Annotated in this window: 51 protein-coding genes (1 of these 51 running past the window's edge); 33 read left to right on the plus strand and 18 right to left on the minus strand. The window is 72.1% G+C overall.

The window, feature by feature from the left end:
- Positions 1-120: 120 nt before the first annotated feature.
- On the minus strand, positions 121-687 hold the full coding sequence (locus I8D64_RS00245; protein WP_343068362.1) for a DUF3043 domain-containing protein: 567 nt from the start codon (positions 685-687) through the stop codon (positions 121-123).
- A 201-nt stretch (positions 688-888) separates the two neighbouring features.
- On the opposite strand from I8D64_RS00245, the gene I8D64_RS00250 reads away from it, so the two are divergent.
- The 11 genes from I8D64_RS00250 (at position 889) to I8D64_RS00300 (ending at position 9,328) form a co-directional block, all read left to right on the plus strand.
- On the plus strand, positions 889-2,382 hold the full coding sequence (locus I8D64_RS00250; protein WP_200500531.1) for a dipeptidase: 1,494 nt from the start codon (positions 889-891) through the stop codon (positions 2,380-2,382).
- A gap of 90 nt (positions 2,383-2,472) precedes the next feature.
- A complete protein-coding gene (gene erpA / locus I8D64_RS00255) occupies positions 2,473-2,829 on the plus strand; it encodes an iron-sulfur cluster insertion protein ErpA (RefSeq protein WP_200500532.1) in 357 nt (118 codons plus the stop codon).
- Positions 2,830-3,220: 391 nt separating this feature from the next.
- Complete coding sequence (ctaC, locus tag I8D64_RS00260) at positions 3,221-4,132, plus strand: aa3-type cytochrome oxidase subunit II (RefSeq protein WP_200500533.1); 912 nt, start codon at positions 3,221-3,223, stop codon at positions 4,130-4,132.
- Positions 4,129-5,838 carry an aa3-type cytochrome oxidase subunit I gene (gene ctaD, locus I8D64_RS00265; RefSeq protein WP_200500534.1) on the plus strand — a complete coding sequence of 570 codons (1,710 nt, stop codon included), beginning with the start codon at positions 4,129-4,131 and terminating at the stop codon, positions 5,836-5,838. The genes ctaC and ctaD overlap by 4 nt, the downstream gene beginning before the upstream one ends.
- 3 nt (positions 5,839-5,841) lie before the next feature.
- The gene (ctaF, locus tag I8D64_RS00270; protein WP_152353128.1) at positions 5,842-6,258 is read left to right on the plus strand and encodes an aa3-type cytochrome oxidase subunit IV; all 417 of its coding nucleotides are present in this window, start codon (positions 5,842-5,844) and stop codon (positions 6,256-6,258) included.
- A gap of 121 nt (positions 6,259-6,379) precedes the next feature.
- Positions 6,380-6,718 (plus strand): hypothetical protein, encoded by a 339-nt coding sequence (locus tag I8D64_RS00275; RefSeq protein ID WP_200500535.1) that lies wholly within the window; start codon positions 6,380-6,382, stop codon positions 6,716-6,718.
- 126 nt (positions 6,719-6,844) lie between these two features.
- Complete coding sequence (locus I8D64_RS00280; RefSeq protein ID WP_200500536.1) at positions 6,845-7,369, plus strand: Asp23/Gls24 family envelope stress response protein; 525 nt, start codon at positions 6,845-6,847, stop codon at positions 7,367-7,369.
- A 93-nt stretch (positions 7,370-7,462) separates the two neighbouring features.
- On the plus strand, positions 7,463-7,639 hold the full coding sequence (locus tag I8D64_RS00285) for a hypothetical protein (RefSeq protein WP_193636253.1): 177 nt from the start codon (positions 7,463-7,465) through the stop codon (positions 7,637-7,639).
- A gap of 2 nt (positions 7,640-7,641) precedes the next feature.
- Entirely contained in the window at positions 7,642-8,103 is a 462-nt protein-coding gene (locus I8D64_RS00290; RefSeq protein WP_343068363.1) for an Asp23/Gls24 family envelope stress response protein, read from the plus strand.
- Positions 8,100-8,648 (plus strand): DUF6286 domain-containing protein, encoded by a 549-nt coding sequence (locus I8D64_RS00295; protein WP_200500537.1) that lies wholly within the window; start codon positions 8,100-8,102, stop codon positions 8,646-8,648. Before I8D64_RS00290 ends, I8D64_RS00295 begins: the two co-directional genes overlap by 4 nt.
- Positions 8,649-8,662: 14 nt before the next feature.
- On the plus strand, positions 8,663-9,328 hold the full coding sequence (locus tag I8D64_RS00300) for a hypothetical protein (protein WP_200500538.1): 666 nt from the start codon (positions 8,663-8,665) through the stop codon (positions 9,326-9,328).
- A 637-nt stretch (positions 9,329-9,965) separates the two neighbouring features.
- On the opposite strand, the gene qcrB is transcribed toward I8D64_RS00300, so the two are convergent.
- From qcrB to ctaE, 4 genes are all read right to left on the minus strand, one after another.
- Positions 9,966-11,648: a cytochrome bc1 complex cytochrome b subunit gene (gene qcrB, locus I8D64_RS00305; protein WP_200500539.1), complete on the minus strand. Its 1,683-nt coding sequence runs from the start codon at positions 11,646-11,648 to the stop codon at positions 9,966-9,968.
- 4 nt (positions 11,649-11,652) lie between these two features.
- Positions 11,653-12,723 (minus strand): cytochrome bc1 complex Rieske iron-sulfur subunit, encoded by a 1,071-nt coding sequence (qcrA, locus tag I8D64_RS00310; RefSeq protein ID WP_200500540.1) that lies wholly within the window; start codon positions 12,721-12,723, stop codon positions 11,653-11,655.
- Positions 12,720-13,520, minus strand: coding sequence for a cytochrome bc1 complex diheme cytochrome c subunit (qcrC, locus tag I8D64_RS00315; RefSeq protein WP_200500541.1), 801 nt, complete (start codon positions 13,518-13,520; stop codon positions 12,720-12,722). The genes qcrA and qcrC overlap by 4 nt, the downstream gene beginning before the upstream one ends.
- A 68-nt stretch (positions 13,521-13,588) precedes the next feature.
- Entirely contained in the window at positions 13,589-14,305 is a 717-nt protein-coding gene (ctaE, locus tag I8D64_RS00320) for an aa3-type cytochrome oxidase subunit III (protein WP_152353120.1), read from the minus strand.
- Positions 14,306-14,520: 215 nt separating this feature from the next.
- Here ctaE and trpD point away from each other — a divergent pair, with 215 nt between their 5' ends.
- A complete protein-coding gene (trpD, locus tag I8D64_RS00325; protein ID WP_200500542.1) occupies positions 14,521-15,621 on the plus strand; it encodes an anthranilate phosphoribosyltransferase in 1,101 nt (366 codons plus the stop codon).
- Between the two features lie 85 nt (positions 15,622-15,706).
- Here trpD and I8D64_RS00330 read toward each other — a convergent pair whose 3' ends face one another.
- Genes I8D64_RS00330 through I8D64_RS00340 form a run of 3 tightly spaced genes read right to left on the minus strand, consistent with a single transcriptional unit; the run spans position 15,707 to position 19,587 of the window.
- Positions 15,707-15,988, minus strand: a complete 282-nt coding sequence (locus I8D64_RS00330) for an Lrp/AsnC family transcriptional regulator (RefSeq protein ID WP_200500543.1) — start codon at positions 15,986-15,988, stop codon at positions 15,707-15,709.
- Between the two features lie 48 nt (positions 15,989-16,036).
- Complete coding sequence (locus I8D64_RS00335) at positions 16,037-17,725, minus strand: DEDD exonuclease domain-containing protein (protein WP_200500544.1); 1,689 nt, start codon at positions 17,723-17,725, stop codon at positions 16,037-16,039.
- Between the two features lie 56 nt (positions 17,726-17,781).
- Positions 17,782-19,587, minus strand: a complete 1,806-nt coding sequence (locus tag I8D64_RS00340; RefSeq protein WP_200500545.1) for an AMP-binding protein — start codon at positions 19,585-19,587, stop codon at positions 17,782-17,784.
- A gap of 252 nt (positions 19,588-19,839) precedes the next feature.
- On the opposite strand from I8D64_RS00340, the gene I8D64_RS00345 reads away from it, so the two are divergent.
- On the plus strand, positions 19,840-20,784 hold the full coding sequence (locus tag I8D64_RS00345) for an ROK family glucokinase (protein WP_200500546.1): 945 nt from the start codon (positions 19,840-19,842) through the stop codon (positions 20,782-20,784).
- A gap of 6 nt (positions 20,785-20,790) precedes the next feature.
- On the opposite strand, the gene I8D64_RS00350 is transcribed toward I8D64_RS00345, so the two are convergent.
- Entirely contained in the window at positions 20,791-21,219 is a 429-nt protein-coding gene (locus I8D64_RS00350; RefSeq protein WP_200500547.1) for a hypothetical protein, read from the minus strand.
- Positions 21,216-21,992, minus strand: a complete 777-nt coding sequence (locus I8D64_RS00355; RefSeq protein ID WP_200500548.1) for an alpha/beta hydrolase — start codon at positions 21,990-21,992, stop codon at positions 21,216-21,218. Before I8D64_RS00355 ends, I8D64_RS00350 begins: the two co-directional genes overlap by 4 nt.
- Before the next feature lie 73 nt (positions 21,993-22,065).
- On the opposite strand from I8D64_RS00355, the gene I8D64_RS00360 reads away from it, so the two are divergent.
- Positions 22,066-22,794 carry a lysophospholipid acyltransferase family protein gene (locus I8D64_RS00360; protein WP_200500549.1) on the plus strand — a complete coding sequence of 243 codons (729 nt, stop codon included), beginning with the start codon at positions 22,066-22,068 and terminating at the stop codon, positions 22,792-22,794.
- A gap of 182 nt (positions 22,795-22,976) precedes the next feature.
- Positions 22,977-24,329: a class II 3-deoxy-7-phosphoheptulonate synthase gene (locus I8D64_RS00365; protein ID WP_200501209.1), complete on the plus strand. Its 1,353-nt coding sequence runs from the start codon at positions 22,977-22,979 to the stop codon at positions 24,327-24,329.
- A gap of 85 nt (positions 24,330-24,414) precedes the next feature.
- On the opposite strand, the gene I8D64_RS00370 is transcribed toward I8D64_RS00365, so the two are convergent.
- Positions 24,415-26,517 carry a protein kinase domain-containing protein gene (locus tag I8D64_RS00370; RefSeq protein WP_343068365.1) on the minus strand — a complete coding sequence of 701 codons (2,103 nt, stop codon included), beginning with the start codon at positions 26,515-26,517 and terminating at the stop codon, positions 24,415-24,417.
- A 107-nt stretch (positions 26,518-26,624) separates the two neighbouring features.
- On the opposite strand from I8D64_RS00370, the gene I8D64_RS00375 reads away from it, so the two are divergent.
- Entirely contained in the window at positions 26,625-27,002 is a 378-nt protein-coding gene (locus tag I8D64_RS00375; protein ID WP_343068366.1) for an Rv2175c family DNA-binding protein, read from the plus strand.
- Positions 27,003-27,079: 77 nt separating this feature from the next.
- On the opposite strand, the gene I8D64_RS00380 is transcribed toward I8D64_RS00375, so the two are convergent.
- Positions 27,080-28,228, minus strand: a complete 1,149-nt coding sequence (locus tag I8D64_RS00380) for a polyprenyl synthetase family protein (RefSeq protein WP_200500551.1) — start codon at positions 28,226-28,228, stop codon at positions 27,080-27,082.
- Between the two features lie 211 nt (positions 28,229-28,439).
- On the opposite strand from I8D64_RS00380, the gene I8D64_RS00385 reads away from it, so the two are divergent.
- The 10 genes from I8D64_RS00385 (at position 28,440) to I8D64_RS00430 (ending at position 39,784) form a co-directional block, all read left to right on the plus strand.
- A complete protein-coding gene (locus tag I8D64_RS00385; RefSeq protein WP_200500552.1) occupies positions 28,440-29,780 on the plus strand; it encodes a hypothetical protein in 1,341 nt (446 codons plus the stop codon).
- 84 nt (positions 29,781-29,864) lie between these two features.
- A complete protein-coding gene (gene metX / locus I8D64_RS00390) occupies positions 29,865-31,049 on the plus strand; it encodes a homoserine O-acetyltransferase MetX (protein ID WP_200500553.1) in 1,185 nt (394 codons plus the stop codon).
- A gap of 103 nt (positions 31,050-31,152) precedes the next feature.
- Positions 31,153-31,560, plus strand: coding sequence for a universal stress protein (locus I8D64_RS00395; RefSeq protein ID WP_200500554.1), 408 nt, complete (start codon positions 31,153-31,155; stop codon positions 31,558-31,560).
- Between the two features lie 249 nt (positions 31,561-31,809).
- Positions 31,810-33,120: an RNA polymerase sigma factor gene (locus I8D64_RS00400; protein WP_200500555.1), complete on the plus strand. Its 1,311-nt coding sequence runs from the start codon at positions 31,810-31,812 to the stop codon at positions 33,118-33,120.
- Between the two features lie 180 nt (positions 33,121-33,300).
- Positions 33,301-34,056 carry a haloacid dehalogenase-like hydrolase gene (locus tag I8D64_RS00405; protein WP_200500556.1) on the plus strand — a complete coding sequence of 252 codons (756 nt, stop codon included), beginning with the start codon at positions 33,301-33,303 and terminating at the stop codon, positions 34,054-34,056.
- Positions 34,053-34,913, plus strand: coding sequence for a MurR/RpiR family transcriptional regulator (locus I8D64_RS00410; protein ID WP_200500557.1), 861 nt, complete (start codon positions 34,053-34,055; stop codon positions 34,911-34,913). The genes I8D64_RS00405 and I8D64_RS00410 overlap by 4 nt, the downstream gene beginning before the upstream one ends.
- Complete coding sequence (locus I8D64_RS00415; RefSeq protein WP_200500558.1) at positions 34,900-35,886, plus strand: carbohydrate ABC transporter permease; 987 nt, start codon at positions 34,900-34,902, stop codon at positions 35,884-35,886. The genes I8D64_RS00410 and I8D64_RS00415 overlap by 14 nt, the downstream gene beginning before the upstream one ends.
- A 79-nt stretch (positions 35,887-35,965) precedes the next feature.
- Complete coding sequence (locus I8D64_RS00420) at positions 35,966-37,357, plus strand: extracellular solute-binding protein (RefSeq protein ID WP_200500559.1); 1,392 nt, start codon at positions 35,966-35,968, stop codon at positions 37,355-37,357.
- A gap of 85 nt (positions 37,358-37,442) precedes the next feature.
- Entirely contained in the window at positions 37,443-38,351 is a 909-nt protein-coding gene (locus I8D64_RS00425; protein WP_200500560.1) for a carbohydrate ABC transporter permease, read from the plus strand.
- Positions 38,352-38,407: 56 nt separating this feature from the next.
- Positions 38,408-39,784, plus strand: coding sequence for an MBL fold metallo-hydrolase (locus tag I8D64_RS00430; protein WP_200500561.1), 1,377 nt, complete (start codon positions 38,408-38,410; stop codon positions 39,782-39,784).
- Positions 39,785-39,860: 76 nt separating this feature from the next.
- Here the strand turns inward: I8D64_RS00430 and I8D64_RS00435 are convergent, their stop codons facing one another.
- Complete coding sequence (locus tag I8D64_RS00435) at positions 39,861-40,079, minus strand: DUF7455 domain-containing protein (protein WP_152353098.1); 219 nt, start codon at positions 40,077-40,079, stop codon at positions 39,861-39,863.
- Between the two features lie 301 nt (positions 40,080-40,380).
- On the opposite strand from I8D64_RS00435, the gene I8D64_RS00440 reads away from it, so the two are divergent.
- Positions 40,381-42,447: a DNA gyrase/topoisomerase IV subunit B gene (locus I8D64_RS00440; RefSeq protein ID WP_425490262.1), complete on the plus strand. Its 2,067-nt coding sequence runs from the start codon at positions 40,381-40,383 to the stop codon at positions 42,445-42,447.
- Positions 42,444-43,229, plus strand: coding sequence for an imidazole glycerol phosphate synthase subunit HisF (gene hisF, locus I8D64_RS00445; RefSeq protein WP_200500563.1), 786 nt, complete (start codon positions 42,444-42,446; stop codon positions 43,227-43,229). Before I8D64_RS00440 ends, hisF begins: the two co-directional genes overlap by 4 nt.
- Before the next feature lie 36 nt (positions 43,230-43,265).
- Here the strand turns inward: hisF and I8D64_RS00450 are convergent, their stop codons facing one another.
- From I8D64_RS00450 to I8D64_RS00460, 3 genes are all read right to left on the minus strand, one after another.
- Positions 43,266-44,177 carry a D-hexose-6-phosphate mutarotase gene (locus I8D64_RS00450; RefSeq protein WP_200500564.1) on the minus strand — a complete coding sequence of 304 codons (912 nt, stop codon included), beginning with the start codon at positions 44,175-44,177 and terminating at the stop codon, positions 43,266-43,268.
- Between the two features lie 81 nt (positions 44,178-44,258).
- Entirely contained in the window at positions 44,259-45,191 is a 933-nt protein-coding gene (locus tag I8D64_RS00455; protein WP_200500565.1) for a hypothetical protein, read from the minus strand.
- 158 nt (positions 45,192-45,349) lie between these two features.
- On the minus strand, positions 45,350-46,165 hold the full coding sequence (locus I8D64_RS00460; protein WP_200500566.1) for a hypothetical protein: 816 nt from the start codon (positions 46,163-46,165) through the stop codon (positions 45,350-45,352).
- Between the two features lie 154 nt (positions 46,166-46,319).
- Between I8D64_RS00460 and I8D64_RS00465 the strand changes: the two genes are divergently transcribed.
- Positions 46,320-47,540 (plus strand): WXG100 family type VII secretion target, encoded by a 1,221-nt coding sequence (locus I8D64_RS00465; RefSeq protein WP_200500567.1) that lies wholly within the window; start codon positions 46,320-46,322, stop codon positions 47,538-47,540.
- Positions 47,541-47,589: 49 nt separating this feature from the next.
- The gene (locus I8D64_RS00470) at positions 47,590-48,828 is read left to right on the plus strand and encodes a hypothetical protein (RefSeq protein WP_200500568.1); all 1,239 of its coding nucleotides are present in this window, start codon (positions 47,590-47,592) and stop codon (positions 48,826-48,828) included.
- Positions 48,829-48,910: 82 nt separating this feature from the next.
- Here I8D64_RS00470 and I8D64_RS00475 read toward each other — a convergent pair whose 3' ends face one another.
- Positions 48,911-51,376, minus strand: coding sequence for a DNA gyrase/topoisomerase IV subunit A (locus tag I8D64_RS00475; protein ID WP_200500569.1), 2,466 nt, complete (start codon positions 51,374-51,376; stop codon positions 48,911-48,913).
- A 169-nt stretch (positions 51,377-51,545) separates the two neighbouring features.
- On the opposite strand from I8D64_RS00475, the gene I8D64_RS00480 reads away from it, so the two are divergent.
- From I8D64_RS00480 to I8D64_RS00490, 3 genes are all read left to right on the plus strand, one after another.
- A complete protein-coding gene (locus I8D64_RS00480) occupies positions 51,546-54,329 on the plus strand; it encodes a GNAT family N-acetyltransferase (protein WP_200500570.1) in 2,784 nt (927 codons plus the stop codon).
- Between the two features lie 102 nt (positions 54,330-54,431).
- Positions 54,432-55,004, plus strand: a complete 573-nt coding sequence (locus I8D64_RS00485; RefSeq protein ID WP_200500571.1) for a DUF5998 family protein — start codon at positions 54,432-54,434, stop codon at positions 55,002-55,004.
- A complete protein-coding gene (locus tag I8D64_RS00490; RefSeq protein WP_200500572.1) occupies positions 55,001-56,176 on the plus strand; it encodes an alkaline phosphatase family protein in 1,176 nt (391 codons plus the stop codon). The genes I8D64_RS00485 and I8D64_RS00490 overlap by 4 nt, the downstream gene beginning before the upstream one ends.
- Positions 56,177-56,251: 75 nt before the next feature.
- Here the strand turns inward: I8D64_RS00490 and sepH are convergent, their stop codons facing one another.
- Positions 56,252-57,160, minus strand: the 3' portion of a protein-coding gene (gene sepH, locus I8D64_RS00495; protein WP_200500573.1) for a septation protein SepH. The gene runs 525 nt beyond the window's last position; only the last 909 of its 1,434 coding nucleotides appear in the window; the start codon falls outside the window, past its right edge — the gene reads right to left on this strand; its stop codon occupies positions 56,252-56,254.

A 57,160-nucleotide genomic window follows, 5' to 3' on the forward strand; every position in this document is an offset into this window, starting at 1 on the left:
CGCGGGGCCGGCCCGCGCGCCCCGCGCCCCGCACGGGGCGCCGCCCCCCCGGGGGGGGCCGGCGCCCTGTGCGTGATCGGCCTGGTCATCCGCCCGCCGAGGGCGGGGGAGGGGGAATGATCAGCGCGGATCCTCGCCGTGGCGCACCTGCGCGCGCGGCAGACGCCAGCGGCGGATCTGCAGCGAACGCATGATGCCGTACCCCACGAGCCCCCGGCGGACCTCGCCGAAGCGCTCGGTCAGGCGCGCGCGGATCCTGCGGCGCAGGATGAGCGAGTCGACCACGCACAGCAGGATCCCGCCCCACAGCACGACGAGCATGATCACGCTCATGGACGTGTAGAGGCCGGGCATGACCAGCGGGAGAACGAGCGCCACGATCATCAGGATCAGGGCGACCGGGAAGAAGAACTCCGCGATGTTGCGCCGCGCGTCGACCAGGTCGCGCACGAAGCTGCGGTCCCGCCCGCGGTGCTGGGCGGGCATGTTGGCCTCGTCGCCCGACATCAGGGCCTGCTGGGAGCGCTGGCGCTCCTGCGCGGCCGCCTGGCGGTCCCGGCGCCGGGCCTCCTTGCGGTCGGTCTCCACGATGGGACGCCGACGGGCGGCCTCGGCCTCCTTCCGCGTGCGAGTGGGACGGCCCTTCCCGGTGGATCCGCTGGGGTCGCCCTTGGGGGATGAGGTCACGCCTGGCACCTCCCCGCGGCTGCGGCCGCGGCGGCGCGGCGAGGGGGACGTGTCGGCATCGGACGTGTTGCGGGGACTCACCCCTCCAGTCTAGGCGGAGCGCGGCCCGGCCCCGACCATCCGCGACGACGGGCGCGGCCCGGCGGAGCGACGCACGGCCGGGTACCCGTGGTCGCCGCGCGCGGAGATACCGTGGGAGCCATGTCCCATGAACCCGCCCTCGAAGGCGACACCGCCCGTCCGTCCGATCCCTCCGCGGCCCCTGAGCCCGCAGCCGGCGCCGACTTCGCCCACGGCGCCGACGCCGCAGGCGGACCCGTCGCGACGCAGGAGCAGGTCGAGGGACTGCGTGCGCGCCTCGAGGAGATCCTGCCGCGCTCGATCGAGGATCTCTCCGCCCTGGTGAGGATCCCGTCGATCGCGTTCCCCGGGTACGACCGCACCCCGGTGCACGAGAGCGCCGAGGCCGTCGCGGCGCTGCTGCGCGACGCCGGCATGCCCGAGGTGACCATCACCCACGTCGACGAGGGCGCCCCCGCCGTCATCGCCCGCCGTCCGGCCCGCGAGGGCCTGCCCACCGTGCTGCTCTACGCCCACCACGACGTCCAGCCGACGGGCGACCCCCAGGCATGGACCACCGATCCCTTCACGCCCGCGCGCGAGGGCGACCGGCTGTTCGGCCGCGGCGCGGCCGACGACAAGGCCGGCGTGATGGCCCACGTCACCGCGCTGCGCCTGGTGGGGGAGGAGCTCTCCGAGCTCGGCGTCGGCGTGACCGTCTTCGTCGAGGGCGAGGAGGAGGCCGGATCCCCGACCTTCCGGCGCTTCATCGAGGCCCACCGCGACCAGCTCGAGGCCGACGCGATCGTCGTCGCCGACTCCGCGAACTGGGCCGTCGGCACGCCCGCGCTCACCACGAGCCTGCGCGGCGTGGTCGACCTCACCGTGACGGTCCGCGTGCTCGAGCGCGCCGTCCACTCGGGCATGTTCGGAGGGCCCGTCCTGGACGCGCTCACCCAGATGGGACGTCTGGTGGCCACACTGCACGACGAGAACGGCGACGTCGCCGTCGAGGGGCTCGTGCGCGCGGAGGCTCCCGCGGTCGAGATGCCCGAGGCGGACTACCGGCGCGACGCCGGGATCCTCGAGGGGCAGGACCTCGCGGGCACCGGATCGATCACGTCGCGCCTGTGGTCCGCACCCGCGCTGTCGGTGATCGGCATCGACGCCCCGTCGGTGCGCGACGCCTCCAACACCCTCGTGCCCGCGGCCCGTGCGAAGATCTCGCTGCGCATCCCGCCGGGCCAGGATCCGCAGGCCGCCATGGACGCGCTCGTCGCGCATCTCGAGTCCCATGCCCCGCGCGGGGCCGTCGTCGAGATTGCCCGGGGCGAGCAGGGCCGCCCCTTCCTCGCGCCCACGGACACCCCGGCCATGCGGCTCGCGCGCTCCGCGTTCCGCGACGCCTGGGGCACGGATCCCGTGGACACGGGCCTCGGCGGGTCGATCCCGTTCATCGCCGATCTCCTCGAGGTGTTCCCCGGGGCGGAGGTGCTGGTCACCGGCGTCGAGGACCCCGATTCCCGCGCCCACGGCGTCGACGAGTCCCTGCACCTGGGCGAGTTCGCCAAGGTGTGCCTCGCCGAGGCGCTGCTGCTGCGCGGCGCGGCGGGGCTCGAGAGGCGGCGCGGCTGACGCGCCGCGCCATGTGACGTGACGGACGCTGTCCCCGGTCGCGCCCGGCGAGGCGTAGCCTGGGGTCACCTGCAGTGAGGAGGAACCCAGATGACCACCACCATCGACACCGAGGCCCCCGCGCACGGCGTGACGCTCACCGGCGAGGCCGCGGCGAAGGTCACGTCCCTGCTCGAGCAGGAGGGGCGCGACGACCTGCGACTGCGCATCGCGGTGCAGCCGGGCGGATGCTCCGGCCTGATCTACCAGCTCTACTTCGACGAGCGGCTGATGGACGGCGACGCGACCGTCGGCTTCGACGGCGTCGAGGTCGTCGTCGACCGCATGAGCTCCCCGTACCTCGCGGGAGCGACGATCGACTTCGCCGACACGATCGAGAAGCAGGGCTTCACGATCGACAACCCCAACGCGGGCAGCTCGTGCGCCTGCGGGGATTCCTTCAGCTGACGTCCGCGTCGGCGTCCCGCGCGATCGCGCGGGAGCACGACGGGCCCGCCCCCGCTCCGCATGTGAGCGAGGGCGGGCCCGTCGGCGTCTGTGCACGTCGTCACCCCCGACGACACCGAAACCTGAATGCTGAACCGAGTCCGGGAAACACGTATGATGACGCTGTGCCGTCATGTTCGTCCCGCGTGATGCGATCAGCTGTCGCCGACGGTGAGGGTCCCGCCCCCACCGGCCTGCTCGACGCCGCCGCGTCCGGGCCGCTCACGACGCACGTCCCCGGGTCTGCCCCGACCCGCGAAGCACCCGCCCTCCCCGCGCGTGCGACGCGCTGCCCCCAGCAGGCAGCACGCCGCGCCTCCTCCCGGAGGGCCGACGAGTGGAAGGTCATCCTGTGATCCCCCAGGCCACACAACGCCGCCGGCGCCTGCGCCGCGTGGCGGCCGTACTCGCGCCGGCGATGCTCGCGCTGTCCGGCTGCACCGCGGAGCAGAAGCGCGGCTTCCTCCCCGGTGCCGACGACGGTGTCCAGATCACCGACAAGACCGAGCGCATCACGCAGCTGTGGACCGGTTCCTGGGCCGCTCTCGTGCTCGTCGGTCTGGTCGTGTGGGGCCTGGCGATCTGGTGCGCGATCGCGTACCGGCGTCGGAAGGACGACACGGGCTACCCCGTGCAGCTGCGCTACCACATGCCGATCGAGATGATCTTCACGCTCGTGCCGGTCGTCATGATCATGACGCTGTTCTACTTCACCCAGCGCGACGTGGGCGAGATCGAGGACACCTCGGCGAAGCCCGACGTCACGGTGAACGTGGTCGCCAAGCAGTGGAGCTGGGACTTCAACTACGTGGATGCCGACGTCCACGAGGACGCGGGAGTGCAGTCCTTCGAGACCGGCACCCCGGGGGCCGCGGAGTCGCTGCCCGTGCTGTACCTGCCGGTCGATCAGACGGTGCGCTTCAACCTGGACTCGCGTGACGTCGTGCACTCGTTCTGGATCCCGGACTTCCTCTACAAGAAGGACATGTTCCCGGGGCACACCAACACCTTCCAGGTGACCCCCACCCGTGAGGGCACCTACGCCGGCAAGTGCGCAGAGCTCTGCGGCGAGTACCACTCGGACATGCTCTTCAACGTGAAGGTCGTCTCGCAGGAGGAGTACGACCAGCACATGAAGGATCTGCGCGACGAGGGCAACACCGGTCAGCTCTCCGTGGACCTCTCGAGGAACCTCGAGGACTGGAACATGCGCGAGAAGGACGACGCGGCCAACGGCCGCACGGGAGATGAGGTCCAGAAATGAGCACCCAGGTCCCCGCCGCGCCGGCGCGCGCGACGGCCGTTCACCAGCCCACCCGTGAGACGTCGCTGGGCAAGAACTTCGTCCGGATCATCACCTCGACCGATCACAAGGTGATCGGCCTGATGTACCTGGCCATGGCGTTCAGCTTCTTCTGCATCGGCGGCGTGCTGGCCCTGATGATCCGCGCCGAGCTCTGGGAGCCCGGTCTGCAGGTGGTCGTCTCCAAGGACCAGTACAACCAGCTGTTCACGATGCACGGCACGATCATGCTGCTGATGTTCGCGACCCCGCTGTTCAACGGCTTCGCGAACTACTTCATGCCGCTCCAGATCGGCGCCGTCGACATGGCGTTCCCGCGCCTGAACATGTTCGCCTTCTGGATCACCCTGTTCGGCTCGCTCATCGTGCTCGCAGGCTTCCTCACCCCTCAGGGCGCCGCCTCCTTCGGCTGGTTCGCCTACGCCCCGCTGTCGGACACGACGTTCACACCGGGCCTCGGCGGTGACCTGTGGGTCTTCGGCCTGGGACTCCAGGGCTTCGGCACCATCCTGGGCTCGGTCAACTTCATCACCACGGTCATCTGCATGCGCATGCCCGGCATGACCATGTTCCGCATGCCGATCTTCACCTGGAACGTGCTGATCACAGCGCTCCTGGTGCTCATGGCCTTCCCGCCCCTGGCCTCCGCGCTGTTCGCCCTCGGCGCCGACAGGAAGTTCGGAGCGCACATCTTCGACCCGGAGAACGGCGGAGCGGTGCTCTGGCAGCACCTGTTCTGGTTCTTCGGGCACCCCGAGGTCTACATCATCGCCCTGCCGTTCTTCGGCATCGCGACCGAGATCTTCCCCGTCTTCAGCCGCAAGCCCGTCTTCGGCTACAAGACCCTCGTCTACGCGACGATCTCCATCGCGGCCCTCTCGGTCACGGTGTGGGCGCACCACATGTACACGACCGGCGCCGTGATGCTGAACTTCTTCAGTTTCATGACCATGCTGATCGCGGTGCCGACGGGCGTGAAGTTCTTCAACTGGGTGGGCACGATGTTCCGAGGGTCGTTGACCTTCGAGACACCGATGCTCTTCTCGCTCGGCTTCCTCACGACCTTCCTCTTCGGTGGACTGACCGGCGTGATCCTCTCCAGCCCGGCGCTGGACTTCCACCTCTCCGACACCTACTTCGTGGTCGCCCACTTCCACTACGTGGTGTTCGGGACGGTCGCCTTCGAGATGTTCGCGGGCTTCTACTTCTGGTGGCCCAAGATGTTCGGGTACAAGCTGAACGAGAAGCTCGGCAAGTTCCACTTCTGGATGTTCATGATCGGCTTCCACATGACCTTCCTCATCCAGCACTGGCTGGGCGTGGAAGGGGCTCCCCGCCGCTACGTGAACTACCTCGCCGAGGACCAGTTCGACTGGATGAACAAGCTCTCCACCGTGGGCGCCTTCATCCTCGGCGCCTCGACGCTGCCCTTCCTCCTGAACGTCGTCATCACGCACGTCCAGAAGAAGAAGATCGAGGTGGACGACCCCTGGGGCTACGGCGCCTCGCTCGAGTGGGCGACCTCGTGCCCGCCGCCGCGCCACAACTTCCACTCGCTGCCCCGCGTGCGCTCGGAGCGACCCGCCTTCGACCTGCACCACCCGGAGGTCGGCGCCCAGTCGCATCTGCTGGCGGAGGAGCCGATCAAGAACCCGAGGAGCAACTGACACATGCGCACCACTGCATTGATCTTCTGGATCCTCGCCGCGTTCTTCCTCATCGTCGGTGTGGTCTACGGCGTCTGGACCGGCGGGTACGCCCCGCTGGGCATCGAGACCGCAGGCTTCCCCGCGCTGCTCATGGCGACCCTGCTCGCGGCGATGATCGCCACGACCCTCACCTGGGCCTCCAAGCGGTTCCCGGACCGCGCCGAGGAGAACCTCGAGGCAGAGGTCTCCGACGAGGCCGGCGTGCAGGGCAGCTTCGCCCCGTACAGCTGGTGGCCGCTCTGGGCCGGGATCGGCTGCGGCCTCGCGTTCCTGGGCGTCGCGGCCGGCTGGTGGATCCTTGCGATCGGCTCGGTCTTCGTGATCGTCGGCGTCGTCGGCTGGGTCATGGAGTTCTCCCGCGGCCAGCACGCCCACTGATCACCAGGCGCCCCGCCCCTTGAGGGTCCGGGAGGCGCGCACCCCTCGACGGCCCGTCCACCGCATGGTGGGCGGGCCGTCGTGCTGCGTGCGTGCGATCATGGCCGCACGATCCGGGCGCATGGAAGGCCGATGCGACGAGCTCGGGGAACGGGGGCACGAGATGGCGCTGCGCAGACGCATGATCGGCGGCCTGCCGCGGGAGGTCCAGGACGCTGGACTCGTGGTGCGGGGCATCTTCGCGGACGACGGAGCGCTCGAGCGTGCGCGCGCATGGGCGCGGGGCGTCCTCGTGCGACGAGGTCTCGACCCCGAGGGGTCACCGCTGCGCGCGAGCCGGGCGCTGCGAGCGGAGGATCCGCGCCTCACGCCCGCTGCCGCGCGCTGGCTGGTCGCCCACCTCGAGAAGGACCCCGGCGACGCCGCGGGCCGATCGCCTCGATCGAGGCGGCTGCGCTGAGCGGGAGCGCCCCACGGGTGAGCGGCGTCACATAGGCTTCGTCGTGAGGGACCGGCGGGCGGTGACGTCCTCCTGGTGTCCACTGAGAACGGCCCGGAGGATCCGGGCCCGAACCGAGGAGAACTCATGGAGAGCAACGCATCCATCCCTCAGACCGGCCAGCAGCGCGAGCGCTCCGCCGCACGCGCCCAGGAGGCCGAGGAGAAGCAGCAGGACCAGGCGCAGACCGCCGCTCCCCGCGGGCCCCTGCAGACGGACCGCGGTGTGACCACCGTCGAGGAGACGGTCGTCGCGAAGATCGCCGGCATGGCCGCCCGCGAGGTCCCCGGCGTCTACGACATGGGCAATGCCATGCGTCGGGCCTTCTCGGCCGTCACCGACCGCATCCCGAACTCGCAGACCAACGTCACCGGCGGCATCGGTGTCGAGAAGGGCGAGACCCAGGCCGCGATCGACGTCACCGTCGTCGTGGAGTACGGCGCCTCCGTGGTCGAGGTCGGCAACGCGATCCGTCGCAACGTCATCGAGCAGGTCGAGAAGGCGACGGGCCTCGAGGTCATCGAGGTCAACGTCAACGTCGTCGACGTCCACCTCCCGGACGAGGACGACGAGCAGTCCGGCGGCGAGAAGCGCAGCAGCGACCTGCGCTGAGCGCACCTGCGCGCCGGACGCTGACCTGCGTCGGGCGCAGACCCTCGGCGGGCCGGGCAGGACGCCCGGCCCGCCCCTGATCGAGGAGCACACATGAAGACATCACAATTCGCCGTGCTCGTCGGGCTCCTGCTCGGCGCCGCACTCGCCTTCGGATCGTTCGGCCAGTTCTTCCTCGTCCTCGTGTTCGGTGCCATCGGCCTCGCCGTCGGTATGGTCATCGACGGACGGATCGAGATCCGCGGGCTCACCGACCGCTGGAGGCGGTGACCGTGACGTCCCTGCAGGAGGCGACCACATCGGGGACCGACCTCTGGTCGCAGGACGAGCAGACCGATCCGTCCTCCGCAACCGGGGCGGCGTCCGGCACCATGGGGAGCTCCGTGGAGTCGCGCGGCACCACGACGGTGCCCGCACGCGTCGTCGCGCGGATCGCGGAGCAGGCCGCGAGCGAGGTCCCGCACATCGGATCGTCGGCCGGGGGAGTGCTGGGCGTGGGGGCACGCCGTGACTTCGACACCAGGCCCTCCGTCGACTGCGACCTGTACGGCCGCACGGCCGTGCTGCGTCTCGACGTCGGCGTCGCCTTCCCCGCACCGCTGCACGACGTGCTCGCGCAGCTGCGCTCCCATGTAGAGCGCACGGTGAGCACCCTGACGGGCCTCGAGGTCGGACGCATGGACGTCGAGATCTCCTGGCTGAACCCCGAGACCACGAGGAGGGCCCTGCGATGATGACGACACCCCGCCGCCTCGACCGTCGGCCCGCCCGCACGGCGCCCGTCGTGCTCCTCGCACTCGTCCTGCTCGTCCTCGGCGGACTCGGCGTCTGGACGCTCGGCAGCCTCGTCATCGACGGTTCATGGCCCGCCTCGGCGTCCGCCGCGATCGCCGACCTCGGCGCCCTGCGGCTGGACTCGACCCCCGTGCTCGTCACCGGCTGCGTGCTCGCGGTCCTGGGCCTGCTCATGGTCCTCGCCGCGATCCTGCCCGGCGGGCGCTCGCGCATGCGGCTGCTCGAGGACGATGTCCCCGGCAGCACCGTGATCTCGCGCCGTGACCTGGCGGGACGGGTGCATGCGCGCACCGAGGAGGTCGACGGCGTGCAGAGCACCCAGGTCGACGTCGGTCGGCGCACGGTCAGCGTCCACGCCCGCACGGTCGTCGACGAGGTCGGACCCGTGGAGTCCGGCGTGCGCGAGGCCGCGGAGGCCGCCGTCGCCGAGCTCCGTCCCGACACCATGCCGAGCATCCGCGTGCGGATGCGTCGGATCGACTGAGAGGAGGAGGGCGTATGCGTTCCGTCTCCGGAGCCCGCAACAGGCTCCTGCTCGTCCTTGCGGGCATCATCGCCCTGCTGGTGGGCCTCTGGCTCGCCGCCGGCCGTCTGGATCTGGCCGGGCGCTGGCCGGGGGCCGACGCCGTGCTCCCGCACGGGGACTCCACACCGGCCGCGCTCGCGGATGCCCACCACACGTGGATCCTTCCGGTCGCCTGCGTCGTCGCGGTGCTCGCCGTGATCGTCGGGATCTGGCTGCTCGTGCTCCAGGTGCCTCGGCGGACTCCCAGCGTGCCCCTGAGGATCACCGCGGAGGGCAGCAGGCCCTTGGGCACCCTCGCACCGTCCGTGCTCGAGCGTGCGCTCGCGGAGCACATCGAGGGCATCCCCGGCGTCCTCGACGCCTCCGTCCAGGTGAGCGGCGCAACGTCCTCGCCGTGGGTGCAGGCGTCGGTGAGCACGAGCCAGGACGCCGAGACGGCGTGGGTCGTCGCCGGCGCGCGTCAGCTGCTCGCCGACGACGTCTTCACCGTGCTCGGCGCGGCGCCCCGTCACGTGGACCTGCTCCTGAGCCTGCGCTCGGCGGCCTCGTCCTCGAGGACGCGGATCGACGAGAGCCCGGCGACCGCCTCGGGCGGCCCCGGCACGGTGAGGGAGGGCGCACCCGTCCCCGCTCGCTGAGTGCCGTCGTCGCGCGTCCCCGTGCCGTGCGACGCCCCCCCCCGAGACCGGGGATCCGCACTGGAGGGCCCCGTCCGTCTCCCTGCTCCGGCAGGCAGACGGACGGGGCTCTCGTCGTTCTGGCGCAGGGAGAGTCGCGGCGGGGCGGACGCGCGGAGACGCGGAGCCACGGAGTCCCGGAGCCACGGGGACGCGGAGACGCGGGGGACGCGGAGACGCGCTCTCAGGGCGGGCGAGCACGGGAAGCAGTGCGGCCCCGCGGGAGGACCGCTCGTCGCGACGCCGCCCGGTCACCGGCGCACGTCGTCGGTCCGGCTGCAGCACGCCTCTCGGACGAGATCGCATGGGACGCGACCCGAGCTCGTCCTGGGAGAGCTGATCACGGCATACGCGGCCTGGTGATGACCCGTGTGGTCCCCCGGAGCGAGGCGCCGCGCGCGGAGCGCTCGACGGCAGCCGATCGCGCCGCGGCGCGAGGGGCCCAGGGGAGCACGGCCGGGGGGGGGGGGGGGGGGGGGGGGGGGGCGGGGCGCGCCCCCCCCCCCCCCCCGGGGGGGGGCGGGGGGGCCCGGCGGGGACGTGTGGGGGCCCGGACGGCAATGCCGTCCGGGCCCTCTCACGTCGGGGAGCTCGTGCGTCAGTGCGAACGCACGTCCGGAGTGCGGTAGTCGCCGCCGGTGAGCTCGTCGATCTTGTGGCGCTCGTGGCCCGCGTGCTCGAGGGCCTCCCGGAGCTCGGTCGGGGTGACCGGGGCGAGCTGGTCCTTGAAGAAGAACGAGGTGGCCGCGGCGCGCAGGGCCGAGACGCCCTTGCCCGCCTTGAGCGGACGGTAGTCGTCGTGCTGGACCAGGACCCAGCGGTCGAACTCGTTGAGCGGCTCGTGGATCTCGATCATCTCGCCGTTCTCCATGCGGACCACCTTGGAGGTCTCCTCGCCGTGCAGGGCGAGGTCCCGCTTCTGGCGCTGCATCGCCAGGCACAGTCGCTTGGTGATGTAGAAGACGATCACCGGTGCCAGGAAGAACGCGATGCGGAACGTCCACGTGAGGTCGTTGATCGAGAGGTGGAGCTTCACCGCGATGAGGTCGTTCGTGGCGGCCATCGCGAGGATCAGGTACTCGGTGATCCAGGCGACGCCGATGCCGGTGCGGACCGGGGCGTTGTACGGCAGATCCAGGAGGTGGTGCTCGCGGTCGTCGCCCGTCACCCACGACTCGATGAAGGGGTAGAGGGCGAGGAATGCCAGCAGGCCGCCGTAGACCACCATCGGCAGCAGGATGTTCAGGGATACCGTGTAGCCGAAGATCGTGAATTCCCAGCCCGGGATGAGGCGCAGGCCGCCGTCGGTCCAGAGCATGTACCAGTCGGGCTGCGAGCCCGCCGAGACGGGGGAGGGGTCGTACGGTCCGTAGACCCAGATCGAGTTGATCGCGGTGGTCGCCGAGATCAGCGTGATGATGCCGAACACCAGGAAGAAGAAGCCACCGGCCTTCGCCGCGTACACAGGGAACACCGGGAAGCCGACGACGTTGCGCTCGGTGCGGCCCGGGCCGGGGTACTGCGTGTGCTTGTGCAGCACGAGCATCACCATGTGGATCGCGATCAGACCCAGGATGGCCGCGGGGACCAGCAGGATGTGGATCGTGAAGAACCTCGGGATGATGTCGTGCCCGGGGAACTCCCCTCCGAACAGCAGCATCGAGATGTAGGTGCCGACGATCGGGATGCCCTTCATGAGGCCGTCGACCACGCGCAGGCCGTTGCCGGAGAGGACGTCGTCCGGGAGGGAGTAGCCGGTGAAGCCGGCCACCATGCCCAGGACCATGAGGGCGAAGCCGACGAGCCAGTTGAGCTCGCGGGGCTTGCGGAACGCACCGGTGAAGAACACGCGGAACATGTGCACGAAGATCGCGACCATGAACACCAGGCAGGACCAGTGGTGCATCTGCCGGAACAGCAGCCCGCCCTTGACCTCGAACGAGATGTGCAGGGTGGACTCGTAGGCCTTCGACATGTGGGCGCCCTGCAGGGGCGCGTAGATGCCGTCGTAGACGACCTCGTCCATCGAGGGGACGAAGAACATCGTGAGGTAGGTGCCCGAGATCAGCAGGATCACGAAGCTGTAGAGCGCGACCTCGCCGAACATGAAGGACCAGTGGTCCGGGAAGATCTTGCGCCCGAAGAACCGGACCAGGCCCGCGCCGGAGACGCGGCGGTCCAGCCAGTCGCCGCCGACGGCGCCGAGCTTGAGCATGCGGCCCTCGGAGCCGGAGTCCTCAGGGGCCTCCGTGGAAGGACGGGTGGGAGTCGTGGTCGCCATCAGATCACTTGTCCTTGTGCAGGTTCCAGAAGCTGGGACCGATGGGCTCGGGGAAGTCGCCGCCGGCGACGAGGTAGCCCTCGGCGTCGACTTCGATCGGGAGCTGCGGGAGCGGGCGGTGCGCGGGGCCGAAGATCACCTTCGCGCCGTCGGTGACGTCGAACGTCGACTGGTGGCACGGGCACAGCATGTGGTGGGTCTGCTGCTCGTACAGCGCGACCGGGCAGCCCACATGGGTGCAGATCTTCGAGAAGGCGAGGATGCCCTGGTACCCGTTGTCCAGGCTCTCCTGGTTCTGCCCCAGCGCCGGGTCGATGCGGATGAGCACCGCAGCGGCCTTCGCGCGCTGCTCGAGGTAGTCCTCCATGTCCTCGGTCAGGCCCTCGGGCATGACGTGGAAGATCGAGTTCATGGCGACCTCGGAGGCCTTCACCGGGGTCCCGTCGGTGTCGCGGGTGATCCGCAGACCCTTCTTCCAGAACGTGTGGTGCAGCTTGTTGCCCGGGAGCGGGCCGAAGGTCGACAGCGGCGCGAGCACCGCGATCGGCAGGGCGGTGAGCGCGGCGACCATGGCGGTCACGATCACGGGGCGACGGCCGACGCCGGACTCCTCGAGGCCGTCGGTGATGATCGACGCGGCGACCTCGCGGGTCTCGTCGGAGCCCTCGATGTGGTGCCGCTCCTCGACCCATTCCTCGTCGGGCATGAGGGTCTTGGCCCAGTGCACAGCGGCCGCGCCGATGAAGAACACGGCCACGGCGAGGCCGATGCCGGTGAACAGGTTGGACCAGTGCACCGCGTGCAGCGTGCCCGGCGTGCCCAGCAGGTTCGTGCCCAGCGGGGTGAAGATGAAGTAGCTGGCGACGAACAGGACCGTGCCCAGGACGGAGAGCACGAACATCGCGGCGACCATGCGCTCCGCGCGCTTCTCGGCGCGCGGGTTCTCGTCGGCCTGACGGTGGATGTGGGGAGGCAGACCCGGGTTCGGGAAGCCGCCGCCCTCCTTGGGGGCGATCGTGCTCACCGAGGAGGACCTGGCCTCCGACTCGCGGTTCTCGTTCACGTGATCGCTCACTTCGCCTTCGCCCCCAGCCACACGGCGCAGCCGACGAGGAGGGAGAGCACGATGGTCCAGGCGTACAGGCCCTCGGTCACGGGACCGAAGGAGCCCAGCGAGATGCCGCCGGGGGAGCCCTGCTCATCGAGCGCCTTGAGGTAGGCGACGACATCGCGCTTGTCGGAGGCGGAGATGTTGTCGTCGTTGAAGACGGGCATGTTCTGCGGGCCGGTCTCCATGGCCTCGTAGATGTGCTTCGACTCGACGCCGCTGAGCGACGGCGCGAACTTGCCGCGGGTCAGGGCACCGCCGGCGCCGGCCGCGTTGTGGCACATGGCGCAGTTCACGCGGAAGATGTTGCCGCCGTTCTCGAGGTCGGCGTCCTTCGAGCTGAGCGCCTCCTCGTCGGGGACCGACGGGCCGGGGCCGAGGGAGGCGACGTAGGCCGCGAGCTGACGGGTCTGCTCGTCGTTCATCTGCGGGGGCTTGCGCCACGCCTGCGCACCGGAGTTCTGCATCGGCATGCGGCCGGTGCCGACCTGGAAGTCGACGGCGGCCGCGCCGACGCCGATCAGCGACGGGCCGAGCGTGTTGCCCGAGTCGTCCTGCATGCCCTGCGCGTTGGTGCCGTGGCAGCTCGCGCAGTTGGCCAGGAAGAGCTCTTCGCCTTTGTCGACGTCGTCCTGGGAGTACGACTCGGCCTGGGCGCTGCGCGGCTGGAACGCGGCGTACAGGCCGCCGGTCGCGACGAGCGCGAGCAGCAGGATCGCGACGAACGCCAGAGGGTGGTGTCGACGCGCTGCGAGTGCCTTCACGATGAGGACCTCGTTTCGGTGTGCGGGGCGGGCGGGAAGGGACCCCCGGGGCCGGGGGATCCGGAGGATCAGAAGAGGGAGGAGAAGAACTCGAAGTTCCACGGGACCGTGCCGTTGAGCAGCGGGTCCATCAGGTACACGACGAAGAACAGTCCGATCCAGACCACGTCCACGAAGTGCCAGTAGTAGGAGATGCAGATCGCGCTGATCTTCTCGTGCTGGGTGAACTCGTTCGCGGAGAACGCCCGGGCGAGGACGAAGAGGAACGCGATGAGGCCGCCGATCACGTGGAGGCCGTGGAAGCCGGTGGCGAGGTAGAAGACCGAGCCGAAGGGCGAGCTGCTGAGGGAGACGCCGGCCTCGGCCAGCTCGGTGTACTCGAAGGCCTGCCCGGACACGAAGATCGCGCCCATGAGGAAGGTCAGGGTGTACCACTCGATGACGCCCCACCCGGCGATGTTGAAGATCGAGCCGGTGCGTCCCTTGCGGGACTCGCCCTTGGCCCAGGGCAGCACGCCCTCGGCGGCCATGACGCCGATCTGGCAGGTCACGGAGCTCAGGACCAGGATGATCGTGTTGGCGATCGCGAAGTCGTGGGTGAAGTGCTCCTCGCCCGCGACGAACGTCTCGGGGACCATCGCGTGCAGTGTGAAGTACATCGCGAAGAGACCGGCGAAGAACATCAGCTCGCTGGAGAGCCAGACGAGCGTGCCGATCTGCGTGGAGTTCGGGCGGCCGACTGCGGGGGCAGGGCCTGTGCGCTGGGGCAGAGTCGCAGTAGTCACGTCACCATTATGCCGTGTCGTCAGATTCGATGCCCCGGGTACACGGCCGACCTGGGGAACCGCTGGGGCGCGAGGCCCTGACGGACCCCGCCAGCATAACCCTCACGACACGCTGTCACGAACCTGGACACGCTCTGTGGCGAGGGCCTCTCAGCTGGGGATCCTGACATCCGGGCGCACGCGCACGAGGGCGCCCGGGATGGGATGATCGGCACATGTCCGCCACCGCATCCGCGCCTTCCCCGACCTGGCCGTCGCTGACCTCCCGACTGGTCCGCCACGAGGATCTCGACGCTGCGCAGGCGGCCTGGGCGATGGACGAGGTTATGTCCGGCAACGCCTCGGCGATCCAGCTCGCCGGCTTCCTGGTCGCGCTCGAGTCGAAGGGCGTCACGAGCGTCGAGCTCGGGGCCCTGGCGGACGCGATGGTCGCGCATGCGCGGGAGCTCCACGTGGACCGCCGGGCCGTCGACATCGTCGGCACCGGAGGGGACCTCGCGCACACGGTGAACATCTCCACGATGGCCTCCGTGATCATCGCCGCGAGCGGACGCCGCGTGGTCAAGCACGGCAACCGCGCCTCGACCTCCCGATCGGGATCGGCCGACGTGCTCGACGCCCTCGGGGTGCGGCTCGACCTGCCGGCCGAGCGCTCCGCGCAGCTGCTCGACGAGCTCGGGATCGCGTTCCTCTTCGCCCAGGTCTTCCATCCCTCGATGCGGTTCGGCGCGGAGGCCCGCAAGGGGCTCGGCATCCCGACGGTCTTCAACGTGCTCGGCCCGATCACGAACCCCGGCAGGCCCCTGGCGAGCGCGGTGGGCGTCGCGAGCTCGGTGATGGCCCCGGTCGTGGCCGGCGTCTTCGCCGGGCGGCGGACGAGCGCGCTGGTGTTCCGCGGCCAGGACGGACTCGACGAGCTCACCGTGGGCGCGCCCTCGGACGTCTGGGAGGTGCGCGGCGGGAGGGTGCACGAGCACGTGCTGGACCCGGAGGAGCTGCTCGGCATCCCCCGTCACGGGGCCGATGCCCTGCGCGGCGGCTCTGCCGAGGAGAACGCGCAGGTGGCTCGTGATCTCTACGCGGGAGAGGGGGCGACGGCCGTGCGGGACGCGGTGCTCCTCAACGCCGCCGCCGGACTGCTCGCGCACGACGGCATCGGCGCGGGAGCCGAGAGTGCCGCCGACGGCGCGCCCTTCGAGGATCGCTTGCGGGAGGCCTTCGAGGAGGCGCGCTCCGTGCTCGACTCCGGGGCCCCCGCCCGTCTGCTCGACGCCTGGGCGCAGACCACCCAGCGCCTCGTCGGCGAGAAGGGCTGACGCAGATCGGTGCGCTGACGCAGATCGACGCGCTGACGCAGGTCGGCGGGATGACGCGGGGCGGGTCGCGGGGAGGCGCCCGGTCTCAGTCGTCGGAGCCGAGGTCGAAGGCGACCTCGAGGTCCTGGCTGGAGTAGGTGCGGAAGGCGATGTTCGTGGACGTGTCCACGACGCCGTCGATCTTGCTGATGCGGTCCGCGATGACGCCGGCGAGATCCTCGTGCTCGCGCACGCGCACGATCGCGATGAGGTCCACGTCGCCCGTGACCGAGTAGACGTGGTCGACGCCGGGGACGGCGGTGATCTCCTGGGCGGCCTCGGGGATGCGGTCGCTGCGGGCGATGATCGAGACGATCGCGGTGATCATGCTGTCCTCCAGGTTGTCGGCCGGGCTGTGCGCGGGTGCGCGTCCAGCCTAGTCGGCGGTCGTGAAGGCCGCCTGCAGCGTCTGCGGATCGAACCGGGCGCGCAGGGGCACCGCCCAGGTCCCCTCGACGGCGACGACGCGCATCCCCTCGCCCTCGAGCCAGTGGAGCAGCAGCTCGGACTCCTGATGATGTCCGTGGCACAGCGGTCCCGAGGGCAGCTCGTCGAGAGGGATCTCGGCGCCGCGCCGCGCGAGCTCGCGCGCGACCGGCACGGGATCCGCCCCCCGGGGCACGATCGCGGTGCCCGCGTGGCGCCCCGCGCGCACCGCCAGGAGCTCCCATGCGCCGGCCGGATGGCGCCGCGACTCGGCGGGGCGCGCGGCCACGAGCATCGGACAGGCCGCGAGGGCGCGCAGCTGCTGGGCGCGCTGGGCCGCGGCCAGGAAGGCCTCCGCCTGTCCCTTGATCCGCGCGGCGTCCTCGTAGCGGTGCGCGCCGACGTGCGCGCGCATCCGCGCCGCGGCGTGCGCGATCACCGGTGAGGGGTCCTCGAGCATCGCCCGTCGGATCCGCGCATGGGGCTCGGGGGCCAGGCGGCGCCCCGTCCCGCTCGCGCCGGAGCCGCTCGCACCCTCGAGCGACGCGCCGCGGCCCATCACGGCGTCGGTGAGCAGAGCGCGCAGCGGCTCCACGTCATGGCGCGAGCGCAGGGGTCCGATCTGCGCCGATCCGTCGTCCTCGCTCCGTGCGATGCGGGCCGCGCGCAGTCCGTCGGCCCCCGGGCCCAGGCGCAGCCAGAGCGCCTTCTCCGGCTTCAGGCCCTGACGGTTGGCGGGCGGCTGCTCGCGGGCGATGATCCGCAGCTCGCGCACCGCCGCCTCGAGGCGGGACGCGCACTCGATGGTGCGGATCTCGTGGAGCCGCGGGAGCACGTCGAGCACTCGGCGGCGGGTCTCGGACGCGCTGAAGTAGGTGCGCACCCGCGAGCGGAGGTCGTGCGAGGTGCCGACGTAGAGCACTCCTCCCTCGCGGTCGACGAACTGGTAGACGCCCGGCACCGGCGGCACGGTGTCGGCGAGGTGGCGCTTGCGGGCCTGCGCGGGCGTGACCTTCCGATGGGCCGAGGCGAGGTCCTCCACCGTGCGCGCGCCGCGATCGCCCAGCCGGGCGATGATCGCGTGCAGCACGTCGACCGTGGCGCGCGCATCGGACAGCGCGCGGTGATCCGGCGTGACCTGGGCGCCCACGTGCGCGGCGAGGGTGCCGAGCTTGTGGTCGCGCACCTCGTCGCGCTTGAAGACGCTGCGGGCGAGGGCCAGGGTGTCGAGCACAGGAGGGGAGGGCCAGGTGATCTCGAGCCGGGCCGCCTGGGAGCGCAGGAAGCCCACGTCGAAGCGGGCGTTGTGGGCGACCAGCACGGCGTCGTGCGCGAAGTCCAGGAACATCGGGAGCACGGCATCGATGCGCGGCGCCCCGCGCACGGTCGCGTCGGAGATCCCGGTGAGCGACGCGATGTAGGCGGGGATCGGGCGCTGGGGATCCACGAAGGTGCGGAACTCGCCCAGCACGTCGCCGCCGCGCACCTTGACCGCGCCGATCTCGGTGACCGCGTCCTGCGACGGATCGGTGCCCGTGGTCTCGAGGTCCACGACCACCATCTCGGCCTCCTCGAGCGGAGTGCCGAGATCGGCGAAGCTCAGCTGCCGGCGGCGGCCGGAGCGCGGGGGAGCGGTCATGGTCGAAGACTAGGACGAGGGGCGGACATCCAGGGCCGGCCGTCGCCTCCCGGGCCTCAGCCCTTCTTCGGGCGGGAGTAGATGGTCTCGATGAGGTCCGCGTAATCCTTGGTGACGACGTTGCGCTTGAGCTTGAGGGACGGGGTGAGGTAGCCGTTCTCCTCGGTGAAGTCGGTGTCGATCACCTCGAACACGCGGATCGACTCGGCGCGGGAAACCGAGGTGTTCGCGGCGTCGACCGCCTCCTGCAGAGCCGCGCGGACGGTCTCGTCCTCCGCCGCCTCGGCGAGCGTCATCTCGGGCAGGCCGTGGTTCTTCAGCCAGGTGGGCAGCATCTCCTCGTCGAGCGTGAGGATCGCGGCGACGAACGGCTTCTGGTCGCCCACGACGATGCACTGGCTGATGAGCGGGTGCGCGCGCAGAGCGTCCTCGAGCGGGGCGGGGGAGACGTTCTTCCCGCCGGCGGTGACCAGCAGCTCCTTGGTGCGGCCGATGATCGTGATGGAGCCGTCGTCGTCCAGGGTCGCGAGGTCGCCGGTGCGGAACCAGCCGTCCTCGAAGGCGGCCCGGGTCGCCTCGGGGTTGCCGTGGTACCCGTGGAACACCATGATCCCCTTGACGAGCAGCTCGCCGTTGTCGGCGATGGCGACCGTCCCTCCGGGCAGCGGCGGGCCGACGGTGCCCGGCTTGACGTCCCAGGGCAGGTTCACGGCCACGGGCGCCGTGGTCTCGGTGAGCCCGTACCCCTCGAGGATTGTCACCCCGATGCCTCGGAAGAAGTGCGCGAGACGGTCGCCCAGCGGCGCGCCGCCGGAGACGGACCAGCGCACGTGCCCGCCCATGGCCCCGCGGAGGGTCCGATACAGCACGAGGTCGAAGAGCTTGTGCTTCGCGCGCAGGGCGAGCGGCACCCGGCCCGCGCTGAGAGCCTTCGAGTAGGCCACCGCGGTGTCTGCACCGGCGGCGAAGATCTTGCCCTTGCCGCCCGTGATCGCCTTCTGCTCGGCGCCGTTGTAGACCTTCTCGAAGACGCGCGGCACGGCCAGCAGGAAGGTGGGCTGGAAGGCGGCAAGGTCGGGCAGGAGATTCTTGGTGTCCGGGGTGAAGGCGGTGGTCGCCCCCGCGAGCGTCTGCGCGACGTGCAGGAGACGCGCGAAGACGTGCGCGAGCGGCAGGAACATCAGGGCGCGGGACGCCGGAGGCAGCACCTCGTCGCCCAGGAAGGCGACCGCGCTGCGCGAGGTGTCCACGAAGTTGCCGTGCGTGAGCTCGACCCCCTTGGGGCGTCCCGTCGTGCCGGAGGTGTAGATGAGGGTCGCCACGTCGGCCAGGCGTCGCGAGGTCCTGCGCTCCTCGAGCTCCTCGTCGCTGATCCCCGAGCCGCCGTCGGCGATCTCCGTGAGGGCGCCGTCGTCGATCACCCAGATCTTCTCCAGGTCCGGCAGCTCGCCCCGCACCGACTCGAGGTCCTCGCGGTGGCGGGCGGACTCGACGACCGCGAAGCGCGCCCCCGAGTCGCTCGCGATCCACTGCACCTGCGACGGGGAGGAGGTCTCGTAGATCGCGACGGAGACGGCGCCGGAGAACCACAGCGCCCAGTCCACGAGCACCCAGTCGAAGCTCGTGCGGGCCATGATCGCGACGACATCGCCCGGCTTCACGCCCGCGGCGATGAAGCCCTTGGCCAGCGACTGCACCTGCAGCAGGAAGTCGGTGGAGGACAGCGGGCGGAAGGGGCCGTCGCCCTCGCGCAGCTCGAAGATCGGGGTGCCGGAGTGTCGCGCGTGGCGCTCCAGCAGCAGATCCGTGGTGTTCTCGTCCTCGCGGCTGCGGTGATTGGCCGGGGTGCCGTACTGCTTCACGGAGGCTCCTTCGATCGGGACCCCCGTGGGGCGGTCCCGGACGTTCTCGTCGGCGGACCCATCTGCGCGCCGGCCGCGTCGCCGGCGCTCTCGGGACCTGGTTTGGCCTGCATCCTACGGCAGGCGAGACCGTACGATGGGCGGGCGCGGCGGAGCGCGGGGCCGCTTCCCGCGGCGCTCCCGGCGACACCAGCCGCGTCCACCATGCACACCGCGCTGCTCGCGCGCACCGCACAGACCGGAAGGGGTCCCATGCACTCGATCGGCGTCGACATCGGCGGCACGAAGATCGCCGCAGGCGTCGTGGACGAGGAGGGACGGATCGTCGCGAGCACCCGGCGCGTGACCCCGGCCACGGACCAGGACCTCATCCAGTCCGCGGTCGTGGACGCCGTGCACGAGCTGCGCGAGGACCACGAGGTGGCCGCGGTCGGTATCGGCGCGGCCGGGTTCGTGGGCGCCGACCGCCGCACGATCGTCTTCGCGGCGAACCTGGCCTGGCGCGATGCCGCGATCGCCGACGACATCGAGGGGCGGATCGACCTCCCGGTCGTCGTCGAGAACGACGCCAACGCGGCGGGCTGGGCGGAGTTCCGCTTCGGCGCCGCCCAGGACGCCGCCGACATGCTCATGCTCACCGTGGGCACGGGGCTGGGCGGCGCGCTCGTCCTCGACGGCCGCCTGGTGCGCGGCAGCGGGGGCTTCGCGGGCGAGGTCGCCCACATGAACCTCGTGCCCGAGGGCCAGTGGTGCGGATGCGGCCGCCGCGGCTGCCTCGAGCAGTACACCTCGGGCACGGCGCTCGTGCGCGCCGCCCGTGCCCGCGCCGTCTCCTCCGAACCGCTGTACGCGCCGCTGCTGAAGCGCGCGGGCGGGGACGCCTCCGCGATCGACGGGCCCATGGTCACCCATGCCGCCCAGGAGGGTGACGAGGGGGCGCTCGCGCTGCTCGCCGAGCTCGGCCACTGGCTCGGCTACGGCGCAGCGAGCCTCAGCGCCGTGCTGGATCCCGAGATCTTCGTGGTCGGCGGGGGCGTGAGCAGCGCCGGGGACCTGCTGCTGGACCCCGCCCGCACCGCGTACGCCTCCGAGCTCGTCGCACGCGGGCACCGCCCGCTCGCCCGCTTCGCAGTGGCCCGCACGGGCAACGGCGCGGGCATGATCGGCGCCGCCGACCTCGCCCGCCAGGACGCCTGAGCCCGCTCAGACCTGCGCGCCGTCCGTCGGGTCGGAACGGTCCGGCGGGACACGGGCGATCAGCGCCACCAGGCCGCCGACGGCGGCGATGCCGCCGAGCGCGCCCGCCCATGTCGGGATCGAGTCGAGCACGGCGGCCAGCAGCGCGAGCAGGACGCCTCCGAGGAGGGCGGTCCAGGACCACACCGCGTAGTCCGAGGCCTGGGGCAGATCAGGGTCCGGGGGCTCGAAGTCCCCGAGCAGCACCTCGTCCTCGGGGTCCTCCGGGTCCTCGGGGGTGTCTGCGCTCTCAGGCGTCGGCGCGGAACGGATCTCCGGCCGCGGGGCGATCCCCTCGGCGTCCACGATCCGTGCGAACTCCTCGTCGAAGTCGCGGCGACCGCCCTCGTCGCCCGCCTCCTCCGGCTCCGGAGCCGGGGTGCTCGGCGTGCTCATCGGCCCTCCTCCGTGCTCGTCGGCACCCAGCGCTTGAGGTGGGCGCGGGACCGGGCGAAGAGATCCTCGGCGTCGTGGTCGAGGGTCGCCAGATGCCCGCTCGCGCCCAGCGTCATCCTCTCCACGGGGCCCGCGGTGCGGGAGGCGATCACATCGCTCGAGCGCGGCGGGACCGTGCGGTCCTGCGGGGAGACCGCCACGAGGGCGGGCGCGGTGATCCGGCCGAGGCCCGCGCGGGTGCGGCGCACGAGGGCTCGGAGCTCGCCGACGGCGCGCAGTGGGGTGCGGTCGTAGGCCTCCTCGATGACGCCCTCGCGGCGGATGTCCCCAGCGATCGCGCCGATGGAGGGCACGAGGCGGGAGAGCACGGGTGCGACGGCCCAGACGGGGGAGTCGACCATCGCGGCGTTGACCAGGACCAGTGCGCCGATGCGCGGTGCGACGGCGGGGTCCTCGGCGAGCGCGGCGGCGAGCGTCCCTCCCATGGAGATCCCGCCCACGGCGATCGTGCCGTGCTCGCGCTGCAGCTCCAGGGCGCTCTCGCGCACGGCCCGGTACCAGTCCTGCCAGGTGGAGGCCGACATCTCCTGCCAGGTGCTGCCGTGCCCGGGCAGCAGCGGGGCGCGCACGTCCCAGCCGTGGGCTGCGGCGTCCGCGGCCCAGGGGCGCACGGCGTGCGGCGTCCCAGTGAAGCCGTGGCACAGGAGGAGACCGCCCGCCGGGTTAGAGTGGGGCGCGCTCCGCCACGGCTGGGACAGCTCGCTGAAGGCCATGGCCCCATGGTCGCACCTGGCCCGCACCGATGGGGCCAGCCCGAGGACAGAACGATCGACGAGGACACCGCCGATGCTCTACGAGGTCGCGAAGCCCGTGGTCGCCGCCGTGCTGCGCGTGGTCTACGCGCCGCGGATCTCCGGCGTCCAGCACATCCCCGATGAGGGCCCTGCGATCCTCGCCAGCAGCCATCTCTCCGGCGCGGACACCGTCTTCATGCCCGCCCAGGTCCGGCGCACCGTGCACTTCCTGGCCAAGGCCGACTTCTTCTCCGGCACCTCCCTGGCCTCCCGCGGCTTCGGACGCCTCATGCGCTCCCTGGGCGTGATGCCCGTGGACCGCACCGGGGGCAGCGCCTCGGAGGGAGCGATCGAGGCGGGCCTGCGGATTCTGCGCAGCGGGGAGCTGCTGGGCATCTATCCCGAGGGGACCCGCAGCCCCGACGGGCGCCTGCACCGCGGCAAGACCGGGGCGGCGCGGCTCGCGATCGCGACCGGGGCCCCGCTGGTCCCGATCGGCATGCTCGGCAGCTTCGAGGCCCAGCGCGGGCGGCGCATCGTCCCGCGCCGGCGCCCGCGCATCGAGGTGCTCGTCGGCGCCCCGATCGACCCCGCCGAGGTGCTCGGCGACCTCGAGGCGGCACGCGCGGACCCGCAGGCCGCGCGCACGCTCACCGACCGGCTCATGCTGCACGTCCAGCAGCTCACCGGGCAGGACTACGTCGACACCTATGCGGCCGACGTCAAGGCCGCGCTCGCGCGGGGCGAGGCCGCCCCGCCGACGACGCGCGCCTCCCGCTGACCCCGTCGGACACCGGCCCCGTCGGCCCTGCCGCTCTTCCCCTCCCCGTCGTGCCTCCATGCACGATCCGCGCGGCGGGATCCCGCGCACGGGCGCCCGCGCGCAGGGAGCCGGGTTCTCGGTAGGGTGACCCGGTGACCTCCACGACGCACCACACACCGGCCCGCGCCCACGCCTTCTCCCTGTCCTCGACGAGCGAGGAGCTCGCCGCGCTCGGGACCTGGCGCGAGTATCCCCGGGTGCAGCAGCCGTCGTGGCCCGACGAGGGCGAGCGCGCCAGTGTCTTCGACCGTCTCCGCGCCGCCCCGCCGCTGGTCTTCGCCGGCGAGGTCGACGTGCTGCGCTCGCGCCTCGCCGATGCCGCGCGCGGGGAGGCGTTCCTGCTGCAGGGCGGCGACTGCGCCGAGACCTTCGCGGACTCCACGGCGGACCGCATCCGCGCGAAGATCCGCACGATCCTGCAGATGGCGGCCGTCCTCACCTACGGCGCGTCCGTGCCCGTGATCAAGATGGGGCGGATGGCCGGCCAGTTCGCCAAGCCGCGCTCGTCGGACATCGAGACCCGCGACGGCCTCACCCTGCCCACCTACCGCGGCGACGCCGTCAACGGCTTCGATTTCACCCCCGAGGCGCGCCGCCCCGATCCGCAGCGCCTGTGGGAGATGTACACCACGAGCGCCCAGAGCCTGAACCTCATGCGGGCCTTCACCAGCGGAGGCTTCGCCGACCTGCGCGAGGTGCACAGCTGGAACCAGGGCTTCGTGCGCGGCCCCGGCTACGACCGCTACGAGCAGATCGCCCGCGAGATCGACAAGGCCGTGCGCTTCATGGAGGCCATCGGGGCCGACTTCGAGGCTCTCCAGAGCGTCGAGTACTACGCCTCGCACGAGGCGCTGCTGCTCGACTACGAGGAGGCGATGAGCCGCATCGACTCCCGCACCGGCGAGATCTACGGCTGCTCGGGCCACTTCCTGTGGATCGGCGAGCGCACTCGTCAGCTCGACGGCGCGCACGTCGAGTTCATGTCGCGTCTGCGCAACCCCATCGGCGTGAAGCTCGGTCCGAGCTCGACCGTGGACGACGCGTTGCGCCTCATCGACGCCCTCGACCCCGAGCGCGAGCCCGGGCGCATCACGTTCATCTCCCGGATGGGCGCGGGGAAGATCCGCGACGTGCTGCCCGGCCTCGTCGAGGGCATGCGCGACGCGGGGGCCACCCCCGCGTGGGTCACCGACCCCATGCACGGGAACACGATCACCTCGTCCAACGGCTACAAGACGCGGCGCTTCGAGGACATCCTCGAGGAGGTCCGCGGGTTCTTCGAGGTCCACCGGGCGCTGGGCACGGTCCCGGCGGGTCTGCACATGGAGCTCACGGGCGACGACGTCACCGAGGTGCTCGGCGGCACCGGACACATCGACGAGGCGGGCCTCGAGCGCCGCTACGAGACGCTCGTCGACCCCCGCCTGAACCACCAGCAGTCCCTCGAGCTCGCCTTCCTCGTCGCCGAGATGCTCGGCCAGGACGCCCGCTGAGGACCGCGGATCGCGCCGGGCGTCGCTGAACGACACGGCAGGACGGCAGGAGGGCCGGCGGGGAGCCGTCGGCCCTCCTGCCGTCTCAGAACACCGAGATCGTGATGGTCGAGCCCTTCGCGGCCTTCTCGCCGCCGTTGGTCGACTGCGCGTAGACGGTGCCCAGCACGGGCGCTCCGCGGTCGTACTGGACCTTGGGCGTGAAGCCGGCCTTCGTCAGGGCCGCCTTCGCGTCCTTCTCGCTCTTGTTGAAGACGTTCGGCACCTTCACCATCTCCGGTCCCGAGGAGATCACGAGCTGCACCGTGTCCCCGCGGTGCCCGCTGCCGCCCGCCGGCGACTGGGAGGCGACCTTGCCCTTGGCGACGTCCGAGTGCTTCGTGGACGTGGTCACGGTGAAGCCCGCGTCCTCGAGGGCGCTGCGCGCCTGGTCCTCGCTGCGCCCGGTCTGGTCCGGGATCGAGATCGGCACGCGGCCCTTGGAGACGACCACGTGCATTTCGCCGCCCTCGGGGAGGGCGTCCTGCGCCGCGGACTGGGAGATCACCTGGCCGGAGGGCACCTTCTCGGAGTATTCGCCCTCGTCCTGGACGAGGGTGAGCCCCTGGTCCTCGACGGCCTTCTTCGCGTCCGCGAGGCTCTTCCCGGTGACGGTGGGGACGGGGAACGTCTGCACGCCCTTGGAGACGACGAGCTTCACGCTCTCGTCCCTCTTCAGGAGGGTCCCGGCCGCGGGGGTCGAGGAGATCACGTGCCCGGCGGGCACGGAGTCGCTGAACGCCTCGCTCGTGGCCGTCTCGAGGTCCTGCGAGGTGAGGGAGGCGTCGGCCGCATCGAGGTCGGTGCCCGCGAGGGCGGGGACGGTGCGATCCCCACCGGGCCCCTCGTGCAGGTACCAGTGGCCGGCGCTCGCTCCGCCCGCGGCGAGCGAGCCGACGACGGCGAGCACGGCCGCCGCCCGCAGACCGCGCGAGGTGCCGCGCAGCGGCCGGTCGAGATGCCGGCCGCGGCGCGGGCGCACCGCGGGGAGGGCCACCTCGCGGGACGACGCTCCGGCGTCCTCCGTGGAGGATGCGTCGTCCTCTCCGTGCTGGTCGACCCGGGCCGGTCCGTCCTCGTCGTCCGCGGCCGTGTCCGCATCGCCCCCATCTGCGGCGCCCCCGTCGGCGGCGCCCCCGCCCGCGTCCGGAACGTGGTCCGCCTCGAGACGGGCGGCGAGCGGGAAGGCGCGGGCGGCGGCCTCGCCGGCGAGGTCAACGTCGTCCAGGTGCGCGGTCAGGCGCGGCACGTCCTGGGTGTCGACGTCGTGGAGCTCGGACGGCGCGGCGTCGAGCACCGCGGCGGGCAGGGTGCGCAGGAGGTCGCGGACGCCCGCGAGCAGATCACCGGCCCCACGGGGCCGGTGCTGCGGATCGCGCGCGCACGCCCAGGTCACCAGGGAGTCCACCTCGCGGGGGACGGTCGAGACCCGGGCCGACGGCGCGGGCATGTCCTCGTGCACGTGCTGGAAGGCGATGTGCACCGCCTGCTCGCCGGTGTACGGCTGGACGCCGGTGAGCATCTCGTAGAGGACCACGCCCAGCGAGTACAGGTCGCTGCGCGCATCGCAGTGCCCGCGGGTGACGACCTCGGGGCTGATGTAGGCGACGGTCCCCAGCAGGGTGCTGCTGGCCGAGGTGTTCGCGGTGCCGATGGCGCGCGCCAGCCCGAAGTCGGCGACCTTCACCGATCCGCCGGGGGCGAGCAGGATGTTCTCGGGCTTGATGTCGCGGTGCACGATGCCCGCGGTGTGCGCGGCGTCGAGCGCCTCGAGGATCTGCTCGGTGTCCTCGAGGGCCTCGCGCACGGTCAGCCGCCCGGCCTCGGTGATGCGGTTGCGCAGCGTCCCGCCCTCGATGAGCTCCATCGAGAGGTAGATGCGGTCCCCGTCCTCGCCCTGGTCGAACACTCCGACCACGTGCGGATGGGCGAGCCGGGCCGCGCTGCGGGCCTCGCGGGCGAAGCGGCGGCGGAACTGCTCGTCGACGGCGAGGTGCGGATGCATGATCTTGAGGGCCACGGTGCGGTCAAGACGTTCGTCATGTCCGCGATAGACCGTGGCCATACCGCCGCGGGCGATCAGCTCCTCGACGGCATAGCGGTCGTCGAGGAGCACGCCGGTGTCAGGGGAAGTGGCAGGCGCGCTCACGAGGCTCACTGTACGGCCGTGCGTGCACCGCGCCACGCAGCGACACGAGCACTCAGGATGCGCTCAGGCTGTCGGCCGGAGCCCGCGGGCCGTGGCACCCTTGAGGGGTGAGCGCACAGCACGAGACCCCCGAGTCCTCCCTGGACGATCTGATCGGCAGCTGGCTGCCGCTGCCCGACGCGGCCGAGGAGCTCGGCGTCGAGGTGTCGGCCGTGCGGCGCATGGTCGACGACGGCTCGCTCGTCGAGATCCGCCGTGGTACGCCGAAGGTCCGCTGCGTGCCCGCCGAGCTCATCAAGGACGGCGAGCTCACGCCCTACGTCGCGGGCACCATCACCGTGCTGCGCGACGCGGGCTTCTCGGACGAGGAGCTGCTGCGCTGGCTCTTCACCCCGGACGACTCCCTGCCCGGCCGTCCCATCGACGAGCTGCGCGCCGGCCGACGCGGAGAGGTCCGCCGCCGCGCCCAGGCGCTCGGCTTCTGATCCGATCGGGGGCTGCCGCCCGGGTCCCACGCTGCGGGGAGCCCGCGCCCGCGTGGCGCGCCGGCTCTCGGTCGCTCCTAGCGGCCGACGTCGAGGCCGGTGAGCTCGGTCGCCGCACGGCCGAGTCGTGCGAGGCCCTCGCGCCCCTCCTCCTCGAGGCCGGGAGCGTCGGCGAGCACCGCCTCTGCGCGCGCTGACAGCGCGCGGATGTCCGCGGCGACGGAGGAGACCGCGCCCGTCGAGCGCATGAGGTCGCGGACGGCCTCGATCTCGTCGTCGTCGGCGTCCTCGCGCCCCACCACCCGGTCCAGCAGGTCCAGCCCCCGTGCGTCCTGGCGGGCCGACGCGGCCGACCGCGTGCGCGCGAGGAGGACGGTGCGCTTGCCCTCGCGGACGTCGCCTCCGGTGGGCTTGCCCGTCGCGTGCTCGTCGCCGACCACGCTGAGCAGGTCGTCGCGCAGCTGGAAGGCCGTGCCGACCGCCTCCGACCAGGCGTCGAGCCGTTCGCGCACCGCGGCGTCCGCGCCCTGCTGCGCGGCACCCATGAGCACCGGGCGCCGCACGGAGTAGGAGACCGTCTTCCAGCGGATCACGGCGAGCGCCGCCGCCTCGTCGTCGGCGGGGGAGCGGAAGCCTCCCTCCTGATGCAGGACGTCGAGGAACTGGCCGGTCATGACCTCCGTCGCGAGCGAGGAGAACTGGGCGCGCGCGTCCCGCATGCGCGCCTGCGCCCCGGGGACGGCGTCGACATCCGCGAGGTCGCGCGCCCAGCTCAGCGCGAGATCGCCGAGGATGATCGCGACGGCGCCGCCGAAGCGCTCCGCCTCGCCGCGCAGTCCCTCGGCGCGATGCCGATCCGCCATCTCCACATGCACGGCGGGGCGGCCGCGACGGGTGGGGGAGCGGTCGATGAGGTCGTCGTGCAGCAGGGCGGCCGCCTGGAGAAGCTCGATCGCGCCGCCGAGGCGGGCCAGGGCGAGCAGCTCCTCCGGGTCCTCGGCCGACGTCGAGCACGCGCGCGCCGCGCCGAAGCACAGGCGCGGGCGCAGCAGCTTGCCTCCCACGAGGAAGGCGCGCAGGGAGTCCACGAGCCCGGCGGCCTCGGGGGCGATCGCCGTGAGCTGAGCGCGTCGCGCGTCGAGCTCACCGGTCAGCACCTGCTGCAGCACCTCATGGAAGCGCGCGTCGAGCGGGCTCGTGGCGGACGGGAGATCGGAACGGGTCATCAGGGGCTGCTCCTTCGGCGGGACCCCCAGATCCTCCCATGTCCGCAGGCGGGAGGATCGCGCTCCCTCCTGTCCCGGGTCACCTCGAGGGGTCCATCGTCCCCTCCCCATCGTCCCCTCCCCGTCGCTCGCCGGTCCTCCCCAGCGCGGACTTGTCCCCAATCCGACCGGCGGCGTGGTCTCGGCGAGCGCAGGCGGGGACGCTCGGTGCATGAGCACAACCCCTGCCCACCGCGTCCCCTCCGATCCGTCGTCAGGCGCCTCCGCGCGCACCTCGAAGGGGCTCGCTGCGTCGTGCGCGAGGAGTGCGTCTTCTCCGCCGCCTCCGCCCTCGGTGCCGGACCCGGCGGATCCGCCCCCGCGCACCCTGCGGGCGGACGACCCCTCCGAGCTCCTCGCCGAGGCGCGCGTGACGCTCGGCTGCGTGCCGCGCGACTGCCTGGTGATGATCGGCCACAGTGGCCGCCGCCTCTCGCCCCTGGCCACGCGCATCGCCCTGCGGGACGTGGGCGACGGGCCGGGAGGCGTGGACGTGCCGCGGCATCTCGCGCTCCTGGACCGCGCGGGCTGCGACGGCGCCTTCGTGCTCGTGCTCGCGGGGGACGGATGGGAATCGGTCGAGGAGTCCCGGACCGACGACGCCCGCAGGATCGCCCTGGAGGTGGTGCGCGCGGCGGCTCTGCGCGGGCCCGACGGGTTCGACGTCCCCGAGGCCTGGGTGGTCTCAGGCGGGTGCGCGGAATCCTTCGCCCTCACCCCGGAGGACGACGGCGCCTTCGCCCTTCGCGTCCTCGAGTGGCCGGGGCCGCTGACGCACCCTCGTGACACCCTCGTCGGCGTCCAGGAGATCCATGCCGGACGCCGGGTCCCCGAGGACGATCCCGCCGCCGAGCGCGAGATGCGGATGATCGGGGACGCCCTCCGGGATGTCGCCTCCGGGGAGGGCGTGCCGGGGTCCCGACCCGGCGCCTTCGAGACGTCTGCCCGCTGGCATGCCCTGCTGGGCGCATTGCGACGTGCGCGCATCCCGGGAGCCGTCGCCGGGGAGGTCCCCGGCACCGGGGAGGCCCCGGGATCCGGGGGAGACGACCTCTCGATGTCGCACTGTGAACGGCTCGCCGGGATGCGGGATCTGCTCGCCGCGCCCGACGCCGCGCTCTCGCTCCTGCACGTCCTCTCGGGCCTCGAGGAGGAGGGCGAGGACGGCGGGATCGAGGGGCTGGTGCGTTTCGTCGCGCGGCTCGCCGCCGACCCTTCGCTCCGGCCCGCATCCCGCATCTGTGCAGGTGGGGAATGGTTCGAGGCCCTCCTTGCGATGCGGATGGCATGCGAGGGGACGGGGAGCGCCCCGATGGTCGGGGCGAGCGCCGGCGCCTGGACCGCACTGGGGACGGCGCTCGCCGTCCTGTCCTGGTGGAACCACCGGTTCGCGACCGCCGACGATCTCGCGCAGGAGATCGAGATGCGCGGGGAGGACGAGGTTCTGGCACTCTTCCTACTGCAGATCGCCCGCGCCAGGGTCCGCCCCGCCTGGAGGCCCGCGACCGCCTGAGGCGGCCCGGGGCCGCTCGCCCGGCGGACGGCGCCGGGCGAGAGCACGGAACCCGACCACCACGACACCTGGAGGGCGCATCGCATGACCGCCTCGACCGCCCCGAGCACGTCGGCCGCTCCGGCGGGATCGCCGGCCCACGGCTCAGGTCCCGAGGTCCCCGCGTCGGGCGCCTGGCGACCGGAGCACGGACCGGGCCACCGGCGCTTCGCCCGGGTCGGCGCGCTCGAGCTCGAATCCGGCGAGCGCCTCGACGACGTCGAGCTGGCCTTCGAGACCTGGGGCGAGCTCGCTCCCGACGGCTCCAACGCGGTGCTCGTTCTCCACGCCCTCACCGGGGACTCCCACGTGATCGGCGAGGCGGGGCCCTCCCACGCGACGGCCGGTTGGTGGAGCGATCTCGTGGGCCCGGGACGCGCGGTGGACACCGATCGCTTCTTCGTCGTCGCCCCCAACGCCCTGGGAGGCTGCCAGGGCTCCACGGGACCGAGCACCGCCGCCCCTGACGGACGCCCCTGGGGAGCGCGTTTCCCGCAGGTCACCATGCGCGACCTGGTCACCGCGGAGCAGCTCCTGGCCGCGCAGCTCGGCGTCGAGAACTGGGCGCTCGTGATCGGCGGCTCCATGGGCGGCATGCGCGCCTTCGAGTGGGCGGTGAGCGCGCCCGAGCAGGTGGAGCGACTGGCCGTGATCGCCTCGTCCGCCCGGGCGAGCGCCGACCAGATCGCCTGGAACAGCGCCCAGATCGCCGCGATCCGCGCCGACATCGGCTTCTACGGCGGGGACTACTACGACCGCTCCGACGGCGAGGGCCCGCACCAGGGGCTCGGCGCGGCGCGCCGCATCGCCCACATCACCTATCGCACCGGAACCGAGCTCGAGGAGCGCTTCTCCAACCGCTCCCAGGGGGAGGAGGACGTGCTCGACGGGGGTCGCCACCAGGTCACCAGCTACCTCGACCACCACGCGGACAAGCTCTCCCGCCGCTTCGACGCGAACTCCTACGTGCGCCTCGCCGAGTCCATGAGCACCCACGACGTGGGCCGTGGCAGGGGCGGCACTGCCGCCGCCCTGCATCGCGTGCAGGCACGCACACTCCTGGTCGCGATCTCGAGCGATCGTCTCTTCCCGCCCGAGCTCGTGGCCGAGGCCGCCCGGGAGATCCCCGACGTGCACCACCACGTGATCGACAGCCCGCAGGGCCATGACGGCTTCCTGCTGCCCCACCCCTCGCTGCGCGAGTGGATCGCCGACCTCCTGGAGGGTTAGGCTCCAGATCCAGCCACGCCATCGGCGTCCCGCGGCCGGCAGGCAGGACCGCAGATGCGGGCCCACCGGCCAGGACGTCCCGACAGAAGGGTCCGGGTGCTCCATGAGCGTCGTCGTCGGATACTCCCCGTCAGCCCAGGGGGACGCGGCGCTCGCCGCCGCGGCCCGGGAGGCGAAGCGGGGCGGGGACACCCTCGTCGTCGCGTCCCATGCGTACCACGACCCCGAGGCCGGACGGGCCATCGCCGATGCGGAGTCCGTCGGCGCCGCGATCGATGCCCTGGGCATCGCCGAACCGCCGCAGGTCGAGGTCCGCACGGGGGAGGACCTCGACGTGGGCGACTTCCTGCTGCAGGTCGTGCACGAGACCGACGCCCGCCTGATCGTGATCGGGCTGCGTCGCAAGTCCCGCATCGGCAAGCTCAACCTCGGGGCGTCCGCTCGGCGGGTGGTCCTCGAGAGCACGTGCCCCGTCCTCGCCGTGAAGCACGCCGACGCGATCGCCGCCTGAGCCCGGGGGCCCTCGCAGCACCGAGGGCCCCGGAGCGCCGCGGATCGCGCCCCTTCGCGGAGACCTCCGTCACACGGGAATAGATCCCGAGGGGGCGTCGTTGCACTCCCCGAGGCTTGACGGCACCGCCCCTTCGTGCGCCCTCACGCAGGTATCCTTCGGGTCGGGTGGTGCATCGGCCCGTGCACCATCGTTCGCCCGCGAGACACCGGTCCGGCCCTGCGAAGGACCGGCGGAAGAAGGAACTCAGTGACTGCTTCGCACACCACCGTCGACGACAAGACCGCCGTGACCGATGACGCGAAGGACGCCGCGCCCGTGAAGGGGAAGGCGGCGACCTCGTCCGCGAAGTCCACCAAGAAGGCCCCCGCGAAGAAGACGGCCGCGAAGAAGACGGCCGCCAAGAGTGCCGCGGGCGGCACCACCGGCAAGAAGAAGTCGGCCTCGAAGGCGACGGAGGCGGCGCCGGAGGACGACCTCGAGGCGACCGCGGAGGACGAGCAGGCGCCCGAGGAGGGCGAGGAGACCGAGGAGAAGGACCCCAAGGGCGTCCACAAGGCGAACCAGAAGTCGGACGAGGAGTCCGGCGGCCTGGTCATCGACTCCTCCGAGGACGACTCCCCGGCCCAGCAGGTCGTGACCGCCGGCGCCACCGCCGACCCGGTCAAGGACTACCTGAAGCAGATCGGCAAGGTCGCACTGCTGAACGCCGCCCAGGAGGTCGAGCTCGCCGAGCGCATCGAGGCCGGCCTCTTCGCCGAGCAGCTCCTCAAGCGCGACGAGAGCATCGTGCGCACCAAGAAGGGCCGCGAGCTCGGCATGATCGTCGAGGACGGCCGCGCCGCCAAGGACCACCTGCTCGAGGCGAACCTGCGACTCGTGGTCTCCCTCGCCAAGCGCTACACTGGCCGCGGCATGCTCTTCCTGGACCTCATCCAGGAGGGCAACCTGGGCCTCATCCGTGCGGTCGAGAAGTTCGACTACACCAAGGGCTACAAGTTCTCGACCTACGCGACCTGGTGGATCCGTCAGGCGATCACCCGCGCCATGGCCGACCAGGCCCGCACCATCCGCATCCCCGTGCACATGGTCGAGGTGATCAACAAGCTCGCCCGCGTGCAGCGCCAGATGCTCCAGGACCTGGGCCGAGAGCCCACCCCGGAGGAGCTCGCCAAGGAGCTCGACATGACCCCCGAGAAGGTCGTCGAGGTCCAGAAGTACGGGCGCGAGCCCATCTCGCTGCACACCCCGCTCGGCGAGGACGGCGACAGCGAGTTCGGTGACCTGATCGAGGATTCCGAGGCGATCGTGCCCGCGGACGCGGTGAGCTTCACCCTCCTCCAGGAGCAGCTCCACTCGGTGCTGGACACCCTCTCCGAGCGCGAGGCCGGTGTGGTCTCCATGCGCTTCGGCCTCGAGGACGGCCAGCCCAAGACGCTCGACGAGATCGGCAAGGTCTACGGCGTGACCCGCGAGCGGATCCGCCAGATCGAGTCGAAGACCATGAGCAAGCTGCGCCACCCCTCGCGCTCTCAGGTCCTGCGCGACTACCTCGACTGAGCCCCTCCTCAGCGGTCGACGGCCCGGCACCTCCCGCAGGTGCCGGGCCGTCGTGCACGTCGCGTGCACGGCGCCGCGGACGCACGGCGCCGCGGACGGGGCGTGAACACCCGACGAACATCCGTTCCGGATGTTCCGGAAAGCCTGGTCATCCGTTCCAGCGCGGCCTAGGCTCGCACCGTGATCCCGGACACCCCGCCGCTGTCGACCTCCCTGCACCCCGCCGCAGGCCCCGTCGTCGTCTTCGACTTCGACGGGACGGTGTGCCTGGGCGACGGTCCCGTCCTCGCCTACGCCGAGGCCGCCTGCGCCCGCATGCTCGCGGCCGACGCACGCAGCGTCCGCTCCCGGTTCGAGGACTGGATGGCTGGCCGCTCGTCCGACCACCACGCCGACGCCTACGTCGCCCTCGCCGCGCTCGCCCGGCCGATCCTCGGTGACGAGCTCTCCGAGGCCTACCTCGACTCCCGGCGCCGGCTCGTCCACGACGATCTGGGCGTGCGACCCCCGGAAGGCCTGATCGCCCTCCTGGACGAGCTCGCCGGGGTCGGGGTGCGACGCGTTCTGCTGACGAACTCGCCGGCCGTCGGCATGGACGAGACCCTCGTCCACCTGGGCGTGCGGGGACGCTTCGACCAGATCGTCGTCGGCGCGAAGAAGCCCTCCCGGATGCCCGAGCACCTGCGCGTCCTCCTCGGCGACGAGCCCGCCCACCATCTCGTCTCGATCGGCGACAACTGGCGCAACGACGTCGCTCCCGCCGTCGGGCTCGGTGCCGTGGGCATGCTCATCACCGGCGCGTGGGGGGACAGCGCGCTGCCTCCGCAGGCCCTGGCCGTCCAGCGGGGCCACCATCTGTCCGAGCTGCTGCCCGCCCTGCGCCGCTTCGCCGCCGACGCCGAGGCGTTCGCCCCCAGCCGGGACCTCGCCCGATGAGCACCGCACGGCCGTCGAACCGCGCGAGCGCCCCCACGCTCGCCTCCCGCCTCGCGGCCGCCGCGCCCACCCTGGGCCCCGCCGAGGAGCAGGTGGCGCGCGTGCTCGTCTCCCATGCCGAGGAGCTCCCGGAGCTGTCCACCGCGCAGGTCGCAGAGCTCTCGGGCACGTCCCGGGCGAGCGTCGTGCGGACCTGCCAGCGCCTCGGCTACACCGGCTTCCAGCAGCTGCGGGTGCTCGCGGTGCGCGACGCGGCCGGCGAGCGAAGCGGCGCCCAGGAATCCCCGGACACGGTGATCGGCGCGGCCCGCGCCCTCGCCGAGCAGACCGTGCAGGCCACCGACATGCTCGAGGAGGAGCCGCTGCAGAGCACCGTCGCCGAGCTCGCCGCCGCCCGCCGGGTGCTCGTGGTCGCCGGCGGACTGAGCGCATCCGTGGGCGCGGCGCTCAGCGCCCGTCTGCTGCGCCTGGGGCTCACCGTGATCTCGCCGGCCGACCCCTTGGACGCGGAGATCGCCGCGGCCGCGCTGGGCCCCGAGGACCTCTGCATGGCGATCTCCGCCTCCGGCGTGAACGCCCAGACCCTGCGCTGCGTGCGCGCGGCCGCGGGAGCGGGTGCGCGCACCATCGCGCTGACCGCCTTCCTGGGCACCCCGCTGGAGCAGGCCGTCGGCCGCACCCACATCACGCCGCTCCCGCACCGTCACTACCAGGACGAGTTCCACAGCCCCTCGCGGCTTGCGCAGCATGCGCTCGTCGAGGCGCTCGGAGGGGCCCTCGAGCGCCGGCTCGGCGAGGGCGCGGGAGCCGTCCAGGACCGGATCCTCGAGGTGGTGAGCGGCCATGTCGACGAGTGAGAGCTCCCTTCCGCAGACGCTCCCGCGGACCGGCGCCGGCCGGCCGGGGAACCCCGCGCCCCGCACCGGCCCCGCCCGCCGCCGCAGCCGTGCCCGCCGCGCCCTGACCTCTCCGATCGCCTACCTGTTCGTCGCCCCCGCCATCGCGATCTTCGGGATCTGGACGATCTTCCCGACGCTGTACACCTTCCGGGTCTCGACCTTCGACTGGAACCAGCTGAACCCCGCGATGAGCGAGTTCATCGGGCTGGGCAACTACCGGGACATGCTCTCGGGGAGCACCAACCCGTCGTTCTGGCAGACCTTCGGCGTCTCCTGCTACTTCGTGATCGCCAACGTCGTGGTCGGCACGATCCTCGCCCTGCTGCTCGCCCTGCTGGTGCGGCGCGGCTCGAAGCTCATGGCGGCCGCCCGCACCAGCTTCTTCCTCGCCTACATCGCCCCGGGGGTCGCCACGGCCCTCATCTGGCTGTGGATCTTCAACCCGCGCTTCGGACTCGCCAACGGGGTCCTCTCGCTCCTGCACCTGCCGGTGATCGACTGGCTGGGCGACTCCCGCTACGCGATGCTCTCGATCATCGTCTACTCCGTCTGGCACGAGGTCGGGTTCCTGGTCCTCGTGTTCGTGGGCGGACTGATGACCACCAGCGGGGAGCTGTCCGAAGCGGCGAAGGTCGACGGCGCGAACCCCTGGCAGGAGTTCAGCCGGGTCACCCTTCCGCAGCTCATCCCGTACGTGGCGTTCGTCGTGATCATCTCCTCGATCTCGTCCCTGCAGGCCTTCACCCAGTTCTTCGTGCTCACCGGCGGCGGACCCGGCTACTCGACCTCCACGATCGGCTTCCAGCTCTACCAGCAGGCGTTCGTGCTCGGGAACACCGGCTACGGGGCGGCGCTCGCGGTGGTGCTGTTCCTCATCACCCTCGTGCTCTCGATCATCCAGCTGCGGATCTCCGCGAGGCTCTCGCGATGATCGGCCGTCCTCCGCCGACCGGCCCGCCGTGCCCTCGACCACCCCGCTCCCGACGACCTCTGCCACTCATCGCCCCGCCGTGCCCACCCGCACTCTCACCCAGGAGAACCCGATGACCGTCATGCGCCGCACCTCCGCCCGCACCGCACACAGCATCTCGTCCCGCATCTCATCGGCGCCCACGCGCCGCACCGTCCTCGCCGGCGCCGCCGCCTCGGCGAGCGCTCTGGCCCTCGCCGCCTGCTCGTCCGGATCCTCCGGCTCCGGCGACGGCGACGACTCCGGCAGCGACGCCGTGCCGTCCTTCGACCCCGACGCGAAGACCACCATCACGTTCATGCACGCCATGGCCTCGGGCGATCAGAAGACCGCGCTCGAGAAGATCGTCTCCGACTTCGGGAAGGACCATCCGAACGTCACCATCGAGCTGCAGGACCAGCCCGATTACGGCACCCTGCAGACCAAGACCAAGGCGCAGGTCGGCGCCGGCAGTGCGCCCACGATCGCCCAGGCCTACGGCAACTGGGCCAGCGAGTACGCCGACTCGAAGGTCATCGTGCCCCTGGACGCGTACGCGGAGGCCGACGAGGACTACGCGGACTTCGCCGAGGCCGTGAAGAAGGACATGCAGCTCACCGACGGCAAGATCTGGATGTGGCCCTTCAACAAGTCCGTCGTGGTCGTCTACCGCAACGCGGAGATGGTGAAGGAGGAGCCGAAGACCTGGGACGACTTCGCGAAGGTCAGCAAGGACGTCTCGAAGGACGGCGTGGTCGCCCTGTCCATCGACCCCGGCAGCGCCAAGGGGCCCGCCGGCGGCACGGCCCTCTACGAGATCCTCGCCGAGTCCATGGGCAGCACGGTCTTCGCCGACGACGGCACGCCGCAGTTCTCCGAGGACGGCTGCGTGAAGGCCCTCGAGTACCTCGTGGACCTCAAGGACGCGGGCGCGCTCGCGATCGCCTCGGGCTATCCCGGCCAGGAGGCCCTGGGCGCCGAGAAGGGGGCCTTCGACGTCTCCTCCGTGGCCTCGTTCCCGTTCAACGAGCAGGCTGTCGGCGGGAAGTTCGAGATGGGCGTGAGCGCCCTCCCGGAGGGGCCCTCCGGTGCGGCGAACCAGCTGGCCGGCACCAACATCGTCCTGTTCGCCGATGCGAGCGATCAGGAGCGCGCCGCCGCCTGGGAGTTCATGCAGTTCATCACCACGCCGGAGCAGCAGGCCTCTTGGGCGGCCGCCACCGGCTACCTCCCTGTCAGCTCCGCCTCCCTCGAGCAGGACGCCATGAAGAAGGTCGTCGAGGAGCGCCCGTGGATCACCGACGCCGTCAAGCAGCTCGACACCGCGCGCGCCCTGCCGCCGGTCACGAGCGTCACCGAGGCCTCGGGCCTGCTCTCGGTCGCCCTGCAGGACGCCCTGCAGGGCAAGGCGAAGCCGGCCGACGCCCTCGCCGACGCGCAGAAGAAGGCCTAGGCGCTGGGCTGAGGCGGCGCGGGCAGGGACCACGAGGACCACACGGCCCACAGGCGACACGAGGGACGAGGAGGCGAGTGAGCCGATGAGCAGCACGAGCACGACGCTGCGCAACAGCACGGGGGAGGAGATCCCGCGCAGGCGCCGTCGGCCCCGACCCGTCCAGCGGGTGCTGTCGGTCCTCGCCGTCCTCGCGGCGCTCGCCTTCCTCTTCCCCCTGCTGTGGACGCTGTACACCTCGATCTCCTCGCCCGACGACGTGTACACGCTCCCGCCGCGGATACGGCCCCCGGGCGAATGGGGCCACTACGTCGAGGCCGCCGCGCAGAACTATGCGCGGGCGTGGGCGGCCGCGCCCTGGCCGCGCTACTTCGCCAACACCGTCTTCATCGCGGTGTGCGTCGTCGCCCTGACGCTGCTCACCGGACTGCTCGCGGCCTTCGCCTTCGCACGCATGAGGTTCCGCGGCCGCGGTGTGCTGTTCCTGCTGGTGATGAGCGTGATGATGGTCCCGCAGACGGTGCTCCTGGTCCCGAACTTCCTGCTCGCTCAGAAGATGGGCCTCTACGACACCTATGCGATCCAGATCCTCCCGTGGGGCGCGTCCGTGTTCGGCATCTTCCTGCTGCGGCAGTTCTTCCAGACCCTGCCCGCCGAGATCTTCGAGGCCGCCGAGCTCGACGGCGCGGGCCCGGTGCGTATGCTCGCGCAGGTCGCCGGACCGCTCGCCGTGCCCACGATGATCCTCGTGGGCCTGAACGCCTTCATGGGGTCCTGGAACTCGTTCGTCTGGCCGTACTTCATGACCAAGTCCGATCAGCTGCGCCCCATCGAGGTGGGGCTGCAGACCTTCCAGTCCGAGAACGGCAACGACTGGACCGGGATGAGCGCCGCGGTCGTCTTCACGACGATCCCGGTGATCCTGCTCTTCCTGTTCCTCCAGAAGTACTTCGTGCGCGGCGCCTTCTCGACCGACGGGGCCGTGCGCGGATGAGCGGCCGGGTCAGCGGGTGGGGGACCGGGCAGTCGGGGACGACGAGGAGCGAGTAGATGGACGATCCGACGGGCACGAGCATCGAGATCCACGGCGGGGTGCGCGTCATCGGCGGCACCAAGGTCCTGATCAGCACCGCGCGCGCCCGCGTGCTGCTGGACATCGGGGAAGACATCCCGGGCGAGGCGGACCTGCTGCGCGAGAGCACCCGCGTGCGCGAGGGCCACGGTCTCGCCGATCGCCTGCGCCTGGGTGCCGCGCCGCGGATCGCCGGGCTGTTCGCGCCGGAGGAGCTGCGCGCCGTCGGCCCCGGCGCCCAGGACGTGCAGGCGCTCGCGGCCGAGGATCCCCGACCGCTCGTCGTCATCCTCTCCCACGCCCACATCGACCACGACGGGCTGCTGGCGCACCTGCGGCCCGAGGTCCGGGTTCTCGCCCATCCCGAGACGATCGCCCTGCATCGCGCGCTCGAGGAGGCGGGTGCCACGACGCCGGGCACCGCCGCTCGTCTCACTCCGATCGAGGAGGGGGAGGATGTCGCCGTCGCGGACCTCGCCGTCACTGTGCACCGGGTGGACCACGACGTGCGCGGTGCGATCGGCACCATCGTGCGCGCCCCCGACGGAGCCCTCGCCTACACCGGGGACGTGAACCTGCACCGTGAGGACGGGGTGCACACGCGCGCCTTCCTCGAGGCCGCGCGTGGGGCCGACGTGCTCGTGTGCGAGACGACGATGCTGAGCTTCGACCCGCCGCCCCTCGAGCCCCGCAGCGAGGAGGTGATCGCGCGCGTGGTCACCGAGGCGCTGGCCGGCAGCGAGGACCTCATGCTGCTGAGTGCGTACGAGCGGGACGTCGACCGCGCCGCGCTGCTCGTCCGCGCCGCCGCCGACGCCAGGCGCACGCTCGTGTGGCCGGGACGCCACGCCGCCGTGCTCACCGCGATGGGGATCGGGGGCGTCGTCACCTGGGACGGGACGCGGCCCCAGTCCGGGAGCCAGCGCCGGGCGGGGGAGCTCGCCGCCGGTCGCGAGCGGAGCGCGGCGCGGACGGTCGGCATCGACGAGGTCCTGGAATCCCCCGATCGCTTCCTCGTCCAGATCGACCCGGAGGACTTCACCTCCCTGCTCGACCTCCCGCTGGGGCCCACGAGCGCCTGGATCCATTCGCAGGGCGAGCCGCTGGGGCCGTTCATGCGCGACTGGGACGTGTGGCAGGACTGGCTCGAGCGTTTCGGACTCGCGACGGTGCCGGCCGGCTCCTCGGGACATGCCGGCCCGCTCGCGCTGCGCGAGATCGTCGAGCGGATCGCCCCCGCCCGCGTGATCGCCCTGCACGGCTTCCACCCCGAGCGCCTCGAGGTCGACGGCGTGCGGACGGTCCTCCCCGAGATCGGCGTGCCGATCCCGCTGCGCGAGGTCGGCACGCGCTGATCGCACCCACCGGACGCACGAGGGCCCCGCATCCTCGGCGGATGCGGGGCCCTCGTGAGTCAGGGAGTGTGCGGGATCAGTCCTCGACCGGCACCGGACGAGCGTGCAGGCGCTCGGTCTCGTCGATGACCTCCGAGGCGAGCGGACGGAAGGCGTCCTCGTGCGCGCGGGCGTGGTGCCCGCAGAACAGCAGCTCGCCACCGGCGGAGAGGGAGACCTTGACGTAGGCCTGGGCACCGCAGCGGTCGCAGCGGTCGTGCGCGGTCAGTCGCGGGGCTTCGACGGTCGTGTTCATGCCCCACATTCAAGCACCGCGCGGGCGTCGGCGGCGTGATCCGCGCCTCCGGTTCGCTCACCGCGCAACGCCCGTGCGCCCCGCCACGCCGGAGACGCCCGTCGGCCCTGGTCGTCGGGCTCGCCGCCGTAGAATGACGCGCGTGTCAGACACCACCGCGTCCTCCGAGTCCCCGGCCGCCGAGTCCCCGTCCCAGGAGGGCTCCGCGTCGTCATCCGCGAAGCCCGCCGCGAAGCGCTCGACGAAGGCCCCGGCGAAGTCCGCCTCCAAGCAGGCCGCCTACGACGCCCGCCATCTGCAGGTGCTCGAGGGCCTCGAGGCCGTCCGCAAGCGCCCCGGCATGTACATCGGGTCGACCGATTCGCGCGGCCTCATGCACTGCCTGTGGGAGATCCTCGACAACTCCGTGGACGAGGCCCTGGGCGGCTACGGCGAGGGCATCGAGGTCATCCTCCACGAGGACGCCTCCGTCGAGGTCCGGGACTCCGGGCGCGGCGTGCCGGTGGACACCGAGCCGCGCACGGGCCTGACGGGCGTCGAGGTCGTCTACACGAAGCTGCACGCCGGCGGGAAGTTCGGCGGCGGCTCCTATGCGGCCTCGGGCGGCCTGCACGGCGTGGGCGCGAGCGTCGTCAACGCGCTGTCTGCCCGCCTGGACGTCGAGGTCGACCGCGCCGGGGTCACATACGCCATGAGCTTCCAGCGCGGCGTCCCGGGCGACTTCGCCGACGGCGCCGACGGCCCGGGGCCCGACGCCCCGTTCACCGCCGCCGACGGCCCCGCCGAGCTGCGCAGGGTCGGGAAGGTCAAGCGCGGCGTCTCCGGCACCCGCGTGCGCTACTGGGCCGATCCCCAGATCTTCATCAAGGGCTCCCACTTCTCGAGCGAGGAGCTCGTGCGCCGCGCGCGCCAGACCGCGTTCCTGGTGCCGGGCCTGGGGATCACGATCTCGGACCGTCGGCCCGAGCGCAGCCCCGATCAGGACGAGGAGCGGTCCTTCCGCTACGACGGCGGCATCTCCGAGTTCGTCGAGTACCTCGCGCAGGACCAGAAGATCACCGACGTGATCCGCCTGCAGGGCACCGGCGACTACACGGAGACCATCCCCGTGCTCGACTCCAAGGGCCACATGGTCTCCAAGGAGGTCGACCGCACGTGCGAGGTCGACGTGGCACTGCGCTGGGGCGCCGACTACGACACCACCCTGCGGTCCTTCGTGAACATCGTGGCGACCCCCAAGGGCGGCACTCACACCTCGGGCTTCGAGCAGGCGCTGCTGAGGACGCTGCGCAAGCAGGTCGAGAACCAGGCGCGCCGCGTGAAGTTCAACGCGAAGAACGAGAAGATCGAGAAGGACGATGCGCTCGCCGGTCTCACCGCCGTGGTCACCGTGCGCCTCGAGGAGCCGCAGTTCGAGGGCCAGACGAAGGAGGTGCTGGGCACCCCGGCGGTGCGCCAGATCGTCTCCAAGGTCGTCGAGCAGCAGCTCACCGGCTTCCTCACCTCCACGAAGAAGGAGGAGAAGGAGCAGGGAGCGCTCGTCGTCGACAAGGTGGTCTCCGAGATGCGCGCCCGTATCGCCGCGCGCATGCACAAGGAGGTCTCCCGCCGCAAGAACGCCCTGGAGTCCTCGACGATGCCCACCAAGCTCGCCGACTGCCGCTCGACCGACGTCGAGCGCTCCGAGCTGTTCATCGTCGAGGGCGACAGCGCGCTGGGCACCGCGAAGAACGCGCGCAACTCCGAGTTCCAGGCGCTGCTGCCGATCCGCGGCAAGATCCTGAACGTCCAGAAGGCCTCCATCACGGACATGCTCAAGAACACCGAGTGCGCCGCGATCATCCAGGTGCTCGGCGCGGGGTCCGGCCGCACCTTCGACCTCGAGCAGGCGCGCTACGGGAAGATCATCATGATGAGCGACGCCGACGTCGACGGCGCCCACATCCGCACCCTGCTGCTGACCCTCTTCCACCGCTACATGCGTCCGATGCTCGAGGCCGGGCGGATCTTCGCCGCCGTGCCGCCTCTGCACCGCGTGGAGATCATCCACGGCGGCAAGAAGAAGAACGAGTACGTCTACACGTACTCGGAGAACGAGCTGAACCGCCTGCTGAAGAGCCTGGACAAGCGCGGCAAGCGGTACAAGGAGCCGATCCAGCGCTACAAGGGCCTGGGGGAGATGGACGACGACCAGCTCGCCGACACCACGATGGACCCGCGCCACCGCACCCTGCGCCGTGTGCGCATCGAGGACGCGGAGGCCGCCGCCTCGATGTTCGACCTGCTCATGGGCAGCGACGTCGCACCGCGCAAGCAGTTCATCATCGAGGGCGCCGAGGAGCTGGACCGCGAGAGGATCGACGCATGAGCCCCGCCGTCCGCGTCATCCCCTGCCTGGACGTCGACGACGGCCGCGTCGTCAAGGGCGTGAACTTCCAGGGCCTGCGCGATGCGGGCGATCCGGTCGAGCTCGCCCGCCGCTACGGCGAGGAGGGGGCCGACGAGCTCACCTTCCTCGACGTGAGCGCCTCGGCGAGCGGCCGCGGCACCATGCTCGACGTCGTGCGGCGCACCGCCGAGCAGGTGCTGATCCCGCTCACCGTGGGCGGGGGAGTGCGCTCGGTGGAGGACGTCGACCAGCTGCTGCGCGCGGGAGCCGACAAGGTCGGCGTGAACACCGCCGCCATCGCCAGGCCCGATGTCATCACCGAGATCGCCGAGCGCTTCGGCAACCAGGTGCTCGTGCTCTCGGCCGACGTCCGCCGCGTCACCGAGGAGACGCCCGACGGTCCCGCGCGCTCCGGCTCGGGCTTCGAGGTCACCACCCACGGCGGCCGCCGCGGCACCGGCATCGACGCGATCGCCTGGATCGCCGAGGCCGCGGAGCGCGGCGCCGGCGAGATCCTGCTGAACTCGATGGACGCCGACGGCACCACCAGCGGCTTCGACCTCGAGCTGATCCGCGCCGCCCGTGCTGCGGCGGACGTGCCTCTCATCGCCTCGGGCGGTGCGGGCCGCGCGGGGGACTTCCCGCCGGCAGTGCGGGCGGGCGCCGACGCCGTGCTCGCCGCGAGCGTCTTCCACTTCGGCACCCTCACCATCGGCCAGGCGAAGGAAGCCCTCGCGGCCGACGGACTGCCCGTCCGGTGACGGCGCCCGCCGGGCAGGTACCGCGAGCCTCCGGGCTCAGCTCCGGGCGACCTCGTAGCGCGCCTTGAGGCAGTGGGTCGCGCCGGGGGCGAGGGCGACGAAGCCGTCCTTGGCGACGGCGGTCTCCACGCACACGAACTGCTTCCACGCATCGAGCGGCATGTCGTCGAGGTGCGCGGCGCCGTCGCTGAATGGGTTCCACAGCACGGTGCGGCTCGAGCCGTGCGGGCTCACCACGATCTCGCGCTCGAGCACCGGGTCGTGCACGGTGACCGGACCGGAGACCTCGTACACCCGGTCCACGGGGCCGTCGATCTCGGGCTCGCCCTCCTGGACGGCCGGGGCGAGGTCGCGCAGGTTGTCGAGGTACGAGGCGCCGGAGAGGCCGGTGAAGCGCGCCGCTTCGACATCTCCCACGGAGAGATAGGTGTGCAGGGCGGCCTCGAGCTCGAGGGGCTCGTCGCCGGCGGTCACGTCCAGGCGCACCTGGAGATGATCCGCACCGATCACGAACTGCACCTGTGCGGCGATGCCCTGCCCGGAGGGATCCGCCCCCTCGAGGCCCAGCGTGATCGCGACGGAGTCCGAATGCACCACGTCCGCGTCCTCGTCGGCCCAGCCGTGGAAGTGCTCGCCCGCGACGACCTCCCAGCGGTGGTTGCGCAGCCAGCCGTGGGATGGCGTGGTGCGCCCGTCACGGCCGGGCCCGAACCAGGGGCCGATCAGCGGGATGCCGCCGCGGATCGGCTCGCCCTCCGCGTAGACCGCGTCGGGGCTCGTCCACAGGACGTCGTCCTCGCCGTCGGGCACCCAGGAGGTCAGGTGCGCACCGTCGAGGTGGATGACGGCGGAGCATGCGGGGATGTCCACCACGAGCGCGGGCGTGCCGTGCAGGTCCTCGAGGGTGACTCCCTGGGGCAGGTCTTCGGGGCTGGTCGTGGTGCTCATGCCCCTATGGTCGCACCGTTTCGGCCCGCCGGTGCAGGGGTGGGGACGAATCCGCCCGGAGCATGCGGCGTCCGGGTCCTGTCAGGGACTGCGGACGAGCCGGACGGCCTCGTCGACGGCGGCGGCGAAGCGGATGTCGGCCGGGCGCGGGGGTTCCGTCCGGGGGGAGTCGGGAGCGGGGATCTCCTCGTCGCCGATGAGGACGACGTCCGGGGTGCGACGGGCCGGATCTCCCAGTCTCGCGCCGCGCACCGCGGCGGCGGGCCACTGCCGGCGCACGCGGAAGACCATCTCGCCCTGCATCTCGAGGAATCGGCGGTCGGTCATCAGCCAGATGCGCTTCGCATCCATGAAGGTCTGATCGGTGCCGCGGGTGTCGAGGGCGAGCCCCTTGTCCCAGCGCTGGGCGGCGAGCGGCACTTCGTCCGGGTTGAGGCGGGCGATGATGTCCGTCGCCTCTCCGGCGACGCTGCTGCCGTCCCGACCCCGCAGGAACTCGAGGGCCTCGAGCCGAGGGTCCATGCGTCGTGGTGTGATCCCGGTGATCTGCTGCCAGTGCTCGGCGAGGGATCCGCCCCGGGAGAGGACGTCGAGAGCGGCCTGCGCACGGCGGACGACGTCCTTGGCGCCGGCACGGCTGCGATCGGCCACGTCCAGGTGCGTGCCGTCCCGGAAGCGCACGCGGATGCCGCGCAGGCCCTTCCGCGAGATGTCGGTGACCTGGTCCCATGTCCACTCGCGGTGCTCGGTGGGCAGCTGCGTCGTGAGCTCGCCGTGCTGGCGGTGGATCATGATCCGTCGGTCGGTGAGGAGGAGCGGTCGCATCTGGCGCAGCGGAGCGGCGACCGCGATGGTGAGCTCGCTGGGCTCCATGAGCAGGTCCGGCAGGAACCAGATCTCCCAGGGCGTGATGGTGTGGGCGGAGGTCCGCGTCAACCGGTCGTAGCAGATTTCCCGCAGACAGCGGGCGCTGGTGAGATTGCGCAGGGCGTGCTGGGGATAGGCGACGGGCATGACGGCGATGATACGTACGACGCGATCACCCGTGGCGGATCATCCGCGGCGGATCGCCTCGACGGCCTCGTTGATGGACGAGACCGCCCGGATGTCGCTCATCGTGGGCCTCTCGACGCTGGGTGCGCTGGGGAACGGGATCTCGCCGGCGGTCGTGATCAGAGGGTGTCGGTCGTGCGGCGCTCCGTGTCCCGCAGGCGCGCTCCGAGGATGTCGTGGGCGTCCCACTGGCGGCTCACCCGGAAGGACGTGTCCCCCTGGAGCTCGAGCAGGCGGCGGTCGGTCATCACCCAGATCCGGGTGCCCTGGGCGAGGAGCTCGTCCGTGCCGCTGCTGTTGACCGTGAGGCCCCGGCTCCACTGCTGCGTCGAGAGGGGCACCTCGTCCCGCTCCAGCACCTTCATGATGTGCCAGCTGTTCCCGGAGACGGAGCTCGTGTCCCTGCCGCGCAGATACTCGAGAGCCTCCGTGCGGGGATCGCGGGACTGCGGCGTCATCCCGGTGATGCTCTGCCAGTGCTCTCGCAACGACCCGCCGGCGCGGTGGACGTCGAGGGCTCGACGCAGTCGTTCGACGACGTTCTTCGCGACGGAGCGCTTCCTGTCCCGCACGATCGTGCGGCTGTCGTCCTTCCACCCGAGTCGGATGCCGGTCCACCCCGTGGACTCCACGACGGCGAGCTGGTCCCACGACCACTCCTGATGCACGAGCGGGGCGTTGTGGAGGTAGCCGCCGTGCTCGCGGTGGAGCATGATCCTCCGGTCGGTGGCGAACAGCGGCATGATCGGCTTCGTCGGTGCGGCGACGGCGATCGTCAGCTCGCCGGGGGCGAACGAGCGCTCGGGGACGAACCAGATCTCCCAGGGCGTGAGCGTCGGCCTCATCGACCTCCGCATCCTGTCGTCGCACACGTCGTACAGGCATCGGGCACTGGGCAGGTTGCGCAGGGCGCTCTGGGGGAAGGCGACGGGCATGACGGCGATGATATGCACGCCAGGACCCCGGCTCCGCACCTCCGGGATGGGGACTTCTCCCCATCGCGGACGCCCGGTGCGCACCGCTAGCCTCAGCACCGCGGTGGTCGCGGCCGATACAGCCGTGGCGAGGGAGACGACGGAGGGGACACGCATGACGAGCTTCTGGGGTGCCAACACGGAGCTGCTGCGCGACTTCGCCTCGACGGTCTCTGACCGAGCGGGGGATCTGGGCAGGATCCGAGCCGACATCGGCGGCACTGTGGCCACCGCGGCATGGGAGGGGCCCGACGCTGAGAGCTTCCGCAGCGACTGGGTGCGCACGAGCAGCACGATGGGTCAGGTCGAGGAGAAGCTGCGGGCGCGCTCCGAGGAGCTGATCCGTCACGCCGACGAGCAGGATCGCGCCTCGAGCCCGGATGGTGACGGGACCGGAGATGGTGCGGAGTCCTCGCAGCCGTGGTGGAAGCGCATGATGGACTTCGGCAGGGGTCTGTGGGACCGGCTGCCGATCCAGGAGCTCACGTCGATCTTCAAAGGGGCCTCGGCGCTCCTTCATGAACTGGGCAACCTCCGCAACCTCCGCGGCATCTGGAAGGCGTGGACGGAGGGCGGCGCGGAGAAGTGGGCCGAGTACGTCTACAAGCACACGGTGGGCAAGACGTACTCCGCCCTCTGGGACTGGACGAAGAAAGGACTGAACCTGGCCACGGGTGGCCTCTCGGGAAAGATCCTCTCGGTGCTCGACAACAAGCTCGGCAAGAGCATCCTGGGCAGGGTCTTCGGGGGCGCGAAGACGTTCATGGAGAACGTCGGCAAGGCGTCCTCCGCGATCGCCGAGGGTGTGAGCACCATGGAGGACGTGGCCGGCCGGTTCGGCACGTGGGCCACGCGCTTCGGGAAGTTCGCCAACTTCGTCGGCAAGGCCGTCCCCGGGCTGGACATCCTCACCGGCGGATTCGGGCTGTTCAACGCGATCAAGGACGGCGACACCTACGGCGCGATCGCCAACGGGCTGGTCACCGCGGGCGGCGTGGTGGAGGCGATCGGCCTCGCGTGCGACGGAACGGTCTTCGGCGCGCCGGTCGGCGTCGTCCTCAACGTCGTCGGCGGCGTCCTGGTCGTGGGCGGTCTGGGTATGGAACTCGGCCGCGACATCTACCGCAACTGGGACAAAATCACCACGGGCGTGAAGGACAGCGCGACATGGATAAAGGACCGCGGCGCCGACGCGGTGGATGCCGCCAAGGATGGCTACCGTGCGGTGTCGTCGAAGGCTCACGAGGTGGCCGACGACATCGGCAACGGCGCCAAGAGCACGATCGAACACGTGAGCAGCGGCGTGGGCAAGGCCATGGACTGGGCCTTCGGCTGATTCCCGCCACCACGCCCGCCCGTCGACCGCGACAGCACCAGGAGCAGACATGAGCACGAGCACCGCATGGGAGCCCGCCGGAGCACCCGGCACCGGTCCCGTCTTCGACGAGCGCGACTACTACTGCGCCACAGGCCTGCTGGCCATGGTCGAGGACCGCATCGGCGACCTCCTGGTCCTCACCGACGAGGAGGTCATGGCACTGGACGGCGCGGACCGCCCCACCCTCTCGGCGACACCGCTGCTCGATCTCGCGGGGGAGGGCCTGGACCGGTCCCAGGCGGCGCTCGCCGTGCTGCGCGGCCTTGTGGCCCGCGGCCTGCTGGGGCCGGACACCTTCGATCCCACCTTCCTCGAGGTGTTCGGGAAGGACCTGCCACCCGAGCGGGTCGCCGCGCTCGCCGCGGATGCGGGCATGGCCGACGACTACGTCCTCGCGCCCGCGCTCGCCGGCATCCACTGCCTGCGCCACCGGCCCGATTCCCTGCTCGACGTTCTCGTGACCCGGGGCGCCCGCCGCACCGAGTGGATGTACTACCTGCATGCGGGCGGCGGAGTGCTCGAGGAGAAGATCCTCCAGGACGGCTTCCACGTCTTCTCCCTGCTCCCGCTCACGGATCTGCCGGAGCGCGTCGCCGGACTGATGGATCCGCAGGGCGTGATCGCGCGCGCTGGCGGAGAGGCCGACGCGGACGGCGAGACACCGGGCACCGATCAGCGGGAGGAATCCGTGCCCGGACGGACCGCGGACCGCACTCTCACTCTCCGACGCGACGGCGAGGACCCCGCTGAGCTGGGCGAGCTGCCGACGATCTCGGTGCTGAGCGCCTTCGGGGTCTTTCCGGACGACATCGGGGCCGAAGCGCCGAGCGCCCGGGGTGATGCCTCCGGGGACAGTGCGGCCCCTGGCCTCGAGGACGTCGATCCCGGGACCGCCGAGCCCCGCGGACGCCGGCTGGTGGTCGCCGCAGGGGCCGACGGCGTGTACGGCGCAGCGATCGAGGACGAGCGGCCGGATCTCTTCGACGCCGACGGGACGCTCGTCCTCGACGAGACCACGCGCGAGGAGTTCCTGGGATCGATCCTGATGGCGACCCCGCTCGCTCGCCTCGACGGCGAGATCCTGCGCACAGAGCCCGACACCTCGGGACTCTCCCGGGACGGCGACCGCAGCGGCGCCCGCGCCGCGACCCGCGTCATGCTGCAGGTGCTCTCCGAGGCCACCGAGGCCACCCAGGCCGCCGAGGCAACCGACGTTGCTGCCCGCCCGCGGTCCGACGCCGACTGAGCGGCGGGGCCGAGGCCGAGGCTGATGCAGACCGGCCGACGCTCCGCGCCACCGGACGGCCGCCGGTGCGACGGCCGGCCCGTCAGCCGACGGCGGCGATCGGGACGGCGACCGGAGAGCCCGAGCCGTCGCGCCGCCCCACGGGGCCGGGCAGGTCCACGGGCTGGCCGGCCTCCGAGCAGGCACGGGCGGGGGAGTTGACGGCCCAGGCGCAGATCAGCGCGTCCTCGCCCCGTAGGAAGCGGTGGCAGCGCACGCCGCCGGTCGCACGGCCCTTGGCCGGGTACTCGGTGAAGGCGCTGACCTTCAGGGATCCCGTCTGGGTCATCGGCAGCGCGCCCGAGGTCCCGGAGATCGTCACGACCTCCGCCTCGCGGGTGACGTCGACCGCCCCGAAGGAGACCACGTGCGCGCCCTCGGCGAGCTTGATCCCGGCGACGCCGCCCGCGCCGCGGCCCTGCGGCCGCACCCCCGAGGCGGGGAAGTGCAGCAGGTGCGCATCGGAGGTGATGAGGACCAGGTCGGTGTCGCCCGCCGCGGGGTCCTCGGGCAGGTCGACGACGCCCGCGACTTCGTCGCGATCCTTGAGCGAGATGATCTCGAAGCCGTCGCCGCGCGGGAAGTCGAGCGTCACCCGCTTGACGACGCCCTGGCGCGTGCCGAGCGCGAGGCTGCCACCGCGCTCGAGATCCGCGCCGGCTGCGCGAACGAGTCCGATCACCCGCTCGCCCTTCTCCAGGGTCAGCAGGTCGGAGAGCTTCGTGCCTCCCGCGAGGCTCGGCGGGCCCGCCGTCGGGGCGAGCGCGGGCAGCTCCACGACGCCGACGTGCAGCAGGCGTCCGAGGTTGGTCACCGCTCCCACCTGCGAGCGGGCGGTGGTGAGGACGTCGGCGACCACCACGTCGTGCGAGGAGCGGCCGCCCTCGCGGACCACGTCCTCGGCGTCGCTCGTGCGGGCGATGAGCCCGCTGCCGGAGAGCAGCACGCGGCAGGGCTCGTCGGCGACCTCGAGTGGGGCGGCCTGCGAGGTCGCCTGCTGCGAGCCCGCCTCCAGGAGCACCGTGCGGCGCGGGGTCCCGTGCTCGGCGGCGACGTGCGCGAGCTCGTCGGAGACGACCTGCCGCAGCAGCTCCTCGGAGGCGAGGATCTCCTCGAGCCGCTCGATCTCGGCGCGCAGCTCGTCGCGCTCGGTCTCGAGCTCGATGCGGGAGAACTTCGTGAGGCGGCGCAGGCGCAGCTCGAGGATGTACTCGGCCTGCGCCTCGGAGAGGTCGAAGGCGGCCATCAGGGCGGTGCGGGCGCGCTCGCCGTCGTCGGCCGCGCGGATGATCTGGATGACCTCGTCGATGTCGAGGATCGCGATCAGCAGGCCCTCGACGAGGTGCAGGCGCTCCTTGCGCTTGCCCAGTCGGTGGGCGGTGCGGCGCCGCACGACGTCCAGACGGTGCGCGATGAACACCTCGAGCAGCTGCTTGAGGCCGAGCGTGCGCGGCTGCCCCTCGACGAGCGTCACGTTGTTGATGCCGAAGGACTCCTCCATCGGCGTGAAGCGGTAGAGCTGCTGCAGCACGGCCTCGGGGTTGAAGCCGGACTTCACCGTGAGCTCGAGGCGCAGTCCGTGGCGGCGGTCGGTCAGGTCCTGGTAGTTGCTGATGCCCTGGACCTTTTTGGACTGCACCGCGTCGCGCAGCTTCTCGGCGAAGCGCTCGGGCCCCACCTGGTAGGGCAGCTCGGTGACGATGATGCCCTTCTTGCGGCTGGTGATGTTCTCGACCTTGGTGGTCGCGCGCATCTTGAACGAGCCGCGACCGGTGCGGTACGCGTCGCGCACGCCGTCCAGGCCCACGATTCGCCCGCCCGTGGGCAGGTCCGGGCCGGGGACCAGGCGCATGAGGTCCTCGAGGTCCGCGTCGGGGTGGGAGATCAGGTGGCGGGCCGCCGCGATGACCTCCACGAGGTTGTGCGGGGCCATGTTCGTGGCCATGCCGACGGCGATCCCCGAGGCGCCGTTGACCAGGAGGTTCGGATACTGCGCGGGGAGCACGGAGGGCTGCAGCAGCTGGTTGTCGTAGTTCGGGATCATCTCGACGACGTCCTCGTCGAGGGAGGCCGTCATGAGCTGCGCGGCCCTGGCCATGCGCGCCTCGGTGTAGCGGGCGGCGGCCGGGCCGTTGTCGAGCGAGCCGAAGTTGCCGTGGCCGTCCACGAGCGGCATGCGCATCGAGAAGCTCTGCGCCATGCGCACCAGGGCGTCGTAGATCGCGCTGTCGCCGTGGGGATGGAGCTTGCCCATCACCTCGCCGACCACGCGCTGGCTCTTGACGTGCCCGCGGTCGGGGCGCAGCCCCATGTCGTCCATCATGTACAGGATCCGGCGCTGCACCGGCTTCAGGCCGTCGCGGGCATCGGGCAGGGCGCGCGCGTAGATGACGGAGTACGCGTACTCGAGGTACGAGGTCTCCATCTCACTGGTGACGTCGACATCGACGACGACGCCGTCGATGTTCTCGTCCTCATCGCTGCCTGCGGTGCTGCTGCGTCGTGCCATGACGTTCATCCTGCCGCATCCGTGCCCAGGAACCGTGCAGGCGGGGGCGGTGATGTCGCCGACGCCGCGGGCACGGGGCCGCTCGGGCGGCGGGCCGAGGGCGTCCGACGGGGATCGGCGGGACCATCGGCCCGCACCCGGGACGGCGGGCGCTCAGTATGATCGGGGCATGGGAGCACGACGCGACGCGGGCTCCGGCGCGGGTGCCGGAGGGACCGCTGCCTCCGCCGCCTACCCCGCCCACTGGGAGGCGGACATCGCGCTCAGCGACGGCAGCGCCGCCCACCTGCGGCCCATCCTCCCGAGCGACGCCGACGCGCTCCAGCGCTTCCACACCGCGCAGTCCGAGCACTCCCGGTACCTGCGGTTCTTCGCCCCGATGCCGGAGCTCTCCCCGCGGGACCTCACGCGCTTCACGGTCGTGGACCACCGCGACCGCGTCGCCCTGATCGTGCTGATCGGCGAGGACATCGTGGCCGTCGGCCGCTTCGACCGCCTCGAGGGGACGGCCGAGGCCGAGGTCGCCTTCAACGTGGCCGATTCCCAGCAGGGCAAGGGACTGGGATCCGTGCTCCTGGAGCACCTGGCCGCCGCCGCCCGGGAGCGCGGCGTCGCCACGTTCGTGGCGGACGTGCTCCCGCAGAACAGCCGGATGATCAACGTCTTCACCGACGCGGGCTTCGACGTGCGCCGCACCTACGACGACGGCGTGGTCGTCGTCGAGTTCAGCATCGACCCCACCGAGCGCTCCCGCGCCGTGATCGCCGAGCGCGAGCACCGCGCGGAGGCCCGCGCCATGGAGCGCATGCTGCATCCCGCCTCGATCGCGGTGCTCGGGGTGTCCTCGCATCGCGACTCGATGGGCGGGCGGATCCTGCGGCACATCGAGCAGGCCGGCTACGACGGCGAGCTGCACGTCGTCGCCCGAGACGCCCTCGAGCTGCAGGGCCACAGCACCCATTCCCGGATCGCCGACGTCCCCGGCCCCGTGGATCTCGCGGTCATCGCCCTCGCGCGCGCAGAGGACTGCATCGCCGCCGTCGAGGAGTGCGGACGCGCCGGGGTGCGCGCCGTGCTGCTGCCCACCGAGGCCTTCGCCGAGACCGCGGGCGCCGGGGCGGCCGACGGCCACGGGGCGGCCGGCGGCCGCGGGGCACACGCGCCGGGCGCCGCGGAGCGGCCCTCCCTGCAGCGCAGCCTGGTCAGCGCGGCGCGCCGGGAGGGCGTGCGCGTCCTGGGGCCCGGCTCCCTCGGGTTCCTGCGCACCGGGGAGCACGCCCTGAACGCCTCCCTCGTCCCGCACCTCCCGCGCGCGGGAGGCGTCGCGCTCGCCGGGCAGTCCGGGGCGCTCTCGGCGATGCTGCTGGGCGGCGTCGAGTCCCGCGGCATCGGCGTGCACGAGTTCGTGTCCGTCGGCAACCGCGCCGACGTCTCCCTCAACGACACCCTCCAGCACTGGCAGGACGACGAGGACGTGCGCGTCATCGCGCTCTCGCTCGAGTCCATGGGCAACCCCCGCAAGTTCACGCGGATCGCGCGGCGCATCACGCGCGAGAGGCCGCTCGTCGTCCTGCGCCCGCCCGGGACCACGACGGCGGCGCCTCCCGGGCACGACGTGCGCTCCTCCCAGCTGCCCCGACGAGCGCTGGACCAGGTGCTGCTCTCCGCCGGGGTCGTGCCGACCCTCAGCGTCGACCAGCTCACCGACGTCGTCGACGCCCTCGACCGCCAGGGCGTGCCGCCCGGCGACCGCGTCGGGCTGCTCGCGAACACGGCGGCGCTCGGGGAGTCCCTGCGGGGCGCGGCCGACGCGGCCGGACTGCGCGTGGTGCGCGACGAGCGCCGCGCGCTGCTGGGCACGGACCCCCGCTTCGTCGAGCGCGCCTTCACCTCGCTCGCCGCACTCGGCGAGGTGGACGTGGTGGTCCTCGCGGTGCTCGACGCCCTGGGCGAGGACCTCTCCGCCTCCCTCGCGCGGATGGCGCGCACCGCCCGCGGGGCCGACGTGCGCCTCGTGGTGTGCGTGGTCACCGACCTCGACCGCTTCGAGTCCCTCGAGCGCGCCACCCGCGGGAGTGACGAGATGCCGCCGCTGCACCCCACGCCCGTGCTCGCCGTGCGCGCGGCCGCGGGCATGCTCGCCGCCCGGCGCGGTGCCGTCGGCGGGGACGAGCCCGCCTCGCGCGAGGGCATCGACCGGGAGGCGGCCCGCCGCATCGTCCAGACCGAGATCTCCGCGTCCGGAGCCCCGGGCGCCGCGCCGCGAGCGCTCGACCAGGAGCGCACCGGGGCCCTGCTCGAGACCTACGGCCTGCACCTGCTGCCCTCCCGCACCGTCTCCGACGCCGACGACGCCGTGCGCGCCGCCTCGGAGATCGGCTACCCCGTGGCCCTCAAGAGCACCGACCCCGTGCTCAGCCACCGCAGCGACCTCGGCGGGGTGCGCCTGGACATCCCCGACGCCGTGCAGCTGCGTCACGCCTTCGCCGCCATGCGCCGCGACCTCGCCTTCTCGAGCGCCGACCTCGCCGTCCAGGCGATGGCGGCCCCCGGCATCCCGGTCGTGGTGCGCAGCGTGGAGGACCCGTCGCTGGGCCCCGTGCTCGCCTTCTCCCTGGCCGGGGACGCGACCGACCTGCTCGACGACGTCGCCTACGCGATCCCGCCGCTCGACGACGAGTCCGTGAGGCGGCTCATCGACGGCCCGGCGACCTCCGTGAAGCTCCGCGGCCACCTGGGACTCCCCGCCGCCGACCGCGCGCGGCTCGAGGACCTCGTGATCCGCGTGGGTCTCATGGCCGAGGATCTGCCCGAGCTGCACTCCCTCGTGCTGCACCCCGTGGTCGTCGGCCGCGGAGGGTGCACGATCATCGGCGCCCGCGCCGAGGTCGCCCAGGCGCCCAACCGCACCGACAGCCTGCGCCGCACCCTGAGCGGGCCCGCGAGCGCCTGAGCGCCCGCCGGTCCCCGCCCGCTCCGCGCGCCCGGTCCGCACCCGGCCCTCGCCCGGCCCGCGCGGTCACGGGGTCCGTGCACGCGTGGAAGGATGGACCCCATGTCCACCGCACTTCCCACGGATCTCCTCGGTGAGCTCGAGAGCGCCGGGTACTTCCCGCAGACCGCCGCCGCCTGCGTGCAGCGGGCGCTGCGCGCGGCGCCCGTGCGCGCCCACCTGGTGCGGCCGGAGACCACCTTCGACGGGCCCGAGGTGCGACGCCACCTCACGGTCCTCGTGATCACCGACCGCCACCTCGTGGTCACCCATCTCGACGACGATCCGGCCGACGAGCTCAACCCCAGCCAGGTCGTCTCCACCACCGAGCGGGTGCGCCTGGACCGCGTGCACACCACGGGCATGTCCCAGGTCTTCGACTCCGACGGCACGCGGGTGCGCGGCAGCGAGGCCGAGGTCACCCTCGCGGTCACCTGGGGCGGCAGCCGGCGCCTGGACGTCGAGCGGGCCTGGTGCGACGACCCCGAGTGCCAGGCCGAGCACGGCTGGAGCGGCACTCTCTCACCCGCCGATCTGGCCCTGCGCGTGAGCGCGCTCGCCGACGGCCAGGACGCCGTCGACGCGGCCGTGCGCTTCCACGACCGCCTGCTGGACGCGATCGACGCCGTCGGATGACCCCGGCAGGCGAGAACTCCGCCTCCCGCCGCAGCGATGCGGTCGGGACGACCTTCCCGTCGGCCCCCGACCTGCTCGTCGCCCCGTTCGCGGACGGCGCTCGGCCCGGTCAGCTCGACATCATGCCGCCCCTGCTCGCGCGGGCCGACGGCGGGCGCGACCTCGTGGTCCTCGTGGACGGGCTGGGCAGCGAGCTGCTCGAGGAGCACCTCGCGATCACCCCGACCCTGCGCCGGCTGCGCGAGGAGGTGCGCACCGTGCGCACCGTCGCGCCGTCGACGACCGCGACCGCGATGACCTCCCTGATCACGGGTCTCGCACCGCTCGAGCACGGTGTCCTGGGCTACCTCACCCGTGATCCGCGCACCGGGCGCGCGGTCAATCAGCTCACGGGGGCCGCGGGCATCGATCCCGCGCAGTGGATGCCGTGCGCCGTGCCCGCCGAGAGCACGCGGCGACCCGCCCTCCAGGTCGCCCCCGCGAAGCACGCCGGGAGCCTGCTCACCGGGAGCGCGTTCCGCGGCTGGGAGTTCTTCGCGCAGGCCGAGCGCGGGGACCGGGCGGGAGCGGCCCTCGCCGCCCTGCGCGCGGGCGGCCCGGACGCGCTCGTGCACCTGCACGTGGACGACGTCGACCATGCCGGCCACAAGCACGGGGTCGACTCGGACGCCTGGCGCGATGCGCTGGCTGGCGCGGACTCCCTGATCGGGACGCTGCTGCGGCGCGCGCCCGGGGGAACGCGCGTCCACGTGACCGCCGACCACGGCTTGGTCGACACCGCCGGGGAGCGCACGATCGACCTCGCGCGCGTGCCCGCGGTGCGCCGCGGACTCGCGATGGTCGCGGGGGAGCCGCGTGCGCTCGTGCTCTTCGCCCGCCGCCCGGAGGACGCCCCCGATCTGATCGAGGCGACGCGGGAGGCGGTGGGGGAGCGCGGAGTCGTGCTCTCGCGCGAGGAGATGCTGGGCGCGGGGCTGCTGGGCCCCGTGACGTCCGCTCCGATCGCTCCGCACCTCGAGGGCCGGCTGGGCGATGCGATCGTGCTGGCGCGCGGACGATGGATCGTCGACGACTCCCGTCGTCACGCGCCCTCACGCCGGCCCGAGACCGGAGTGCACGGCTCGCTCACCCGTGCCGAGTCCCTGGTGCCGCTGCTCACCGTGGAGGTGTGAGCGGAACCCGCAGCGACGGCGCGTGTGAGCCGGACGCGACGTCAGTCGGGCGCCTGAATCAGCCGCGCTTCGACGTCAGTCGTGCTTCGAGCCGAAGACGATCTCGTCCCAGCTCGGGATGCTCGAGCGCTTCGCCCTCGAGGACGAGGACTTCTTGTCACCCTTGCCGGACTTCTTCGCGTCCTTGTCCCCGGAGCGCTGAGCGGTGGATCCCGCCAGTCCGCCGTCGCCGTCCTTCGCGGACTTCGCCTCGGCGTCCTCCGCGGGGGAGTACGCGACATCGTCGAAACCGGGCAGGGGCGTGAGGTCCACCGTGTCGTTCGCCGCAGGGGCGAAGCCGGTGCCCCGGCCCGAGTCGTCGGCCTCGGATCCCGCGGCTGCGGAGGGCTCCTCGTCCGCCGCGCGATCACCGGTGGCGACGGACTCCTCGAGCGTGCGCCCCGGGACCACGAGGGGCTCCGGGTCGGTGCCCGCGCCCTCCGTGTCCGGGTCCGCGCGCTCCGCGTCGACGTCTCCTTCGGGGCCGCCGGTGACCTCGAGATCGTCGTCGTCGGCCTGGGCGCCGCCGTCGACGTCGTCCTCGTCGACATCCTCCGGGAGGTCCGCGCGAGGGGGGTCGGAGTGTTCGCGCAGCGCGTCCTCGTCGGCCGAGCGGGTGCTGCGCTCCTCGTCCTCCTCGAGGGTGGACCAGGTCGGCTCGTCGTCCAGGGAGGCAGAAACCGACCGCAGGCCGCGGCGGGCGTTGAGCGCGTCCAGGGCGTCCTCATCGATGGCATCGCCCCGTCCGCCGCGCGAGGGATGGTCCCCGCGGTCGGGGGCCTGGCGGCCGAGGCTACGCGGCGCGGTGCGGCGGGGACGCGCCGAGGCGCCGTCGGCGTCGGACTCCTGGTCGTAGACCGAGCTCTTGAGCGAGGTGAGACGCGCGCGACCCGCGACGGGCTGGTCGAGCGCGTCGTCGTCGAGGCTCAGCCAGCGGGCCTCGTC

Source organism: Brachybacterium halotolerans (assembly GCF_016623465.1).
Classification (GTDB): Bacteria; Actinomycetota; Actinomycetes; order Actinomycetales; family Dermabacteraceae; genus Brachybacterium; species Brachybacterium halotolerans.

Excerpts from the sequence above, each read along its gene's own strand:
- I8D64_RS00350 (WP_200500547.1), bottom strand. The coding sequence starts at position 21,219 with ATGAGCACGCCGAGCACCCCGGCTCCGGAGCCGGAGGAGGCGGGCGAC.
- I8D64_RS00250 (WP_200500531.1), top strand. The coding sequence starts at position 889 with ATGTCCCATGAACCCGCCCTCGAAGGCGACACCGCCCGTCCGTCCGAT.
- I8D64_RS00415 (WP_200500558.1), top strand. The coding sequence starts at position 34,900 with ATGTCGACGAGTGAGAGCTCCCTTCCGCAGACGCTCCCGCGGACCGGC.
- I8D64_RS00460 (WP_200500566.1), bottom strand. The coding sequence starts at position 46,165 with ATGCCCGTCGCCTTCCCCCAGAGCGCCCTGCGCAACCTGCCCAGTGCC.
- ctaD (WP_200500534.1), top strand. The coding sequence starts at position 4,129 with ATGAGCACCCAGGTCCCCGCCGCGCCGGCGCGCGCGACGGCCGTTCAC.
- I8D64_RS00470 (WP_200500568.1), top strand. The coding sequence starts at position 47,590 with ATGAGCACGAGCACCGCATGGGAGCCCGCCGGAGCACCCGGCACCGGT.
- I8D64_RS00465 (WP_200500567.1), top strand. The coding sequence starts at position 46,320 with ATGACGAGCTTCTGGGGTGCCAACACGGAGCTGCTGCGCGACTTCGCC.
- I8D64_RS00425 (WP_200500560.1), top strand. The coding sequence starts at position 37,443 with ATGAGCAGCACGAGCACGACGCTGCGCAACAGCACGGGGGAGGAGATC.
- I8D64_RS00395 (WP_200500554.1), top strand. The coding sequence starts at position 31,153 with ATGAGCGTCGTCGTCGGATACTCCCCGTCAGCCCAGGGGGACGCGGCG.
- metX (WP_200500553.1), top strand. The coding sequence starts at position 29,865 with ATGACCGCCTCGACCGCCCCGAGCACGTCGGCCGCTCCGGCGGGATCG.
- I8D64_RS00435 (WP_152353098.1), bottom strand. The coding sequence starts at position 40,079 with ATGAACACGACCGTCGAAGCCCCGCGACTGACCGCGCACGACCGCTGC.
- I8D64_RS00490 (WP_200500572.1), top strand. The coding sequence starts at position 55,001 with ATGACCCCGGCAGGCGAGAACTCCGCCTCCCGCCGCAGCGATGCGGTC.
- I8D64_RS00360 (WP_200500549.1), top strand. The coding sequence starts at position 22,066 with ATGCTCTACGAGGTCGCGAAGCCCGTGGTCGCCGCCGTGCTGCGCGTG.
- trpD (WP_200500542.1), top strand. The coding sequence starts at position 14,521 with ATGTCCGCCACCGCATCCGCGCCTTCCCCGACCTGGCCGTCGCTGACC.
- I8D64_RS00480 (WP_200500570.1), top strand. The coding sequence starts at position 51,546 with ATGGGAGCACGACGCGACGCGGGCTCCGGCGCGGGTGCCGGAGGGACC.
- erpA (WP_200500532.1), top strand. The coding sequence starts at position 2,473 with ATGACCACCACCATCGACACCGAGGCCCCCGCGCACGGCGTGACGCTC.
- I8D64_RS00345 (WP_200500546.1), top strand. The coding sequence starts at position 19,840 with ATGCACTCGATCGGCGTCGACATCGGCGGCACGAAGATCGCCGCAGGC.
- I8D64_RS00430 (WP_200500561.1), top strand. The coding sequence starts at position 38,408 with ATGGACGATCCGACGGGCACGAGCATCGAGATCCACGGCGGGGTGCGC.
- I8D64_RS00330 (WP_200500543.1), bottom strand. The coding sequence starts at position 15,988 with ATGATCACCGCGATCGTCTCGATCATCGCCCGCAGCGACCGCATCCCC.
- I8D64_RS00300 (WP_200500538.1), top strand. The coding sequence starts at position 8,663 with ATGCGTTCCGTCTCCGGAGCCCGCAACAGGCTCCTGCTCGTCCTTGCG.
- I8D64_RS00335 (WP_200500544.1), bottom strand. The coding sequence starts at position 17,725 with ATGACCGCTCCCCCGCGCTCCGGCCGCCGCCGGCAGCTGAGCTTCGCC.
- qcrB (WP_200500539.1), bottom strand. The coding sequence starts at position 11,648 with ATGGCGACCACGACTCCCACCCGTCCTTCCACGGAGGCCCCTGAGGAC.
- I8D64_RS00355 (WP_200500548.1), bottom strand. The coding sequence starts at position 21,992 with ATGGCCTTCAGCGAGCTGTCCCAGCCGTGGCGGAGCGCGCCCCACTCT.
- I8D64_RS00475 (WP_200500569.1), bottom strand. The coding sequence starts at position 51,376 with ATGGCACGACGCAGCAGCACCGCAGGCAGCGATGAGGACGAGAACATC.
- I8D64_RS00450 (WP_200500564.1), bottom strand. The coding sequence starts at position 44,177 with ATGAGCACCACGACCAGCCCCGAAGACCTGCCCCAGGGAGTCACCCTC.
- I8D64_RS00295 (WP_200500537.1), top strand. The coding sequence starts at position 8,100 with ATGATGACGACACCCCGCCGCCTCGACCGTCGGCCCGCCCGCACGGCG.
- I8D64_RS00410 (WP_200500557.1), top strand. The coding sequence starts at position 34,053 with ATGAGCACCGCACGGCCGTCGAACCGCGCGAGCGCCCCCACGCTCGCC.
- I8D64_RS00280 (WP_200500536.1), top strand. The coding sequence starts at position 6,845 with ATGGAGAGCAACGCATCCATCCCTCAGACCGGCCAGCAGCGCGAGCGC.
- I8D64_RS00380 (WP_200500551.1), bottom strand. The coding sequence starts at position 28,228 with ATGACCCGTTCCGATCTCCCGTCCGCCACGAGCCCGCTCGACGCGCGC.
- I8D64_RS00485 (WP_200500571.1), top strand. The coding sequence starts at position 54,432 with ATGTCCACCGCACTTCCCACGGATCTCCTCGGTGAGCTCGAGAGCGCC.
- I8D64_RS00385 (WP_200500552.1), top strand. The coding sequence starts at position 28,440 with ATGAGCACAACCCCTGCCCACCGCGTCCCCTCCGATCCGTCGTCAGGC.
- I8D64_RS00275 (WP_200500535.1), top strand. The coding sequence starts at position 6,380 with ATGGAAGGCCGATGCGACGAGCTCGGGGAACGGGGGCACGAGATGGCG.
- hisF (WP_200500563.1), top strand. The coding sequence starts at position 42,444 with ATGAGCCCCGCCGTCCGCGTCATCCCCTGCCTGGACGTCGACGACGGC.
- I8D64_RS00285 (WP_193636253.1), top strand. The coding sequence starts at position 7,463 with ATGAAGACATCACAATTCGCCGTGCTCGTCGGGCTCCTGCTCGGCGCC.
- I8D64_RS00455 (WP_200500565.1), bottom strand. The coding sequence starts at position 45,191 with ATGCCCGTCGCCTATCCCCAGCACGCCCTGCGCAATCTCACCAGCGCC.
- ctaF (WP_152353128.1), top strand. The coding sequence starts at position 5,842 with ATGCGCACCACTGCATTGATCTTCTGGATCCTCGCCGCGTTCTTCCTC.